This window comes from Streptomyces sp. NPDC059443 (assembly GCF_042750105.1).
Lineage (GTDB): Bacteria > Actinomycetota > Actinomycetes > Streptomycetales > Streptomycetaceae > Streptomyces.
In genome coordinates this window covers 1-56,166 of sequence record NZ_JBHYVM010000029.1, presented here as the reverse complement: position 1 = coordinate 56,166, position 56,166 = coordinate 1, and the positions used below count along the sequence as shown (strand labels likewise).

52 protein-coding genes (1 of these 52 only partly in view) are annotated in these 56,166 nt (G+C 72.1%); 27 read left to right on the top strand and 25 right to left on the bottom strand.

The features are described from left to right. The 12 genes from ACFXDJ_RS25665 to ACFXDJ_RS25610 all read left to right on the top strand — a co-directional run. Positions 1–694: the 3' end of a nitrate reductase subunit alpha gene (locus tag ACFXDJ_RS25665; protein WP_384650264.1), read on the top strand. Its footprint begins 2,993 nt before the window's first position; the window shows 694 of its 3,687 coding nt (coding positions 2,994–3,687); its start codon lies beyond the left edge, outside the window; it ends in the stop codon at positions 692–694. Positions 695–698: 4 nt separating this feature from the next. Continuing rightward, the gene (gene narH / locus ACFXDJ_RS25660; RefSeq protein WP_384650262.1) at positions 699–2,234 is read left to right on the top strand and encodes a nitrate reductase subunit beta; all 1,536 of its coding nucleotides are present in this window, start codon (positions 699–701) and stop codon (positions 2,232–2,234) included. Further along, on the top strand, positions 2,231–2,959 hold the full coding sequence (gene narJ / locus ACFXDJ_RS25655) for a nitrate reductase molybdenum cofactor assembly chaperone (RefSeq protein WP_384650260.1): 729 nt from the start codon (positions 2,231–2,233) through the stop codon (positions 2,957–2,959). Before narH ends, narJ begins: the two co-directional genes overlap by 4 nt. Further along, positions 2,959–3,684 (top strand): respiratory nitrate reductase subunit gamma, encoded by a 726-nt coding sequence (gene narI / locus ACFXDJ_RS25650; RefSeq protein ID WP_384650258.1) that lies wholly within the window; start codon positions 2,959–2,961, stop codon positions 3,682–3,684. The genes narJ and narI overlap by 1 nt, the downstream gene beginning before the upstream one ends. After that, a complete protein-coding gene (locus ACFXDJ_RS25645) occupies positions 3,681–4,880 on the top strand; it encodes a TIGR04053 family radical SAM/SPASM domain-containing protein (RefSeq protein ID WP_384650256.1) in 1,200 nt (399 codons plus the stop codon). Before narI ends, ACFXDJ_RS25645 begins: the two co-directional genes overlap by 4 nt. Before the next feature lie 63 nt (positions 4,881–4,943). After that, positions 4,944–6,323 (top strand): protoporphyrinogen oxidase, encoded by a 1,380-nt coding sequence (gene hemG / locus ACFXDJ_RS25640; RefSeq protein WP_384650254.1) that lies wholly within the window; start codon positions 4,944–4,946, stop codon positions 6,321–6,323. 220 nt (positions 6,324–6,543) lie between these two features. Beyond that, entirely contained in the window at positions 6,544–7,212 is a 669-nt protein-coding gene (cseB, locus tag ACFXDJ_RS25635; RefSeq protein WP_384650279.1) for a two-component system response regulator CseB, read from the top strand. Between the two features lie 5 nt (positions 7,213–7,217). Further along, the gene (locus ACFXDJ_RS25630) at positions 7,218–8,468 is read left to right on the top strand and encodes a sensor histidine kinase (protein WP_384650252.1); all 1,251 of its coding nucleotides are present in this window, start codon (positions 7,218–7,220) and stop codon (positions 8,466–8,468) included. Positions 8,469–8,594: 126 nt separating this feature from the next. Further along, complete coding sequence (locus ACFXDJ_RS25625) at positions 8,595–9,377, top strand: ABC transporter ATP-binding protein (protein ID WP_384650250.1); 783 nt, start codon at positions 8,595–8,597, stop codon at positions 9,375–9,377. Positions 9,378–9,456: 79 nt separating this feature from the next. Continuing rightward, positions 9,457–11,994, top strand: coding sequence for an ABC transporter permease (locus ACFXDJ_RS25620; RefSeq protein ID WP_384650248.1), 2,538 nt, complete (start codon positions 9,457–9,459; stop codon positions 11,992–11,994). An 82-nt stretch (positions 11,995–12,076) separates the two neighbouring features. After that, positions 12,077–13,669, top strand: coding sequence for an alpha/beta hydrolase (locus ACFXDJ_RS25615; protein ID WP_384650246.1), 1,593 nt, complete (start codon positions 12,077–12,079; stop codon positions 13,667–13,669). Between the two features lie 157 nt (positions 13,670–13,826). Continuing rightward, on the top strand, positions 13,827–15,638 hold the full coding sequence (locus tag ACFXDJ_RS25610; protein ID WP_384650244.1) for an alpha/beta fold hydrolase: 1,812 nt from the start codon (positions 13,827–13,829) through the stop codon (positions 15,636–15,638). Between the two features lie 77 nt (positions 15,639–15,715). On the opposite strand, the gene moeZ is transcribed toward ACFXDJ_RS25610, so the two are convergent. The 9 genes from moeZ to ACFXDJ_RS25565 form a co-directional block, all read right to left on the bottom strand. Further along, on the bottom strand, positions 15,716–16,894 hold the full coding sequence (moeZ, locus tag ACFXDJ_RS25605; RefSeq protein ID WP_384650242.1) for an adenylyltransferase/sulfurtransferase MoeZ: 1,179 nt from the start codon (positions 16,892–16,894) through the stop codon (positions 15,716–15,718). Positions 16,895–16,980: 86 nt separating this feature from the next. Then, positions 16,981–17,727: a spherulation-specific family 4 protein gene (locus ACFXDJ_RS25600; RefSeq protein WP_384650240.1), complete on the bottom strand. Its 747-nt coding sequence runs from the start codon at positions 17,725–17,727 to the stop codon at positions 16,981–16,983. Beyond that, positions 17,715–18,740: an NAD-dependent epimerase/dehydratase family protein gene (locus ACFXDJ_RS25595; RefSeq protein WP_384650238.1), complete on the bottom strand. Its 1,026-nt coding sequence runs from the start codon at positions 18,738–18,740 to the stop codon at positions 17,715–17,717. The genes ACFXDJ_RS25600 and ACFXDJ_RS25595 overlap by 13 nt, the downstream gene beginning before the upstream one ends. A gap of 147 nt (positions 18,741–18,887) precedes the next feature. Continuing rightward, positions 18,888–20,285: an RNA-guided endonuclease IscB gene (gene iscB / locus ACFXDJ_RS25590; protein ID WP_384650236.1), complete on the bottom strand. Its 1,398-nt coding sequence runs from the start codon at positions 20,283–20,285 to the stop codon at positions 18,888–18,890. Positions 20,286–20,597: 312 nt separating this feature from the next. Continuing rightward, positions 20,598–21,506: a hypothetical protein gene (locus ACFXDJ_RS25585; RefSeq protein WP_384850373.1), complete on the bottom strand. Its 909-nt coding sequence runs from the start codon at positions 21,504–21,506 to the stop codon at positions 20,598–20,600. Beyond that, positions 21,503–23,128: a DUF3492 domain-containing protein gene (locus ACFXDJ_RS25580; RefSeq protein WP_384650277.1), complete on the bottom strand. Its 1,626-nt coding sequence runs from the start codon at positions 23,126–23,128 to the stop codon at positions 21,503–21,505. The genes ACFXDJ_RS25585 and ACFXDJ_RS25580 overlap by 4 nt, the downstream gene beginning before the upstream one ends. A gap of 175 nt (positions 23,129–23,303) precedes the next feature. Then, entirely contained in the window at positions 23,304–25,103 is a 1,800-nt protein-coding gene (locus ACFXDJ_RS25575; RefSeq protein WP_384650232.1) for a dipeptide ABC transporter ATP-binding protein, read from the bottom strand. Next, positions 25,100–26,092 (bottom strand): ABC transporter permease, encoded by a 993-nt coding sequence (locus ACFXDJ_RS25570; protein ID WP_384650230.1) that lies wholly within the window; start codon positions 26,090–26,092, stop codon positions 25,100–25,102. Before ACFXDJ_RS25570 ends, ACFXDJ_RS25575 begins: the two co-directional genes overlap by 4 nt. Beyond that, complete coding sequence (locus ACFXDJ_RS25565) at positions 26,089–27,063, bottom strand: ABC transporter permease (RefSeq protein WP_384650228.1); 975 nt, start codon at positions 27,061–27,063, stop codon at positions 26,089–26,091. The genes ACFXDJ_RS25570 and ACFXDJ_RS25565 overlap by 4 nt, the downstream gene beginning before the upstream one ends. A gap of 143 nt (positions 27,064–27,206) precedes the next feature. Between ACFXDJ_RS25565 and ACFXDJ_RS25560 the strand changes: the two genes are divergently transcribed. Then, positions 27,207–28,436, top strand: coding sequence for an RNA-guided endonuclease InsQ/TnpB family protein (locus tag ACFXDJ_RS25560; protein WP_384650226.1), 1,230 nt, complete (start codon positions 27,207–27,209; stop codon positions 28,434–28,436). A 63-nt stretch (positions 28,437–28,499) separates the two neighbouring features. Here ACFXDJ_RS25560 and ACFXDJ_RS25555 read toward each other — a convergent pair whose 3' ends face one another. The 4 genes from ACFXDJ_RS25555 to ACFXDJ_RS25540 form a co-directional block, all read right to left on the bottom strand. Next, positions 28,500–30,251, bottom strand: a complete 1,752-nt coding sequence (locus ACFXDJ_RS25555) for an ABC transporter substrate-binding protein (RefSeq protein WP_384650224.1) — start codon at positions 30,249–30,251, stop codon at positions 28,500–28,502. 242 nt (positions 30,252–30,493) lie between these two features. Beyond that, positions 30,494–30,589 (bottom strand): Ms4533A family Cys-rich leader peptide, encoded by a 96-nt coding sequence (locus tag ACFXDJ_RS25550; RefSeq protein ID WP_384650223.1) that lies wholly within the window; start codon positions 30,587–30,589, stop codon positions 30,494–30,496. Between the two features lie 46 nt (positions 30,590–30,635). Further along, positions 30,636–32,015, bottom strand: a complete 1,380-nt coding sequence (locus tag ACFXDJ_RS25545; RefSeq protein ID WP_384850370.1) for a DUF3152 domain-containing protein — start codon at positions 32,013–32,015, stop codon at positions 30,636–30,638. A 157-nt stretch (positions 32,016–32,172) separates the two neighbouring features. Further along, positions 32,173–33,195 carry an alpha/beta fold hydrolase gene (locus ACFXDJ_RS25540; RefSeq protein WP_384650219.1) on the bottom strand — a complete coding sequence of 341 codons (1,023 nt, stop codon included), beginning with the start codon at positions 33,193–33,195 and terminating at the stop codon, positions 32,173–32,175. A 121-nt stretch (positions 33,196–33,316) separates the two neighbouring features. Between ACFXDJ_RS25540 and ACFXDJ_RS25535 the strand changes: the two genes are divergently transcribed. The 4 genes from ACFXDJ_RS25535 to ACFXDJ_RS25520 all read left to right on the top strand — a co-directional run bounded on the left by ACFXDJ_RS25535 (position 33,317) and on the right by ACFXDJ_RS25520 (position 35,176). Next, positions 33,317–33,532 (top strand): hypothetical protein, encoded by a 216-nt coding sequence (locus ACFXDJ_RS25535; RefSeq protein ID WP_384650217.1) that lies wholly within the window; start codon positions 33,317–33,319, stop codon positions 33,530–33,532. A 167-nt stretch (positions 33,533–33,699) separates the two neighbouring features. Next, positions 33,700–34,338 (top strand): TetR/AcrR family transcriptional regulator, encoded by a 639-nt coding sequence (locus ACFXDJ_RS25530; protein ID WP_330298433.1) that lies wholly within the window; start codon positions 33,700–33,702, stop codon positions 34,336–34,338. A 166-nt stretch (positions 34,339–34,504) separates the two neighbouring features. Beyond that, complete coding sequence (locus ACFXDJ_RS25525) at positions 34,505–34,732, top strand: DUF3107 domain-containing protein (protein ID WP_384650215.1); 228 nt, start codon at positions 34,505–34,507, stop codon at positions 34,730–34,732. A gap of 141 nt (positions 34,733–34,873) precedes the next feature. Next, a complete protein-coding gene (locus ACFXDJ_RS25520) occupies positions 34,874–35,176 on the top strand; it encodes a hypothetical protein (protein ID WP_384650213.1) in 303 nt (100 codons plus the stop codon). Between the two features lie 99 nt (positions 35,177–35,275). Here ACFXDJ_RS25520 and ACFXDJ_RS25515 read toward each other — a convergent pair whose 3' ends face one another. Then, positions 35,276–36,034: a ferritin-like fold-containing protein gene (locus ACFXDJ_RS25515; protein ID WP_330298430.1), complete on the bottom strand. Its 759-nt coding sequence runs from the start codon at positions 36,032–36,034 to the stop codon at positions 35,276–35,278. A 482-nt stretch (positions 36,035–36,516) separates the two neighbouring features. Between ACFXDJ_RS25515 and ACFXDJ_RS25510 the strand changes: the two genes are divergently transcribed. From ACFXDJ_RS25510 to ACFXDJ_RS25500, 3 genes are all read left to right on the top strand, one after another. Further along, positions 36,517–38,577, top strand: coding sequence for a DEAD/DEAH box helicase (locus tag ACFXDJ_RS25510; RefSeq protein ID WP_384850367.1), 2,061 nt, complete (start codon positions 36,517–36,519; stop codon positions 38,575–38,577). A gap of 131 nt (positions 38,578–38,708) precedes the next feature. Next, a complete protein-coding gene (locus tag ACFXDJ_RS25505) occupies positions 38,709–39,602 on the top strand; it encodes an alpha/beta fold hydrolase (RefSeq protein WP_384657083.1) in 894 nt (297 codons plus the stop codon). A 100-nt stretch (positions 39,603–39,702) separates the two neighbouring features. Continuing rightward, positions 39,703–39,855, top strand: coding sequence for a hypothetical protein (locus ACFXDJ_RS25500; protein WP_384657085.1), 153 nt, complete (start codon positions 39,703–39,705; stop codon positions 39,853–39,855). Between the two features lie 79 nt (positions 39,856–39,934). Here ACFXDJ_RS25500 and ACFXDJ_RS25495 read toward each other — a convergent pair whose 3' ends face one another. The 4 genes from ACFXDJ_RS25495 to ACFXDJ_RS25480 form a co-directional block, all read right to left on the bottom strand. After that, complete coding sequence (locus ACFXDJ_RS25495; RefSeq protein WP_384657088.1) at positions 39,935–40,540, bottom strand: MarC family protein; 606 nt, start codon at positions 40,538–40,540, stop codon at positions 39,935–39,937. Positions 40,541–40,605: 65 nt separating this feature from the next. Further along, positions 40,606–41,472, bottom strand: coding sequence for a PHP domain-containing protein (locus tag ACFXDJ_RS25490; protein WP_384657090.1), 867 nt, complete (start codon positions 41,470–41,472; stop codon positions 40,606–40,608). Positions 41,473–41,524: 52 nt separating this feature from the next. Further along, the gene (locus ACFXDJ_RS25485) at positions 41,525–42,166 is read right to left on the bottom strand and encodes a DUF6758 family protein (RefSeq protein ID WP_384657093.1); all 642 of its coding nucleotides are present in this window, start codon (positions 42,164–42,166) and stop codon (positions 41,525–41,527) included. A gap of 80 nt (positions 42,167–42,246) precedes the next feature. Beyond that, on the bottom strand, positions 42,247–42,831 hold the full coding sequence (locus tag ACFXDJ_RS25480) for a suppressor of fused domain protein (protein WP_384657095.1): 585 nt from the start codon (positions 42,829–42,831) through the stop codon (positions 42,247–42,249). 381 nt (positions 42,832–43,212) lie between these two features. Here ACFXDJ_RS25480 and ACFXDJ_RS25475 point away from each other — a divergent pair, with 381 nt between their 5' ends. Next, complete coding sequence (locus ACFXDJ_RS25475) at positions 43,213–44,337, top strand: magnesium and cobalt transport protein CorA (protein WP_384657098.1); 1,125 nt, start codon at positions 43,213–43,215, stop codon at positions 44,335–44,337. A gap of 31 nt (positions 44,338–44,368) precedes the next feature. Beyond that, positions 44,369–44,881 carry a hypothetical protein gene (locus ACFXDJ_RS25470; protein WP_384657100.1) on the top strand — a complete coding sequence of 171 codons (513 nt, stop codon included), beginning with the start codon at positions 44,369–44,371 and terminating at the stop codon, positions 44,879–44,881. Between the two features lie 14 nt (positions 44,882–44,895). Here the strand turns inward: ACFXDJ_RS25470 and ACFXDJ_RS25465 are convergent, their stop codons facing one another. Further along, complete coding sequence (locus ACFXDJ_RS25465) at positions 44,896–45,687, bottom strand: hypothetical protein (RefSeq protein ID WP_384657103.1); 792 nt, start codon at positions 45,685–45,687, stop codon at positions 44,896–44,898. 221 nt (positions 45,688–45,908) lie between these two features. On the opposite strand from ACFXDJ_RS25465, the gene ACFXDJ_RS25460 reads away from it, so the two are divergent. The 3 genes from ACFXDJ_RS25460 (at position 45,909) to ACFXDJ_RS25450 (ending at position 49,101) form a co-directional block, all read left to right on the top strand. Continuing rightward, positions 45,909–47,234, top strand: a complete 1,326-nt coding sequence (locus ACFXDJ_RS25460; RefSeq protein ID WP_384657105.1) for a magnesium transporter MgtE N-terminal domain-containing protein — start codon at positions 45,909–45,911, stop codon at positions 47,232–47,234. 94 nt (positions 47,235–47,328) lie between these two features. Continuing rightward, positions 47,329–47,889, top strand: coding sequence for a DUF1003 domain-containing protein (locus ACFXDJ_RS25455; protein WP_384850385.1), 561 nt, complete (start codon positions 47,329–47,331; stop codon positions 47,887–47,889). Between the two features lie 42 nt (positions 47,890–47,931). Further along, the gene (locus ACFXDJ_RS25450; protein WP_384657110.1) at positions 47,932–49,101 is read left to right on the top strand and encodes an Mrp/NBP35 family ATP-binding protein; all 1,170 of its coding nucleotides are present in this window, start codon (positions 47,932–47,934) and stop codon (positions 49,099–49,101) included. Between the two features lie 68 nt (positions 49,102–49,169). On the opposite strand, the gene ACFXDJ_RS25445 is transcribed toward ACFXDJ_RS25450, so the two are convergent. The 5 genes from ACFXDJ_RS25445 to sigE form a co-directional block, all read right to left on the bottom strand. Next, positions 49,170–49,889 (bottom strand): hypothetical protein, encoded by a 720-nt coding sequence (locus tag ACFXDJ_RS25445; RefSeq protein WP_384657112.1) that lies wholly within the window; start codon positions 49,887–49,889, stop codon positions 49,170–49,172. Positions 49,890–50,046: 157 nt separating this feature from the next. After that, positions 50,047–50,502 carry a sec-independent translocase gene (locus ACFXDJ_RS25440; RefSeq protein ID WP_384657115.1) on the bottom strand — a complete coding sequence of 152 codons (456 nt, stop codon included), beginning with the start codon at positions 50,500–50,502 and terminating at the stop codon, positions 50,047–50,049. Positions 50,503–50,630: 128 nt separating this feature from the next. After that, a complete protein-coding gene (locus ACFXDJ_RS25435; protein ID WP_384657126.1) occupies positions 50,631–52,130 on the bottom strand; it encodes a S1C family serine protease in 1,500 nt (499 codons plus the stop codon). A gap of 88 nt (positions 52,131–52,218) precedes the next feature. Continuing rightward, the gene (locus tag ACFXDJ_RS25430; protein WP_384657118.1) at positions 52,219–52,929 is read right to left on the bottom strand and encodes a zf-HC2 domain-containing protein; all 711 of its coding nucleotides are present in this window, start codon (positions 52,927–52,929) and stop codon (positions 52,219–52,221) included. Next, on the bottom strand, positions 52,926–53,705 hold the full coding sequence (sigE, locus tag ACFXDJ_RS25425) for an RNA polymerase sigma factor SigE (RefSeq protein ID WP_384657120.1): 780 nt from the start codon (positions 53,703–53,705) through the stop codon (positions 52,926–52,928). The genes ACFXDJ_RS25430 and sigE overlap by 4 nt, the downstream gene beginning before the upstream one ends. A gap of 143 nt (positions 53,706–53,848) precedes the next feature. Here sigE and ACFXDJ_RS25420 point away from each other — a divergent pair, with 143 nt between their 5' ends. Further along, a complete protein-coding gene (locus ACFXDJ_RS25420; RefSeq protein ID WP_267757465.1) occupies positions 53,849–54,511 on the top strand; it encodes an O-methyltransferase in 663 nt (220 codons plus the stop codon). Positions 54,512–54,689: 178 nt separating this feature from the next. On the opposite strand, the gene ACFXDJ_RS25415 is transcribed toward ACFXDJ_RS25420, so the two are convergent. Then, positions 54,690–54,857 carry a DUF3117 domain-containing protein gene (locus ACFXDJ_RS25415; RefSeq protein ID WP_003966491.1) on the bottom strand — a complete coding sequence of 56 codons (168 nt, stop codon included), beginning with the start codon at positions 54,855–54,857 and terminating at the stop codon, positions 54,690–54,692. A 330-nt stretch (positions 54,858–55,187) separates the two neighbouring features. Between ACFXDJ_RS25415 and ACFXDJ_RS25410 the strand changes: the two genes are divergently transcribed. Then, positions 55,188–55,991 carry an enoyl-CoA hydratase/isomerase family protein gene (locus ACFXDJ_RS25410; protein ID WP_384657123.1) on the top strand — a complete coding sequence of 268 codons (804 nt, stop codon included), beginning with the start codon at positions 55,188–55,190 and terminating at the stop codon, positions 55,989–55,991. The last annotated feature ends 175 nt before the right edge of the window (positions 55,992–56,166 follow it).

Sequence of the window (56,166 nt, the reverse complement as noted above, 5' to 3'; positions counted from 1 at the left end):
GGTGATCACCTCACCCGAGTGGTCGGGCTCCGAGTCCGGCGGGCGCCGGTACACGGCCTTCACGATCAACACCGAGCACCTCAAGCCCTGGCACACCCTCACCGGACGCCAGCACTTCTTCATCGACCACGACTGGCTGCACGAGGTCGGGGAGTCCCTCCCCGTCTACAAGCCGCCGCTGAACATGCACACCCTGTACGGGGAGCCCGAGCTGGGCACCGTCGACGAGAAGACGAAGTCGGTGGCCGTGCGGTACCTGACCCCGCACAACAAGTGGGCGATCCACAGCCAGTACCAGGACAACCTCTACATGATGACCCTGGGCCGCGGCGGCCAGACGGTGTGGATGTCCCCGCAGGACGCCGACGCCATCGGGGTCGCGGACAACGACTGGATCGAGGCGGTCAACCGCAACGGCGTGATCACCGCCCGCGCGATCGTCTCCCACAAGATGCCGCCCGGCACGGTCTACATGAACCACGCGCAGGAGCGCACGGTCGGCGTCCCCAAGACGGAGAAGACCGGACGCCGCGGCGGCATCCACAACTCGCTGACCCGGGTGATGCTCAAGCCCACCCACCTCATCGGCGGCTACGCCCAGCTCACCTGGGCCTTCAACTACCTCGGCCCGACCGGCAACCAGCGCGACGAGGTGACGGTCATCCGCCGCCGCGACCAGAAGGTGGAGTTCTAACAACATGCGCGTCATGGCACAGGTCGCGATGGTCATGAACCTCGACAAGTGCATCGGCTGCCACACCTGCTCGGTCACCTGCAAGCAGGCGTGGACCAACCGGCAGGGCACCGAGTACGTCTGGTTCAACAACGTCGAAACCCTCCCCGGCCAGGGCTACCCGCGCCGCTGGGAGGACCAGGAGAAGTGGAAGGGCGGCTGGGAACGCACCCGCTCGGGCAAGCTCCGCCTGCGCGCCGGCGGCCGGCTCGCCAAGCTGGGCAAGATCTTCGCGAACCCGGACCTCCCGGAGATCGACGACTACTACCAGCCGTGGACCTACGAGTACAAGAACCTCACCGAGGCCCCGGCGGGCGACGACCTGCCCACCGCCCGGCCCGTCTCGCAGCTCACCGGCGAGCCGATCGACAAGATCGAGTGGGGTCCGAACTGGGACGACAACCTCGGCGGCGCCCCCGCGCACGCGCCGAAGGACCCGATCGTCGAGAAGATCCGCGACGAGGTCGGCGAGAAGATCCGCTTCGAGTTCGAGCAGAGCTTCATGTTCTACCTCCCCCGCATCTGCGAGCACTGCCTCAACCCCGCGTGCGTCTCCTCCTGCCCCTCGGGCGCGATGTACAAGCGCGAGGAGGACGGCATCGTCCTGGTCGACCAGGACCAGTGCCGCGGCTGGCGCATGTGCGTGAGCGGATGCCCGTACAAGAAGGTGTACTTCAACCACCAGACCGGCAAGGCCGAGAAGTGCACCTTCTGCTTCCCGCGCATCGAGATCGGCATGCCGACCGTGTGCTCGGAGACCTGCGTGGGCAGGATGCGCTACCTCGGCGTGATGCTCTACGACGCCGACAAGGTCGCCGAGGCCGCGTCCGTCGAGGACGAGCACGACCTCTACCCCTCCCAGGTCGAATGCTTCCTCGACCCCGACGACCCGGCCGTGATCGCCGCCGCCCGCGCGGCCGGCATCACCGACGAGTGGATCGACGCGGCGCGGCGCTCGCCCGTCTACGACCTGATCGCCACCTACCAGGTCGCCCTCCCGCTCCACCCGGAGTACCGCACGATGCCGATGGTCTGGTACGTGCCCCCGCTCTCCCCCGTGGTCGAGGCGGTCGCCGCCACCGGCAGCGACGGCGAGGACGCCGGCAACCTCTTCGGCGCCATCGACGCCATGCGCATCCCCGTCGAGTACCTCGCCGCGATCCTCACCGCCGGGGACACCCAGCCGGTGGAGGCGGTGCTGCGCCGGATGGCCGCGATGCGCGCCTACATGCGCCGGATCAACCTCGGCGAGGAGAAGGACGAGTCGATCGCGCGGGCCGTCGGGCTGTCGGGCCAGGAGATGGAGGACATGTTCCGCCTGCTGGCCATCGCCAAGATCGAGGACCGCTTCGTGGTCCCGAGCGCCGCCCGCGCCGAGGCCGACGCGCTCGCCGACTCCCACCCGCTGGACGGCGCCGCCGACCAGGGCTGCCCGGTGGGGGCCCTGCCGCCCGAGCCCCGGGTGATGCTCAACCTCGGTACCACCAGGAGGAGTTCATGAGCGGATACCCCGGATACCCCGGACACCCGATGAGCGGTGATGCCCTCGTACGACTGGTCGCGGGCTGCGTGCTCCAGTACCCCGGAGACTACTTCCACGATGAACTCCCCCGGCTCCGTGCGGCCCTCACCGGGGCGCCCGCCGAACCGGCCCGACTGCTCGGCGCGTTCCTCGACGAGGCAGAGGCCCAGACCCCGATCGAGCTGTGCTCCCAGTACACCTCGACCTTCGACACCCGCAACCGGCGCTGCCTCTACCTCACCTGGTGGGTGGACGGCGACACCCGTCGGCGCGGGCTGTCCCTGGTTCGGCTGAAGCGGATCTACCGGGACTTCGGGCTGGAGTTCGCGGGCGAGGAGCTCCCCGACTTCCTGCCGGTGGCCCTGGAGTTCGCGGCCCGCGAGGAGGAGGCCGGCACCGAGCTGCTCCAGGAGCACCGGGCCGGGCTGGAGCTGCTGCGGCTCGCGCTCACCGAGTCCGGATCCCCGTACGCCCGGGTCCTGGAGGCCGTCTGCGCGACGCTGCCCGGCCCCTCCCCCGAGACCAAGGCCGAGGCGAAGGCGCTGGCGAAGAACGGGCCGCCGCAGGAGCTGGTGGGCGCGGGCTCGGCGCTGGAGCCGTTCGGACCGGGCATCGACATGCCGGCCGACATGCCCACCGACCTCCCGCTCTCGGCTCCGACCGACCTCCCGTGGCCCACCGCACCCGAAAGGATGCCCGCCTGATGGACCTCCTCCTGTGGGGCGTCTTCCCGTACGTCTCGATCGCCCTGCTCGTCGCGGGCACGGTCTGGCGGGCCCGGTTCGACAAGTTCGGCTGGACCACGCACTCCTCGCAGCTGCACGAGTCGCGGCTGCTGCGCATCGGCTCGCCGCTCTTCCACTTCGGCATGCTCTTCGTGGTCCTCGGCCACGTCGTGGGTCTGCTCGTCCCCAAGAGCTGGACCGACGCGGTGGGCGTGAGCGACCACGCGTACCACCTGATCGCCCTGGCCACCGGCACCGTCGCGGGCGTCGCGGCCGCCGCCGGCATCGGGATCCTGGTCTACCGGCGCTTCAAGGTGCCCGCCGTGCGCCGGGCGACGCTGCGCAGCGACCACGCGATGTACGCGTGCCTGCTCGGCGCGATGGTGCTGGGGCTGACGGCCACGATGCTGAACTCGGCCGGGATGACGGACGGTTACAACTATCGTGACGGCATCTCCCTGTGGTTCCGCAGCCTGTTCACCTTCACCCCGGACTACCACCTGATGGCGGCCGCCCCGCTCGCCTTCAAGATCCACATCGTCTTCGGCTTCGTCCTGTTCGCGCTGATCCCGTACTCGCGCCTGGTGCACATGTTCTCGGTGCCGCTGAAGTACCTGTTCCGGCCCTACGTGGTCTACCGCAAGCGGGACCCGGAGCTGCTCGCCAACCGCCGCACCAAGCGCGGCTGGGAGCGCGTCTCGTGACCCGACGCCCCGATCGCACCGTCGTCCGCCGCCCCCGGCACGCGGTCTCCGACCGGCCCTTCATCGTGATCTGGGAGGCGACCCGGGCCTGCCCGCTGGCCTGCCTGCACTGCCGGGCCGAGGCGCAGACCGCCCGCCACCCCGAGGAACTGGACGGGGCGGACGCCCGGCGGGTCATGGACCAGATCGCCGCCTTCGGCAAGCCGAGCCCGCTCTTCGTGATCACCGGCGGGGACCCCTTCCAGCGCGCCGACCTCACCGATCTGGTGGCGTACGGGACCTCGCTGGGCCTGCGGGTCGCGGTGTCCCCGTCCGGTACGCCGACGCTGACCCGGGAGAACCTCGTAGCGGTGCGGGAGGCGGGCGCCATCGCGCTCTCACTCTCTCTGGACGGTTCGACGGCCGGGCGGCACGACGCCTTCCGCGGCGTGCCCGGGGTGTACGACTGGACGCTGGACGGCTGGCGGGCCGCGCGGGAGCTCGGGCTCAAGGTCCAGATCAACACCACGGTCACCCGGAACAGCCTGGAGGACCTCGCCGACATCGCGGCGCTCGTCAAGCGCGAGGGCGCGATGCTGTGGTCCGGCTTCGTCCTGGTCCCGACCGGGCGCGGGGAGCGGCTGGACTCGCTCACCGCCGCGGAGACCGAGGACGTCCTGCACTTCCTGTACGACTGCGGGGCGGTGATGGCCACCAAGACGACGGAGGGCCACCACTTCCGCCGGGTCGCGCTCCAGCGCACGATCCTCGACGCGCGCGGCGAGCGCCCGGTCCTGGGCGGGCTCTACGAGCGCCTCTCGGCCCGCGCCCGCGAGCTGGGGCTCTTCGACGGCGAACGGCGGGCCGTGCGCCGCCCGCCGATGGACGTCTCCTCGGGCCGCGGCTTCGTCTTCATCTCGCACACCGGCGAGGTGCACCCCAGCGGGTTCCTGCCGGTCTCGGCGGGCAACGTGAAGAACCACCCGCTGACCGAGATCTACCGGGGCTCGGCGCTGTTCACCAAGCTCCGCGACCCCTCGCTGCTGCGCGGGAAGTGCGGGGCGTGCGAGTTCAAGACGGTGTGCGGGGGATCGCGCTCGCGGGCGTACGGGTTCACGCGCGACGTGCTGGAGGCCGACCCGTACTGCGCGTACGAGCCGGGCAGCTTCCCCTATCAGGAGGACCTCAGGGCTCTGGCCGAAAGCATGAGGCACTGACTCACAGGGTTCTCATAAGTTTCACAAGGGAACATATCGGCCTCGGGGCCACGGGAGAACACAATGCGTTCAGTGATCGTCATCGGTGGCGGAATCAGCGGCCTGGCCGCCGCGTGGCAGTTGCGCGGCCGGGCCGACGTGACCGTTCTGGAGAGCAACGCCAAGGTCGGCGGGAAGCTCCGTACCGGCACCATCGCCGGAATCACCGTCGACGAGGGCGCGGAATCCCTGATGGCCCTGCGGCCGGAGGCCGTGGAGCTGGCCGCCGCCGTCGGACTCGGCGACGCCCTCTGCGACCCGGCGAAGTCCCCCACCACCATCTGGACCAACGGCGCGCTGCGCCCCCTGCCCGCCGGGCACGTGATGGGCGTACCGACCGACCCCTCCGCGCTCATCGGCACCGGCCTCCTCACCCCCGAGGGCGTCCGGCGGGTCGCCGCCGAGGAGACCCTCCCGGCCACCGCGCTCACCGAGGACTGCTCGGTCAGCGCGTACCTGGCGGGCCGCTTCGGCCAGGAGGCCGTCGACCGCCTCGTCGAGCCCATGCTGGGCGGGGTCTACGCCGGCCTCGCCGACCGGCTCTCGCTGCGCGCCGCCATGCCGCGGATCGCGGCCCTCGCGGAACAGGGCACCCCCCTCCTCCCCGCCCTGCGCCGGATGCGCGCCGCGGGCGCCCCGCGCTCGGCGGCCGTGGCCGTCCAGGGGGTCGTCGGCGGCACCGGGCGCTTCCCGGCGGCGGTCGCGGAAGCCTGCGGAGCCCGCATCCTCACCGGTACGACGGCACGCTCGCTCCAGCGCGTGGGCGAGGACCGCTGGCGGGTCCAGGCGATGACCGGCGACGGCGCGCTCACGATGGAGGCGGACTCCGTCGTCCTGGCCCTCCCGGCCTTCGCGGCGGCCGAACTGCTGCGCCCCCACTCCCCCATGGCCGAGGCCGAGCTCTCCTCGATCCCGCACGCGTCGACGGCCGTCATCACCATGGCCTTCTCCCGCGCCCAGGCCCATTTCCTCCCCGAGGGCAACGGCTTCCTGGTCCCGCCGGTCGACGGCCACACCCTGAAGGCCGCGTCCTTCCTCTCCAACAAGTGGTCCTGGCTGCGCGACGCGGCCCCCGAGACCTTCGTCCTGCGCGCCTCCATCGGCCGCATCGGCGAGGACGAGCTCCTCAGCCGCCCCGACCGCCACCTGGTCCGCGCGGCCATCGCCGAACTCCACCACGCGGTGGGCCCGATGGGCGAACCCCTGGCCACCCGCGTCACCCGCTGGGACCGCGGCCTGCCCCAGTACGGCGTGGGCCACCGCGAACGCGTCGCCCGCATCCGCGAGGCCGCCGGCAAGCTCCCGGGCCTCGCCCTGTGCGGGGCGGCGTACGAGGGCGTGGGCGTGGCCGCCTGCGTCGCGACGGGGCGCGCGGCGGCGAAGCGGATCCTGGCGCAGCCCTAGGTTTCGGCCCCTGGCTTTTGTATCCGCCGGGTATCAAGGAGCGCTTGGTTATCCATCTAATCGGTGCGCCGGGCCGTGGCGAGGGGGGTCGCGGTCGCCGCTGCCATATCGTTCCTTTCAGGTCTTCCCGCCCTCCGCCCTCCGCCCGCCGAACAGGAGTCATCCGCCCGTGTCCTCCCCCACTCCGGTTCGCGTGCTGCTGGTGGAGGACGACGACCTGATGCGCCGGTCCTTCACCGTCTCCCTGGAGCGCTACGGATACCAGGTGAAGGCCGCCGCCGACGGGCTCACCGGCCTCGAATCCTTCCGCGACGGCACCTTCGACGTGCTGATCCTGGACGTGATGCTGCCCGGCCTGGACGGGATCAGCCTGTGCCGCCGGGTCCGGGAGAGCAGCCTGGTACCCGTCCTGATGATGTCGGCCCGCGGCGACGGGCTGGACATCGTCTCCGGGCTGGAGGCCGGGGCCGACGACTACGTGGTCAAACCCGTGGACACCAACGTGCTCGTCGCACGCATCCGTTCGCTGCTCCGGCGGGCGACCTACGCCCCCGCCCCGGCGGCCGGGCAGGCCGCGGACGAGGGGCCGGCCCCGTCCGAGGGCGAGCTGCTGGCCTTCGGGGACCTGACCATCCACACCGGCGGCCTGGACGTGTCCGTCAACGGCAGTCCGGTGGCACTGACCCCGACCGAACTGAAGCTGCTGCTGGAGTTCGCCGCGCACCCGGGCGTCGTCCTGGAGCGGCACACCCTGCTGCGCAACGTCTGGGACTACGGCTGGGACGGCGACAGCCGGGTCGTGGACCTGTGCGTGCAGCGGCTGCGCGGCAAGCTCGGCCGGGACCGGATCGAGACGGTCCGCGGCTTCGGCTACAAGCTCAGGCGCTGAGCTCGGTGCTTCCGTTCCGCCGCCCCGGGCCGCGCCGCGTTCCCCTGCGCTGGAAGATCGCCGCGCTGGCCGCGGCCACGGGCTGCCTGGTCGCCGTATCGGTGGGCGTGCTGGTGCACGTGTGGACGGCGAGGGAGATCCGGGAACAGGCCGAAATGCAGGCCTCGAACAGCGTGTACTCGGCCATGGAGACCTACCGGCGCACCGGAACGCTCGTGGACGGCGCCGAGCTCGATCCGGCCGAGCTGCCCGCCGCACTGAGGCACCTGGCCGACGGCGACCGGCACACGGCCTACTACGAGGATCCCGAGGAGATCGTCCCCCCGGGCGTCTGGGGCGCCCAGCGGGTCGGCGGCCCGGGCAGCCCGGTGCTCGCCCTCCGGGTCAGCATGAACTCGGGGCTCTACGGGCTGCGCCAGCTCGACGTGACCATGGCGGTGGCCTCGCTGGTCGTCCTCGCTGCGACCACACCCCTGGCGACGTACGGAGCCGGTCTCCTCGCCCGCCGGCTGCGGCAGGTCTCCGAGACCGCGAGCCGGATCTCCGCCGGGGACCTCGACGCCCGGACCGGGCCCACCGAGGGCCGCGACGAGGTGGACGACATCGCCGCCACCGTCGACCTCATGGCCGACACCCTCGGCCGGCGCCTGCGCGACGAGCGCCGGTTCACCGCCGACGTGGCCCACGAACTGCGCACCCCCGTCGGCGGTCTGCTGGCCGCCACCGACCTGCTGCCGGCCGGTGAGACCGAGGACCTGCTCCGGGCCCGGGTACGCGATCTGCGCGGCCTGGTCGAGGACCTGCTGGAGATCTCCCGGCTGGACGCCGGAGCCGAAGAGCCCGTCCGCGCCCGGGTGCCGCTCGACGCGGTCGTCCGGGAGGCCGTGGTGCGCACCGGCTTCGACGCGGAGGTCGAAGGCGTGTCCGAATCCGCGCAGACGGTGGAGACCGACCCGCGCCGTCTCGAACGGATCGTCGGCAACCTCGTCATCAACGCCCACCGGCACGGGCGGGCCCCGGTGGAGGTCACCGTCGAGGGCCACACCGTGGTCGTGCGCGACCACGGCCCCGGATTCCCCGCGGACCTGCTCCGCGACGGCCCCCGCCGCTTCCAGACGGGTGCGGCCGAGCGCGGCTCGGGCCACGGACTGGGCCTGACCATCGCCCTGGGCCAGGCCCGGCTCCTCGGCGCCGAGCTCCGCTTCACCAACGCCCCGGACGGCGGAGCCGTGGCCACCCTGCGCCTGCCGTACTGAGCGCCGCCAGGCCCTACAGAAGCGATACGAACCGGAGCGGCCCCCGATACGAGGCGGCCCAGGGCCCCGATACGTTCCCCGGACACCCTTCGGAGTGCACCTTCCGCACCCGTAGAGGAGTCCTCCGTGACCGCAGCCCCCCTTGCCCCGAACACGCTGCACGCGCCGACCGGGATCGCGGCCGCCACCAGCGGCCTGTCGAAGGTCTACGGCAGCGGCGACACCCGTGTCGTCGCCCTGGAGGAGGTCAGCGTCTCCTTCCGCGAGGGCGAGTTCACGGCGATCATGGGCCCCTCCGGCTGCGGCAAGTCCACCCTGCTGCACTGCGCCGCCGGGCTCGACTCCTTCAGCTTCGGCTCCGTGCGCATCGGCACCACGGAACTGGGCGCGCTGAACGACGAGCAGCTCACCCGGCTGCGCCGCGACCGGGTCGGCTTCATCTTCCAGGCGTTCAACCTGCTGCCGACGCTGACCGCGCTGGAGAACATCACCCTGCCGCTCACCATCGCCGGCCGGAAGCCCGACCGGCAGTGGCTGGACCACGTGGTCTCGATGACCGGTCTCTCCGAGCGCCTCGGCCACCGGCCCGGGCAGCTGTCCGGCGGGCAGCAGCAGCGCGTGGCCGTGGCCCGGGCCCTGGTCTCCCGGCCCGCGATCATCTTCGGGGACGAGCCCACCGGCAACCTCGACTCCCGCGCCGGGGCGGAGGTGCTCGGCTTCCTGCGCGATTCGGTGCGCGAGCTGGGCCAGACCGTGGTCATGGTCACCCACGACCCCGTGGCCGCCGGCTACGCCGACCGCGTGGTCTTCCTCTCCGACGGCCGTCTGGTCGACGAGATGACGCGACCCACCGCGGACCGGGTCCTGGACCGGATGAAGGCGTTCGACGCCCGCTCCCGCACGAGCTGACCCCCGCGCCCTCGCCCCGGCCCCGCTCCAGCCACCGCTCGCCTCCACCGAGCCCGCCTCCTCCCAGGATCCGCATCCCATGTTCCGTACCGCCCTGCGCAACGTGCTCGCGCACAAGGCCCGCCTGCTGATGACCGCGTTCGCGGTCATGCTCGGGGTCACCTTCGTCACCGGCAGCCTCGTCTACGGCGACAGCCTGAAGCAGGCCGCCGTCGACCGGGCGACCGCCGGCTACGACCGCATCTCCCTCAACGTCGCCCCCAACACCATCCCCGGCGGCCCCCCGGCCACCCTCGACGCCCGCACCGCTGCCACCCTGGCCGAGGTCCCCGGGGTCGCCGCCGTCGCGGGCCGCGTCAGCGGCTTCGCCGCCGTCGCCGACCACGAGGGCCGGCTGCTCGGCAACGGAGAGTTCCGCAAGGGCGGCAACTTCGCCCCGGACAAGAAGGGAACGGACCCCGCCTACCGGTTCACCGAGGGGTCCGGCCCGACCGGCGACCACACGGTCGCCCTCGACGAGGCCAGCGCCACCAAGGGCGGCTACCGCGTCGGCGACACCGTGCGCGTCGGCACGGGCACGGGCGCCGACTCGTACAAGCTCAGCGGCGTCTTCCGCACCGACGGGTCCAAGCTCATCCCCGGGGGCAGCCTGACGCTGTTCGGCGACGCCACCGCCCAGCGGCTGTTCCTCCAGTCCGGCCAGTACACGGACATCGAGATCACCGCCGCACCCGGCACCGACGTGAACCAGCTCTTCAGCCGCGTCGAGGCGGCGGCGCCCAAGGACACCACCGTGGTCACCGGCGCCTTCCTCGCCCAGCACCAGGCACATCAGGCCTCCGGCGACAGCGACACGATGAGCCAGATCATGGTGGGCTTCGCGGCGGTCGCCCTGTTCGTGGCCACCTTCCTCATCTCCAACACCTTCACCATGCTGGTCTCCCGGCGCACCAGGGAGCTGGCCCTGATGCGTGCCGTCGGCGCCTCCCGCAAGCAGGTGCGCCGCATCCTGCTCGCCGAGTCCGTCCTCGTCGGCCTGATCGCCTCCGTGGCCGGCATCGTGGCCGGCACCGGGGTCGCCGCCCTGCTCCAGACGCTCTTCGCCCCCGCCGACGGCCCGGCCGCCCCGCTGGTCCTCCTCCCCGCCACCGTGATCATCGCGCTGGTGGTCGGCACCGCCCTGCCCGTGATCGCCGCATGGGTGCCGATCCGCCGGGCCATGGCCATCCCGCCCGTCGCCGCACTCGGCGTCGCCGAGCCCGCCGCGCCCGCCCGGGCCGGCTCCCTGCGCACCGGCATCGGCGCCGCGCTGGTGCTCACAGGCACCGCCGCCGTGGTGTACGGGGCCCTCGCCACGGACTCGGCAGCGAAGGACGCCCGGACCGTCATCGGCCTCGGCGCCGCCCTCACCCTGGCCGGGGCGATCGGCCTCGTACCGCTCCTGTCCCGGCCGTTCACCGCCCTGCTCCGGCCGCTGCTGATCCGCCTGCACCCGGTGCACGGGGACCTCGCCGCCCGCAACACCGTGCGCGACCCGCGCCGTACGGGCGCCACCGCCGCCGCGCTCGCCATCGCCCTCACCCTCGCTTCGGGCCTGTCCGTCCTCGGCGCCTCCGCCACCCAGTACCTCGACGGCGCGACCACCCGCGACCTCACCGCCGACTACCTGGTGAAGGCCCCCTCGGGCGGCCAGCGGATGACCCCCGCCACCGCGGAGCCCCTCAAGAAGCTGACCGGCGCCACCTACAGCCCGCTCAACCAGTCCACCCAGTACCGGATCGGGGGCGTCTCCTCCGTCCTGACCGGCGTCGACCCCGCCGCCATCGGCCGCCTCCTGCGCTACGAGGTGACCGAGGGCTCACTCGACGGCCTGGGCCGGGGAGAGATCGCGGTCGCCGGATACAAGGCCAGGGCCAACGGCTGGAAGGTCGGCCAGAAGCTCACGGTGGAGCGGCAGGACAAGCGGGGCGAGGTCACCATCGGCGCGATCTACCGGGCGGAGGAACAGAGCAAGGTACTGCCCAGCATCACCGCACCCGACTCCCTGGTCTCCCGGTACGACGCCGCCCCGTACACCGACGCGATCGTCGTGGCCACCGCCGGCGGACCCGGCAGGGCCCAGCTCGCGAGCGTCGTCAAGGCCCTCGGCGACAACCCCGCCCTGTCGGTCCTCGACAAGGAAGGCATCCGGGCCGAGGACACCAGCGGCATCGGCGACCAGCTGAACGTCTTCTACGCCCTGCTCAGCATGGCCCTGGTGATCGCCGCCCTGGGCATCGCCAACACCCTCGCGATGTCCGTCCTCGAACGCCGCAAGGAGATCGGCACGCTGCGCGCCATCGGCCTGGACCGCGCCGGAGTGACCCGGATGATCCGCATGGAGGCCCTGCTCGTCGGCGCGCTCGGCGCGGCCGTCGGCACGGTCATGGGCGTCTTCACGGGCTGGGCGATGGGCCGCACCCTCCAGGAGAGCGTCGCGGGATACGCCCTGGTCATCCCCTGGGGACGGCTCGCCCTCGGTGTCCTGCTCGCCCTGGCCGGCGCGCTGCTCGCCTCGCTCTGGCCGGCCCGCCGGGCCGCCCGCGTGGACATCCCCGCCGCCACGGCGGCCCACTGACGGACCGCTCCCCCCGCCCCCGCGGTGACCCGGATGGGTCAGCGCGGGGGCGCGAGCGGCGTGGCGCGCACAGGATGAGGACATGCCGACACACGCCCTGCGGGTCGCCGCTTCCGCCGCCGTCGCCGCCGCTCTCCTCGCCACCAGCGCCTGTTCCGACGGCGGCAAGGAGAAGCGGGGCAAGGACGGCGCCGCCCAGGGGGCCAAGGCTCTGAAATGGGGGGACTGCGAGGCCCCCACCGCCGCCGAGGGCGGCGGGCAGGTGCCCGGGAAGGACTGGCAGTGCGCCGTCCTGGAGGTGCCCCTCGACTACGCCAAGCCCGGGGGCGAGACCATCGAGCTGGCGCTCATCCGGGCCAAGGCCCGGAACAAGGACCAGCGGATCGGATCGCTCGTCTTCAACTTCGGCGGACCCGGCGGCTCCGGCATCACCACCCTGCCCGGCGCGGCGAGCGAGTACGCGGCCCTGCGCGACCGGTACGACCTGGTCAGCTTCGACCCGCGCGGGGTCGGCCGCAGCGCGCCCGTCCGGTGCGAGGACGACAAGCAGCTGGACGCGTTCTACGCCGGCGACTCCTCCCCCTCGACCCCCGAGGAGGAGAAGGCCTTCCTCTCCGCCATCGAGAAGTACCAGAAGGCGTGCGAGACGAACTCCGGCAAGGTACTGCCCTACGTGGGCACCGACAACGCCGCCCGCGACCTGGACCGGATCCGCCAGGCCCTCGGCGACGAGAAGCTGAACTACTTCGGCATCTCCTACGGTACCGAGCTCGGCGGGGTCTACGCCCACCTCTTCCCCAAGAACGTCGGCCGGGCCGTCTTCGACGCCGTCGTCGACCCGACCAAGACCGCGGAGGAGGGGGCGCTCGGCCAGGCCAAGGGCTTCCAGCTCGCGCTCGGCAACTTCGCCCAGGACTGCGTGAACCGCGGGGACGCCTGCCGGCTCCAGGGCAGCACCGCCAAGGAGATCGAGGCGAACGTCATCAAGCTCCAGAAGAAACTGGCGGCCAAACCCATCACCGGCATCGGCGACCGCATGCTGACGGAGACCGCCGCGACCAACGGCATCGCCCAGTCCCTGTACTCCAAGGAGCTGTGGCCGCTGCTGGAACAGGGCCTGGACGAGGCCGACGGCGGGCAGGGCCAGCTGCTGCTCGCCCTCTCGGACGCGCTCAACGGCCGCGACCAGCAGGGCCGGTACAGCAACATCGGGGCCGCGAACGCGGCGATCAACTGCGCCGACTCCAAGGAGCGGCCCACCCTCGCCCAGACGAAGGCGAAGCTGCCGGACTTCCGCGCCGCCTCGCCCGTCTTCGGTGACTTCCTCGGCTGGGCCATGATGAGCTGCACCGACTGGCCGGTGGCCGGCGCCTGGAGCACCCCGGACGTCTCCGCCCCGGGCTCGGCCCCGATCCTGGTGATCGGCAACACCGGTGACCCGGCGACCCCGTACGAGGGCGCGCGCAAGATGGTGGAGCGGCTCGGCCCGGGGGTCGGCGTGGAGCTGACGTACAAGGGCGAGGGCCACGGGGCCTACAACAGCGGCGACAAGTGCGTGCAGCAGGCGGTGAACTCGTACCTGCTGGACGGCAAGGTCCCCGGCGCGAACACCGTCTGCACCCCCTCGCCCGCCACCTCGCCGTCGCCCTCGATCTCCCCCCTGACGCCCGGATGAGGCTCGCCCTCCGCAGCATCGACCTATCACGTGTGGGATGCAACAACGGTCGGATCGGGTGAGGTTCACCGATTCCAGTGAATGAGCTGACGCCCCCGTTTCGCAGCGCCTGTGCTGACCATGTATTCGCACATCCGCTACGGAAAGGGTGGTTCATATGACTACTGCCGCTGGAGAGCCGATCCCGTCGATCACCGACGCGACCCTCACCGACATCGCCACCAACGGCATCTGGGGCCCCGGCCCCACCGTCAACCCGGCCGCCGTCGACACGGCCCGGGCTCTGCTCCATGCCCTCCAGGACGAGACGCGCGGGACGCTCCCGGCGGAGCTGTCGCAGTTAGCGGGCGACATCCGCCGGCGCGCCACGATCAGCTATCCCCGGATCACCGCCGCGGACGGGATCCGCCTGTCGGCCTTCGCCATCAAGCTGAACGGCCCGGAACCCCGCCCGCTCGTGGTCGTGCCCGCGGGCTGGAGCCCGTACGGCTGGCTGCCGTTCCTGTACGCGTACCTCACGCTGGCGCAGCGCGGCTACCACGTGCTGGCCTACACACCCCGGGGGCTCGGCTCCGCCGACCTGCCCTCCACTTCCGAGGGCTTCGTCGACGTCGCCGGGCCCAACGACTGGGCGGACGGGTCGACGGTGCTCGACTACGCGCAGGAGTACTTCGCCCCGAGCCGGATCGGCCTGCTCGGCGAGTCGTACGGCTCCGGGATCAGCCAGCTGATCGCCGCGCACGACGACCGCGACGACCGGGTGGCGGCCGTCGTCGCGCTGAGCACCTGGGGGAACCTGGCCACCAGCCTGTACGACAACGACACCCGGCACATCGAGGCCGTCAAGGCGCTGATCGCGTTCACCGGCGGCCCGCTGGAGGAGAAGTTCGACGAGGCCACCCAGGAGATCCTCCAGAACTTCCTGAGCGGCCAGAACCTCGACGACGTGGTGGCCTGGGGCACCGAACGGTCCCCGTCGGCCTACGTCGACATCACCAACGCACGCGGAATCCCGACGTTCTTCTCCAACACCTGGCACGAGAGCCTGTTCCCGGCCGGTCAGACCATCGACGCCTTCACTCAACTCACCGTGCCGAAGCGGCTGAACATGTGGATCGGCGACCACGGCGCCCCCGAAGGCCCCGGCCTGGCGGGACTGGTGACCGGCCTGCCCTTCCCCGGCCTGCGGGAGCCGATGCAGGAGGCGTACGCCTGGCTGGACCACCACCTGCTCGGCGCGGACAACGGGGTGGCGAGCTGGCCGCAGGTGAACAACCAGGTCATGTTCACCTACCGGACCGCTCCTCTGCCCGGCGGCAGCGACCGCATCACCGCTCCGGCCCGCCGCGAGGCGCGCGAGGCATGGGACGACGTCACGACCAGCAGCGAGACCTGGTACCTCACCGCGGCCGGCGGCTCCGGCGACGGTGCGCTGGACGCGAAGCCCGCCGTCGGCTGGGAGCGGGCCTTCTCCGCCGGGGAGCTGACCGACGCCACCGCGATGGACGCCCTCCTGCAGACCGGGCAGAAGGAGTGGTTCGGCAACGCCAAGACCTACGACGTGGCGAAGTTCGACCGGTCGAAGCTGCTGGTCTGGTCGACCGAGCCGCTGACCGGCCGGGACGGCGTGGCCCGCCGCGTCCGCGGCACGGCGACGGTCCGGCTCACCGTCCGCGACACGCAGGACGCCACCCTGGTGGCCTACCTGTTCGACATCGCCCCGGACAACACCGCCCGGATCATCACGCACGAGCCGTACACCGTCTCCGGCCTGAACTCCGGCGAGGACCGGACCATCGGCTGGCGGCTCCAGCCCGCCGCCTACGACCTGCCGGACGGCCACCGCCTGGCCCTGGTCGTCAACGGTCGGGACAAGCTGTACTCCTTCGCGGGCCAGGAGGGCAGCACCACCACCGTGGCGTCACCGACCGAGAACGCGGCCGCCGCCCTGGAGCTGCCGCTCGGCTGAAGCTCCTGAGGCACGCCGCAGGGGCCGTGCTCCGCTCGAAACGAGCGAAGTACGGCCCCTCCGGGTGACGCGACTGCTTAGTAGACCGGCTTCTCGGGCTCGATCTGGTGGACCCAGCCGATGACGCCGCCGCCGACGTGGACCGCGTCCGCGAAGCCCGCGGACTTCAGGACCGCGAGGACTTCCGCACTGCGGACACCCGTCTTGCAGTGCAGGACGATGCGCTTGTCCTGCGGCAGGTCCGCGAGGGCGGTGCCCATCAGGAACTCGCCCTTGGGGATCAGCTTCGCACCGGGGATCGAGACGATCTCGTACTCGTTGATCTCGCGGACGTCGATGATCTCGATCGGCTCGTCGTTGTCGATCCACTCCTTGAGCTGCTTGGGAGTGATCGTCGAGCCGAGCGCGGCCTCCTGGGCCTCCTCCGACACGACGCCGCAGAAGGCCTCGTAGTCGATGAGCTCGGTGACGGTCGCGTTCGGACCGCAGACCGCGCAGTCGGGGTCCTTGCGGACCTTGACCTGGCGGTACTGCATCTCCAGGGCGTCGTAGATCATCAGACGGCCGACCAGCGGCTCGCCGACGCCCGTGAGGACCTTGATGGCCTCGGTGACCTGGATGGACCCGATGGACGCGCAGAGCACGCCCAGTACGCCGCCCTCGGCGCAGCTCGGGACCATGCCCGGCGGGGGCGGCTCCGGGTAGAGGCAGCGGTAGCACGGGCCGTGCTCGGACCAGAAGACCGAGGCCTGGCCGTCGAAGCGGTAGATCGAACCCCACACGTACGGCTTGTTCAGCAGCACGCAGGCGTCGTTGACGAGGTAGCGCGTGGCGAAGTTGTCCGTGCCGTCGACGATGAGGTCGTACTGGCTGAAGATCTCCATCACGTTCTCGGCTTCGAGCCGCTCTTCGTGAAGGACCACGTTGACGTACGGGTTGATGCCCAGCACGCTGTCGCGGGCGGATTCGGCCTTGGAACGGCCGATGTCCGCCTGGCTGTGAATGATCTGGCGCTGCAGGTTCGACTCGTCGACCTCGTCGAACTCCACGATGCCCAGCGTGCCGACGCCGGCCGCGGCCAGGTACATCAGGGCGGGCGAGCCGAGGCCGCCGGCACCCACCGCGAGCACCTTGGCGTTCTTCAGGCGCTTCTGCCCGTCCATCCCGACGTCCGGGATGATCAGGTGGCGGGAGTACCGACGGACCTCGTCGACGGTGAGCTCAGCAGCTGGCTCTACCAGGGGTGGCAGCGACACGGGCACTCCGGAGATGGGATCATCCCCGCATGTTCGTGCGGGGACCACGGTTGGTTACTCTGCCCACAACACTGCCACGCACCCTTTCATTCCGAGACACCCGTCCCGATCCGCGAGACGATTTCGTCCCAGTACCCGGGCATCGAGGCCCACGGGTCCCTGTCCCCGGCCCCTCGCCGGTCGGTGAACCAGATGGTTCCGGCCCCCTGCCAGCGGGCGATCCGGACCGCCTCCTCCAGGTGCGTGCGGGGCACCCCGTGGACCAGGTGGCAGAACCGCTCCGGCGGATGGTCCGCCGTCCACTCGGCCACCTGCGACCAGCGGTAGTCGGCCCAGGTCCCGGAGAAGGTGACCAGCTGGTCGGCGGTCTCCGCGTAGCCCTCGTACGGGTGGGTGCCCTGCCCGAGGACGATCCGCAGCCCGTCGCCGAGCCCCCGCAGGGTGTCCGCGACCCGGCGTACGGAGGCCAGTTCGGCCTTGCCGGCCGGGGCCCCGGCGAGGTAGAAGCCGCCGACCCGGTACCAGTCCCGGAAGCGGTGGGCGTCGGAGACGAGCTCCCCGAAGGACCGTTCCCCGTCTCGCATCGCGAGATGGCCGAGGACCACGCCGCCCGCGCCGCGGAGCTTCGCGGCCGCCTCGGTGCAGTGCGGGTCGGGCCGGCCGCCCGGCCCGTCCGTGACATTGAGCACGGCCCAGTGCAGCGGGGTCCCGGGCCGGGTCAGCTCGGCCCACTCCACCGGGGCCAGCAGCGGATGCGCGTACCCGGGGACGCCCAGGCCGAGCCGGCCCGTCCCGGTGGCCGCGGCGGCCGCCGGGGTGCTCAGATGCGGCACGCCGCCTCCATCCAGATGTCCGCGAGGGACTCCTCCAGGTTGATCCGGGGCCGCCAGCCGAGCCGGTCGCGGGCGGTACGGACATCCGCCTGCTGCCAGGCTCCGCAGCCGTCCGGGTAGGGGTACGGGGGCTGCGCGGCCTGGGCCGCCGCCAGCTGCTCGGCCGTGGCCTCGGAGCGCGGGGAGCCGATGGCGGCGAGCCCCGGCGGCCGTCCCCCGAGCCCGTGCTGGGGGTGTTGCCCGTGCTGCCCGTGCTGCGGTACGTCGAGCTCGTGCAGGGAGCCCGCGTACCCGGCGACCCGCGCCAGCACGGCCGCCGCGTCGCGCAGCCGGACCGCCCGCCCCGTGCCGATGTTGACCACGCCCTGGGCCGCCGACAGGGAGGCGGCGTGCACCGCCCGCGCCACGTCCCGTACGTCGACGAAGTCGCGCTGGACGCCGAGCCCGCTGAGCTTGAGCTCGCCGTCCCCGGACTGCATGGCGCGCCGCATGGCCTCGGCGAGGCGGCCGAGCGGGGATCCGGCCGGGGTGCCGGGGCCGACGGGCGAGAAGACCCGCAGGACCACGGCGTCGAGCCCGGAGCCCAGCACCAGTTCGGTGGCGGCCAGTTTGCTCACCCCGTACGGTCCGCCCGGTCTGGGCACGGCGTCCTCGGCCGTGGAGGATCCGGGCTGGCTGGGGCCGTACTCGGCGGCGCAGCCGAGCTGGACCAGCCGGGCCCCGCAGCCGCTGCGGCGCAGCGACTCGCAGATGGTGGCCACGGCGACGGTGTTGTGCCGGGTGAGTTCCCGGGCTCCGCCGCGGGTGGCGCCCGCGCAGTTGATGACCACGCCCGGGTGGACGGCGTCGAGGAACCGGGTGAGCGCGCCGGGACTGCCGGTGGCGAGGTCGAACCGGACGTCGGCGTCGTCGCCCCGGCCGAGCGCGGTGAGCTGCACCGCCGGGTCGGCGAGCAGGCGGTCCGCCACGTAGCGCCCGAGGTATCCGTTGGCTCCGATCAGCAGCACCCTCATCGCGCGGCCCCTTGGTTGGTTGGCTGGCCGGTCATCGTGATCCCTTCGTGGAAACCCCCTGCTTTGGCTGGGGGAGGAAACGAAGCTCCTGCGGAGCAGGGCAACGGCTGGGATTCGCCGCCAGGGCGAATCGCAGTGCTCTGGCGGTCAGGCGGCATCGGTGGTCTTTCGTTCGGGCCTGGTGGTGTAGGCGTAGCCGTCTGCCCGCTGGAGGCGGCGGAAGTGTTTGTGCCGGACGCCTTGGACGGTGCCGTGAGCGGTGGTGATGTTGAAGCCGCCGCTGGACCGGACAGCGATGCGTCCGGTGTGGGTGCCCGCGTTCTTGCCTGTGGGAACGACTGCGCGGGCGAGGTCGCCGGTGGCGTAGCCGAAGAACTGTTTGTGCCGGGGCATCCGCAGTCGGGGGAAGCCGTGCTTGTCCGGCCGGGTGCGGGTGTGGGTGCCGCGCCCTGCGCATCCGGTGACCAGGACCGTGGCAACGGTCTCGGTGATGGTGTCGAGCTTGCCGACCGCGAGGGCGTCCAGGCTGTGGCTTTTCGCCAGTCCGGTCCTCTGCCGGTTCCACTTGGTGCGCCCACCACTGGCGGTGTGGGTGGGGAACAGGGCATCGAGGGCCCGCCGTAGTGCCCACCTGGTGGAGTTGACGGCTGCCGCGTCCCGGAGGGGGGATTTGGCCCGCTTGAGGATGTCGGCGGCTCGCTGGGGCGCGAACTCCTCCACCGGCCGGTTCGACTTGGCCTCGTTGCAGGGGACGCAGGCCAGGACCAGGTTGGAGACCCGATCCGATCCGCCCCTTGACCGGGGGTGGACATGGTCGATGTTGAGCGGCACGCCGGTGATACCGCAGTAGATGCAGGCCCGGCCGAACTTGGCCAGCAGGTACTCGCGCACCTCCATGCCGTGGAGGGTGCCGTGCTGGTACTCCGCGCCTTCCAGTGGTTTCCCGGCGCTGATGGCGTGGGTGTCGAACGCGACCCGTTCCACATGCACGCTGCGGACGGGGGCCCAGCGGGCCAGCCGGTTCGTCCACGACAGGGTGGTGACCACGCGGTGACGGAGAGATGGGGCGAGCCAGCCCTTCGGCTTCGTGCGGTTGAGGAAACGCGGGGCGCGGTAACGCAGGTTCCGGGTACGACGGCCCCGCCGGTAGGCGGCGCGCTGCTCCATCTTCTTGCGGATGGTCGCGCCCCGGTGATCAAGCTGGATGCTGTACCGGCCCCGGCGTTCCCCCGCCTCGGCGGTGAACACAGCGATACCGGTGTGCTTGCTGCCAGGGTCGATACCCAGCTCTACCCCGTCGATCTCGCTTTCGGCGACGGTGCGGTCCTTCAACCGGATGACGAATGGTGTGTGCCGGTGAACGACAGCACATCCCTTCTTGAGCAGCTTTCGTGCCCGCGCTGGGTTGGTGGGCTGCAACGGCCTGTGGTGCTTGTCGAGTACAAAAACATGAGGGTGCCGCTCACGCGGCTCCTCCCCAGCCCCGGAGGACCGGAGGGTGACGCCTCTGCCGCCGGGTGAAGCTGCAGAGGTCTCCTCTCGCACATGTTCCGCACCCGGTGCCTTACGGCCTTCGAGCCCCGTTTCGTCCCCGATCCGGGGGGTGTCTGCTGACTCGAATTCGAGAGCGAGCTGCTGAGGAAGCACAGCGCGGTCGGTCTTCTGTCGTGAGCGGAACGTAGCCAACTTGTTCACCTCCAATATGGGTGTTGGCTGGTGCTGGTAACGGCGGCCCGCAGCCCATCGGGCTGAAAGCCCCCTCCTTCAGGAGGGGGATCCCGCTACGTCCTGTTTCTCCTTGTTGGATGGGTGGATCGGGGTAGGGGTACTGCGCTTCGGTGTCTGCTTCCGAAGGGTTCAGGGCCGCCGCGCGTGCGCGGAGGCCCGCGACAGCGCCAGGACTGCGGGTACGAGGAGTCCCGCCGCGGCGGCGAACGGCGCCGCCGGGACCGGGAGCAGGGCCAGTACGAGGGCCAGGGCCCCCGCGAGGGCCCCGCGCGGGGCGCCGTGGCCGAGCATCAGCCGGGTCAGGAACAGCAGCACCGCGAGCGGTACGGCGACGGCGTACGGGGCTCCGGCCAGCGCGGCCGCCCCCGCGGCGGCCGCGGCGAACAGCAGCACCGTGCCCAGGAGCAGCGGCCGCACCCCGTCGGCGAAGTCCTCCAGGGCCCGGCTGCCGGCGAGCCTGCGCCGGGCCCTGGCCGCGAAGACGGCGCCGGCCAGGTGTCCGGGGGCGACGGCCACGGCCAGGGCGACCCCGAGGGGGGTGCCGTGGCGCAGGACGGCCCAGCCGACGACGGCCGAGGCGAGCAGGTACACCGGAGCGGGGAACCGGCCCCCGGCGGCCCGGCCCGGCCACCCGAGGGCGGCGACGGTGGCCGCCGCAGCCAGGGCTCCGGCCCAGGGCACCCCGGCGGCGGCCGCCGCGAGGGCGAGGGCCCCGGGCAGCAGGGCGCGGCCGAAGCCCCGTACCGCCCGGGGGTCGACCGGGATCCCGGCAGGCGGGGCGGGCGGGGTCTGGGCGCGAGGGGTCCGGGCGTAGAGCTCCTCCGCGAGGGAGAAGACGTCCCGGTGGCGGAACCGGGCGGCGGTGCGGTCGGTGATCCCGTGCGCCTCCAGGCCGGCGGCGATCTCCAGGCAATCCACGGCGTGTTCGCAGAGTTCCCGGTGCCGGTGGAGCAGCACTTTGACGGGGTCTCCGCCGAGCCGGGGCCTGCGCCGCTGGGGCGGGTCGACGGGGACGGCTTCGTCCAGGGGGACGGTCATCCCGGGACCTCCGAACTCGTGAGGGGAGTGCTCGCGGGCGGGGCGGCCCAGGTCGGGGTGGCCCAGTGGCCCGGGACGCGCGCTTCGGGGGGCTGCTCGAAGGGGACTCCGGTGCCGGCGGCGTCGGGCCGGGCCGGGCCCCGGGCCAGCAGCCTCAGGTAGGACTCCTGGAAGGCGTCGACGTTCTGCTCGACGGTGAAGAGCTCCAGGGCCCGCGCCCGGGCGGCGGCCCCGAGCCGCTGGGCCCGCTCGGGGTCGCGCAGCAGCGAGACGCAGGCTTCGGCGAGCGCGCGCGGGTTGCGCGGCGGCACCACGAGCCCGGTCCCGCCGATCACCTCGCAGACGGCGCCGACGTCGGTGGAGACGGTGGCGCGGCCGCAGAACATCGCCTCCACCAGGGTGATCGGGAAGCCCTCGATGACGGAGGAGAGCACCACGACCCGCCCGGCGCCGTACGCGTCGGCCGCGGACGGGGCCCCGGGTGCGCCGATCACCTCGAAGGTGACCGGGTTCTCGCCGACGGCGTGGGCGTCGTCGGCCTCGTCGGGGAAGAGCTGCGCGGCGAGCGAGCGGCAGTCGGCGAGGTACTGGACGGCGGCCTCCCCCGCGGCGACCGCCGTCGCGAAGATCCGCAACCGCGCGCCGGGCTCCGACTTCCTTACTTCGGCGAAGGCGTGGAGGAGGGCGATCAGGTCCTTGGCGGGCTCGATCCTGCCGATCCACACGAGCGTGTCCGGGTCCCCGCAGGAGGTGTCCTCGCCGACGGCGGCGAATCGGTCCGCCTCCATCCCGGGGTATACCGTCCGCAGTCGCTCGCGCGGGGCCCCGCAGCGCTCCTGCCAGCGCCTGGCGTGCGCGTTGCCGGGGGTGAGCAGATCGGCGCGGGCGTAGATCTCCCCGGCCAGCCGGGTGTGGAAGGCGGCGAGCAGGGCCCGTACGGCCGGCCGTTCGCCCTCCGCCGCGTGCTCCAGGTAGTGGGCCCGGAGCTGGACCCCGTACTCGGTGACCAGGAGCGGTACCCCGAAGAAGCGTTTGGCCAGCAGTCCGGGCAGCGCCGCCACCCCGCCCGCGGCCGCGTGGCAGACGTCGACCTCACGGAGGTCCTCGTACCAGTCCAGGGACAACGGGCGGAGCAGCCGCTCCAGTTCGTCCACGAACTCCAGCAGGTCGGCGACCTGCACCCGCTGTACGGTCCTGCTCGCTCCCGGCGCGCGACAGGCGGACTCCACCGCCCGTACGGCCGTCTCGGAACGCAGCGCCGCGCACAACCCGCCCTGCTCCCCGGCGAGTTCGGCCAGCCCGTACAAGCCGTCCCCGAACCGCCCGGCGTCGGCTCCGCAGATCCCGCGGACCAGCTCCGTGAAAGCGGCGGCGAACCGGCGGCGCTCGCGGCGCCCGTAGCTGCGGCCGTCGTCGGCCGGGGCCCACAGCGGGGCGGTCAGCACCCGGGTGACGTGGGCGGGCAGCGGGACCCGGCCGCGCTCCTCCTGCTCGGCGCTGCGGCTCAGGGCGTAGAGCTCGAACTCGTGCTGCGGGAGCCCGCGCACGAGCCGGTCACACCACAGCCTCGCTTCCCCCGTCGCATACGGATAACCACCTTCCGTGAGCAGTCCGATCCGCACGAGTGGCACCCCCGATCTCCCGTTACAGGCGGTCGCCGTCGGTCCGGCGACCCGCCGGATACGAACTCAAGCGGATATGCCGAAGGCGCGGCGGACGGTTGTCCGTCGCGCCACCGGAAGGGGTGAAGAGTCGTAACTTTCCCGTACGGTTAGCGTTCGAGCACGCTAAGAAGGACTAGTGCCGCGCCAGAACCCCCTCGGGACGGCGCCCGCCGAGCCGCCGCTCGGCCGCCAGGGCCGGGTCGAGGGACGGTACGGCGGCCAGCAGTTGCCTCGTATAGGCGTGCGCCGGCCGGTCGTAGACCTCGTCGACCGGCCCCTCCTCCACGATCACCCCGCCCCGCATGACGGCGACCCGGTCGCTGACCTGCCGCACCACCGCGAGGTCGTGCGCGATGAAGACCAGCGCGATGCCCAGCTCCCGCTGGAGCTCGGCCAGCAGCGCCGTGACCTGCGCCTGCGTGGTCACGTCGAGGGCGGAGACGGGCTCGTCGCAGACGATCAGCCGGGGCCGGGGCGCGAGCGCGCGGGCGATGCCGACGCGCTGACGCTGGCCGCCGCTGAACTCGTGCGGGTACCGGTCGTAGTGCGCGGCCTCCAGCCCGACCCGGACCAGCAGCTCGCCGACCCGGGCCCGCACCGCCCGCGCGTCCTTCCCCCCTCCCACACGCAGCGGATCGGCGATGGACTCCCCGATCGAGCGGCGCGGATTGAGCGAGGACACGGGGTCCTGGAACACCATCTGCACCCCGGGCACCACCCCGACGGCCTCCCGGCCCCCGTGGCGCACCTGCCCGGAGGTGGGCTCCAGCAGCCCGACGAGCATCCGCCCGAGCGTGCTCTTCCCGCTACCGCTCTCCCCCACGATCCCCAACGTCTCCCCGGCCCGCACGGCCAGCGACACCCCGCCAACGGCGGCCACCCGCCGCTTCCCCCGCCCGAACTCCTTCCGCAGCGCGAACGCCTCGACAACGGGCTCGCCCAACTCCGGGCTCACCCGCACATCCAGCCCCGCCAAATCCAGCCCCGCCGGCGTTTGAGGCGCGGGGTCCGGGGCGGAGCCCCGATCTTTGAGCCGCGCGGACACGCCGGGCCCCGCCAAATCAAGCCCCGCCGGCGATTGAGGCGCGGGTGCGGGCAGCGCCCGTGAAGCCCCCGGCCGGGCCACCCGCACCGCGTCCAGCCTCGGCACAGCCGCCAGCAGGGCCCGGGTATACCCGTGGGCAGGCTCCGCGAGCACACCCCCCACAGCCCCCCGCTCCACGGCGGAGCCGCCCCTCATCACCAGCACCTCCTCCACGCTCTCCGCCGCCACCCCCACGTCATGCGTGACCAGCACCAACCCGAGCCCCCACTCCTCCCGCAGCCCGTGCAGCAGATCAAGGATCTGCGCCTGCACCGTGACGTCCAACGCAGTGGTCGGCTCATCCGCGATCAGCAGCCGCGGCGAACACGCCAACGCCATCGCGATCAGCGCCCGTTGCCGCATGCCCCCGCTGAACTCGTGCGGCCTCGCCCGGGACCGGCGTACCGCGTCGGGTATCCCGACCCGGTCCAGCACCTCCACCGCCCGCGCACGCGCCGCCCGCCGGGAGCCGCCCACGTGGACCCGGTACACCTCGGCGATCTGATCGCCGACGGCGTAGTACGGGTCCAGGGAGCTCAGCGGGTCCTGGAACACCATGGCGGCGACGCCCCCGCGCAGCTCCCGGAGCTCGGCCGGGGAGGCCGCGCCCACGTCGGTGCCGGCGACCCGGACGGATCCGCCGAGCCGCGCCCCGGTTCCGTGGTGCAAGCCCAACAGGGCTGCGGCAACAGATGACTTGCCGCTCCCGGACTCCCCCACGATACCCAGGGCGCGCCCGGGCTCCAGCGTGAAGGAGAGCCCGTCCACGGCCCGTACGTACTCCCCCGGCCCTCCGACCGGGAAATCGATCACGAGCCCGGTCACCTCCACCAGCGGTTGGTTCGTCATGCCAGGGCCACCCTTCGGTCCGCGACGGCGTAGAGCAGGTCGGCGACGGCGCCCGCGATCACGACGGCCGCGCCGATGGCGAGGACCACGCCCACCACCACGGGCAGGTCGACCACCCGCACCCCGTCGATCAGGGTCTTTCCGAGTCCGGGGATCCCGAACAGCGATTCGGTGAGCACGGCGCCGCCGATCATCGTGCCGAAGTCCACCGCGCTGAGCGCGATCACGGGGGCCACCGCCCCGCGCAGGGCGTGCCGGGTCACGATGGCCCGCTCCCCCACCCCGTAGGCGCGGAAGGTGCGGATGTGGTCCTCGGCGAGCATCTCCAGCGTGGAACTCCGGGTCAGCCGCGCGTACTTGGCGCTCTCGAAGAAGCCGAGGGTCACCCACGGCAGCAGCAGGTTCCAGGCCCACTGCTCGGGGTCGTCGCCGAGGGCCACGTACGTCGGGAACGGCAGCCACTGGAGGTACGCGCAGACCGCCATGAGGAGCAGCAGCCCGAGGATGAAGACGGGCGTGCCGGTGCCGGCGAGGGTGAGCACGGTCAGTGCCCGCTCGGTGAGACCGCCGCGCCGCAGTGCGGACAGCAGGCCGGTGCCGACGCCGATGACGAGCCAGATCACCAGCGCGCCGGAGGCGAGCGAGAGGGTGGCGGGCAGCCGGTCCAGGATCAGCTCGGTGACCTGCCGGTCGTTCTGGTACGAGAATCCGAGGCAGGGCGCGTCGCAGTGCAGTACGAGCCCGGCGCCGCCGGAGTAGTCCCGCCCGGCGACCAGTCCCCGGAGGAAGTGCAGGTACTGCACGGGCACCGGGTCGTCGAGTCCGAGCTGGGTGCGGACCTGGGCGATCTGCGCCGGGTCGCAGCGTTCCCCGCAGGCGAGGCGGGCGGGGTCGCCGGGGGCGACGTAGAAGAGGGCGTAGACGATGACGGACAGGGCGAGCAGCACGAACAGGGCGCCGCCGATCCGTTTGAGCGCGAAGAGGATCACTCCTTCCGCTCCTTCCTGGTGCCGACCCGCAGGCGCGAGCCCTCGCGCGGGTCGAGGGCCGTGCGGACGGCGTCGCCGAGGACGGTGAAGGCGAGCACGGTGACGAAGAGCAGTCCGGCGGGCAGCAGGACGTAGGCGGGGTCGGCCCGGAACCAGGTCTGGGCGCTCGACAGCATCTGACCCCAGGAGGGGGTCGGCGGCTTCACCCCGACGCCGAGGAAGGACAGCGAGGCCTCGGCCACCATGTTGCCCGGCACGTGGAGCGCGGCGAGGGTGACGACGGGCGCGGCGAGCGAGGGCAGCAGTTCGCGGCGGGCGATCCGCAACGTGCCGCTCCCGGACAACCGGGCGGCGTCGACGAAGTCGAGGCCGCGCAGTGACAGGGTCTGGGCCCGCACCATGCGGGCGGTGGAGCCCCAGCCGAGCAGTCCGATGACGAGGATCAGCAGCAGCGGCCGCGGGAAGCCGGCCGGGACGACGGCGGTCAGCGCGATCGCGAGCACGAGCATGGGCAGTGCGATCAGCACATCGGTGAGGCGGCCGATCAGCCCGCTCAGGAAGCGGTTGCCGAGGGCGGCGGCCAGTCCGGCGGCCACGCCCGCGCCCAGCTGCACGGCGGTCGCGCCGAGCGCGACGAGCAGCGAGATCCGGGCCCCGTGGAGCAGCCGGGTGAACAGGTCGCGGCCGGTGCCCGGCTCGACGCCGAGCCAGTGGTCGCCGGAGATCCCGCCGAAGGAGCCGATGGGCACACCGCCGCGGGCGGAGTCCACGAGCTCGTCGTGGTACGCGTTCGGGTCCTGGCCGGCGAGCTGCGCGAGCAGCGGCGCGGCGAGGGCGAGGAGGACGAGGAGCGCCAGGACGGCAGCGGCCGCCACGGCCGAGGGCCGCCCGCGCAGCCGCCGCCAGACCTGCCGTCCGGCGCCGGCCCCGGGTACGGACGGCGACGCCGATCGGTGTGCGAGGAGGGTCACCGGATTTCTCCCGGGAGGCCCCGGCCTTCAGGCCGGGGAGGAATGGGTCCTTGGGCCGGAGGCACGGAGCGCCGGAGGTCGGTTCGCATCTGGTCTGACCTGTACTTTCGGCCGTTGTCAGTGGTCGGGGATAGCTTGTTGGAATGGCAGCGACGCCGATGACGGGGGACGCCGGGCACGCCCGGTGGACCTTCCGTGTGCGCGTGTCGTCCACCGCCCTTGCCGGCCTGATGGGCGAGTGGGACCGGTGCCGCTGGATCTGGAACGAGTGCTGCGCAAAGTCGAAGCAGACATACCTGTGGAACACGGACCGGCCCGAAGGCATGGACAAGCGGACGTGTGGTCCGGCCCAGCTCGACAAGATGCTGACCGAAGCCCGTACCAAGAACACCTGGCTTCGCGAAGGGTCCTCGGTTCCGCAGCAGCAGCTGATCCGCGACTTCGGCAAGGCAAAGGCCAAGGCGCAAAAGGACATCCGAGAACGGCTGCCCATTGCGCGTCGGGCCGGGATGCCGAGGTGGAAGAGGAAGCGGGAAGCGTTGCCGTCCCTCAACTACACCAAGCGCGGCTTTCGCCTGAAGGACGGGAAACTGCACCTGGCAGGCGGGATCGCCTTGACGGTGGTGTGGTCGCGGGACCTCCCCGCCGACCCGACCTCCGTGCGTGTCTACCAGGACAGCCTCGGGCACTGGTACTGCTCGTTCGTCGTCCCCACCAAGGTCGAGCCGCTTGCGGAGACCGGCGCGGTAATCGGTATCGACTGGGGCGTGCGCCAGACCGCGATCACCACCAGCGATGTCCACGACCTCCCGCACGCCGAGCACGGGAAGAAGGCGGCCGCCGGCCTGGCGCGCTATCAGCGGATGATGGCCCGCCGGAAACCGGCGAAGGGAAAGCCCGGGTCGAAGGGCTACCAAGCGGCGAGGAAGCGAGTAGCAAAGCTGCACAAGAAGGTGGCCCGGCAACGCCAGGACACGGGCCGCAAATGGGCCAAGCGCGTGGTCCGCGACCACGACGCCCTCGCGGTGGAGGACTTCCGACCGCGCTTCCTCGCGAAGTCCACGATGGCGAGGAAGGCGGCCGACGCGGCGATCTCCGCGACGAAGACGGCTTTGGTCGAGATGGGCCGCAAGCACGGCCGTGCCGTCTATTTGGTACACCCCGCGCACACCACCATGGAGTGCGCGCAGTGCGGAGCGAGAACCAAGCACGCACTACCTCTCTCAGAACGAACGTATGCCTGCACCGTGTGCGGAGCCGTGTCCCCCAGGGACAAGAACTCCGCACACGTCATGCTGGTCCGGGCTGGTCTCAACCCGGCTGGCGCTGAGGGCGTAAGACCACTCGGGGCGCCGCCTCAAGTGGCTGCCTGAGTCAGAAATCCCCACATCAGCCCTGGAGGGTGAGCGATCCACTCCCCTCAGGGAGGGGAGGATTCAATTGACCGAGACCTGCGAGATGTCGAGGACGCCGGTCCAGTCGCTGATCACGACGTTCTTGATGTCCTTGCCGACGATCCGCTTGTAGACCGGGTGGAAGAGCGGCACGTCGAGGGCCTGCTCGCCGATCTTCTTGTCGAGCGCGCCCCAGCGCTTGCCGGCCGCCGCGAGGTCGGTCAGCTTGGCGATCTCGTCGATCTCGGCGTTCAGGGCCGGGTCGTTGAGCTGGGCGTGGTTGTAGTTGGAGCCGTTGGTGACGATCTGGCGGCCGTCGAAGATCGGCGCGAGGAAGGGGGCGCCGGACGGCCAGTCCGCGCCCCAGCGGGAGATGAAGAAGCCGGGGGTGTTCTTGGCGTCCCAGCGCTTCTCGTTGAAGGCGTTGTTCTCCAGCCCCTCCAGCTTGACCGTGATCCCGGCGGCGGCGAGCGCCTGCTGGACGGCCGTGGCCACCTCGGGGCTGGTCTGGCGGTTCTGCGCGGTGGAGTGGGTGAGGGTGATGCTCAGCCCGTCCTTGTAACCGGCCTCGGCCAGCAGCTCCTTGGCCTTGGCCGGGTCGCCGGTCTTGCCCGCCGGGAAGTGGTCGTACTTGGTGAAGCCGAAGGCCTCCTGCTCGGGGAGGAAGGTGGTGGCGGGCTCGGCGAGCGCGGAGCCGCCGGCCGCGTTGATCACGCTGGTGCGGTTGACCGCGTAGGAGATGGCCTGGCGCACCTTCGGGTTGTCGAAGGGGGCCACCTTCGGGTTGAAGGCCAGGTAGTTGATGTAGCCGAAGTGCCCGGTGCCGACCCGCGCCGCCAGCTCCTTGTTGTCGCCCATCTGCGCGAGTTCGGCCGGTCCGAGGTTGGTGTCGGTGGTGACGGCGGCCGCGTCGGCGCCGGAGCTGGTGGAGAGACGCTGGTTGATGACCGCCGCGTCGAGCCCGGAGCGGACGTCGATCTTGTCCGGGTAGGCCTTGCGCTCCCCGTCGGTCTTCTCGTCCCAGTTCTCGTTGCGCTCCAGGGTGAGGTGCTCGCCGTCGTTCTCGTTCTTGGCGACCTTGTACGGGCCGGAGGAGACGGGGTGCTCCTCGTACTTGACCCCGGTGTCCTTGGCCTTGGGCACGGGCGCGAACTGCGTCTGCGTGGCGAGGAAGGGGAACTCCCCCTCGGGCTTGCGCAGTTTGAAGGTGATCGTCTTCGCGTCGGGCACGACGATCGAGTCGAGCCCCTTGCCGCCGTCCTTGTACGGGCCTTCGTACGTCTCCCCGCCGACCAGCCAGTCGCGCAGGTACGGGGCCCCGCCCGACAGTTCGGCGGCGAAGGACCGCTCGATGCCGTACTTGATGTCGGCGGTGGTGATCGGCGAGCCGTCCTCGTACTTCAGCCCGTCCTTCAGCGTGTACGTCCACTCCGTGGCGTCGGCGTTGGCCTTGCCGAGGTCGGTGGCCAGGTCGGGCACCACCTTGGCGCCGGCCGGTCCGGCCTCGCGGTTGCGGGTGGTCAGGGTGCGGAAGACGAGCGAGGGGACGTTTCCGCCGCCGGAGGTGTAGAGCCGGGCGGGGTCGAAGTCGTTCTGCGGTTCGGCGTTGAGGACGGTGAGGGTGCCGCCCTTCTGCGGCGCGCTCCCGGCGCCTCCCGCGCCGGGGTTGTCCGCGGCCTTGTCCGAACCGCCCTTGGGCCCGCAGGCCGCGGCGCCTCCGGCCAGGACGAGGCTCACGGCGACCACGGCCAGGCGGCGCGCTGTCTGATGACGGGCAGGACCGGCGGAAAACATGGGAAAACGACCTCTCGGCGGCGTGCAAAGGGATTCAGGACGGTGAATCCGGGATGCGGGATGCGGAATGCGGAGCGGGCCGCGCGAGGAGCGGCGGTCGTGACCGATCGCCGTCAGCGGAGTCGGCGGCGTGCCGACTGCGGGGACGGAGAAACGGAAGAAGCCGCGCCTGCGGGCAGGAAAGAGCCCCCGGGCGCGGCGGAAGAAGAGAAACGAAGGGGTCGCGCGCGCTCAGGGAGGCGTCAGCGACAGAAGATGTCGGCCACGCTGTGCGCGGTCACACCAAGCAGCGCCAGCTCAATGGCGGCGCTCGCGGCGATGGTGTGACGGTGCGACATGCGGAGAACAATTACCGACCATCGGACGGCTTGTCAACGCGGTTCATCAACTCCCGGGAAACACCCAGGGGTTGGGCTTGCACTGGATTCCGTTGATGTCCAGGGACTTGGTCTGCTGCTGCATGATCGGCGCGAGCGCGCCGGGCGTCTGGCAGCTCACGTGCCCGTGTCCGAGCCGGTGTCCGACCTCGTGGTTGATCAGCATCTGACGGTAGGCGAACATCTGGTCCGCGCCGTAGGTGACCGAACCCTGCGCCCAGCGGTACGCGTTGATCATCACGCGGTTGGTGTTCGCGGAATCGCAAGAGACGTTGTCGACGGTGGTGTCGAGCCCCGACTTCGCGCACCAGACCCCGGTGGTCCCGGGGCTGGCGAGCGTGATCACGAAATCGGCCTCGCCGCCCGGCACCCGCTCGAAGGTCTTCGTACCGCCGTGGCCCCAGCTGCGGTCGTCGTTGAGCGTGCGCTGGACGGCCTCGGCGAACAGCTGCGGGTCCAGCCCGAGCCCCTGCTCCACGTCGACCCGGTAGCGGATCACCTGGCCCTTGCCGGGGGCGGGCGCCACTCCGGGCACGGTGTCGAAGGTGCCCGGCCCCTTCAGCTTCTCGTCGATCGGGAGCTGCTGCGCCATCTTCTGCTCGTACGAGAGCTCCACCGCGGGGGCGTTGCCCGCCCCGGAACCCTCCGGCGTCGGGCGGTCGTCGGAGCGGGAGGCCGCGGAGTTCCCCTGGGCGGTGTGGGAGCCGGAGCCGTCGGTGGCGGCGCGCGCGTCGCTCTTGGCGGTGTCGCCCTCGGAGGCCACCTGGCCGGCGACGACGACGGCGAGCACGGTGGTGACGGCCGCGGCGGCCATGCCGGTGTACGTGCGCACCTTGAGCCCGCGCCCGGCCCCGGCCCCGGCCCCGGACGGCGGCGGCTCGGCGGGGGCGACCGGCGTACGGGGCCCCGGAATCCGGCGGTGCGAGCCGGTGGAGGTGAGGGCCTGGTCCGGGTCGGCGGGCACGGAGACCCGCCGGTGCGAACCGGTGGAGGTGAGGGCCTGGTCCGGGTCGACGGGCACGGAGACCCGGCGGTGCGAACCGGTGGAGGTGACGGGGCTTTCGGCGGGTCCGGGCACCTGGACCCGGCGGTGGGAGCCCGTGGCGGTCAGCGGGGAGTCCAGGTCGATCCGGGGGAAGCCGACCGCGGGGGTGCCGAAGGCCGGGGTGTCGCCGTCCCGCACCGGCACCGCGGTGGCCGCACCCGCCGCGGACCGGCCGCGCGGCGCCCCGCGCCAGTCCCCGTACACGGAGGCGGAGGGGGCCGGGGAGGGCGACGGGGAGGGGGAACCGGGCGCGGAACCCGCGCCCCAGGCGCCGCCGGACTCGTGCTGCTCGGGGTGTCCGCCGCGAGCGCCGAACTCCGGCGCGGGGCGCGACGGGGGCACGTACGCCCGATGGGCGACGGGGGGCTCGGCCCATCCGGCGGGAGCGGAACCGGGAGCCGGAGCGGGAGCCGGAGCGGCGGCCGGCGCAGGGGCAGGGGCCCCAACCGGGGCCGGGGCAGGGGCGGGGTCCTTGCGACTATGTCGTCCCACGGTGTCCTCAGCCCTTGCCGTCTTCGTCGTCGGTTTCCGGAGCCGGATCGGGGTCCGGCCCGGTGTCGCGCACGCCGCCGGTGTCCTCCAGCAGCTCCCGGAAGGCGGCCGCGACCACCTCGGGGTACTCCATCATCGCCACGTGCCCGGCCTCGGGCAGACACAGCAGCCGCGAACCCCGGAAGGACGCCGCGGCCTTGCGGGCCATACGGTACGAGACCAACTGGTCGCGGCCACCGTAGACCAGCAGCGTCGGGGCCAGCACCCGCTGCGCCTGGCTCCACAGTCCGTGCTGCCCGCCGAGGGTGTAGGCGTCGACGATTCCGCGCGAGGAACGGGTCAGCGCGTCCCAGAAGTACGGCAGCGCGACCCGGCGCTCCATCTCCTCGACGGCCGCCGCGAACGCCTCCGGCGTCACCCGTGAGGGGTCCCCGTAACAGAGCTCCGTCACCCCCCGGGTGCGCTGTTCGGCGCTCAGCCCCCGAGTGAGGCGGCCGATGAGCCCGGCGATGCCCGGTACGGCGAGCAGCGCCGTCGGCACGGCCGACTTCTGTACGCGCAGCTCCGGCAGGGCCGGGGAGATCAGCGTCAGCGTGCTCACCAGGTCGGGGCGGGCGGCCGCGACCCGGGTGGAGACGGCCCCGCCGAGAGAGTTGCCGAACAGGTGGACCGGCCCGCGCCCGGCGGCGTCGAGGTGGCGGATGACGGCCCGCGCGAGCCCGGTGACGGAGTAGTCCCGGTCGGCGGGCGGCGGGGACCAGCCGAAGCCGGGCAGGTCGAGGGCCTCGCCGTCGACGGCGTCGGCGAGCTTCGCCATCAGGGCGGACCAGTTCTGCGAGGACCCGCCGAGCCCGTGTACGAATAGTGCGGGCGGCAGGCCGGCCCGGACCGGCGGGCGGACCCGTACGGCCAGTTCCAGCCCGGGGAGCCGGTCGGTGCGCAGCCGCTCCCCTTCGGCCATGCGCACGGCTCCCACCTGGGAAGACGACTCGGCGGTGGACCGCACACCCGGCAGCTCGGTCGAAGACATGGGGGCAATGTTACGAGAGGATCACGCCCGGCTTGTTGTGTTCGGTGTCACAGGTGCTTGAAAGGCCGCCTAGCGGGGTATCCGCGATCCTCCTAGGCTCATAGGTGGAAAGGGGTGCCCCATGACTGTCGACCCTGCGGAACCGGAAACCTTCCAGGCGGAGCTGCGGGAATCCCTCGACGCGGAAGCCCCGGAGGCGGACGCGGCGGAGCAGAACACCGAATTGAGCCCCGTCGAGGACGAACCGCTCACCGGCCTGGGACTCCGTGAAGCCGGCGCCGCCGATACCGCGGAGCAGGCCCGGGTGGTCGCCCTGGACGAGGACGACTACCGCTGAACCGCGGCCGAACCCCGTCGGCCTCGCCCTGACCAGCGTCTCCGGCGGGTTACCCGAGGTCCGTACCGCGAGAAAACTCGGCTCGGACCCTCCAGATTCGGTTACCGAAAAGTACGATGGCGGCGCGGCGCAAGGCGCACTGTGTTCTAGAGAAAGTGGGAGGCGGCGTGACAGCCATCGAGCAGACCGAGGCAGCGCGTCCGCGGGGCACGCGACTTCCGCGCCGGGCCCGGCGCAACCAGCTCCTGGGCGCGGCCCAGGAAGTATTCGTCGCCCAGGGTTACCACGCGGCGGCGATGGACGACATCGCCGAGCGCGCCGGGGTCAGCAAGCCGGTGCTGTACCAGCACTTCCCGGGGAAGCTCGACCTCTACCTGGCGCTGCTGGACCAGCACTGCGAGTCCCTGCTGCTCGCCGTGCGCACCGCGCTCGCGTCCACGAGCGACAACAAGATGCGCGTCGCCGCGACCATGGACGCCTATTTCGCCTACGTCCAGGACGAGGGCGGCGCCTTCCGGCTGGTCTTCGAGTCGGACCTGACGAACGAGCCGGCCGTCCGCGAGCGCGTCGACCGCGTCTCGCTCCAGTGCGCGGAGGCCATCTCCGACGTCATCGCCGAGGACACCGGCCTGTCGAAGGACGAGTCGATGCTGCTGGCCGTCGGCCTGGGCGGGGTCTCGCAGGTCGTGGCCCGGTACTGGCTGTCGAGCGAGAGCCCGGTCGCCCGCGATACGGCGGTGGGGCTGCTGACCTCGCTCGCCTGGCGCGGAATCGCCGGTTTCCCGCTGCACCCCACGGACGTCTGAGCGGCGCCGGTCAGGCGATGGCCGGTCCCGTCCGGCGGCCCTGACCGGCCCGCTGTTCGCTGCGAGCGTTTCCGCCCTGCGGCGGACACGTCGCCTCTCCGGGCTAATGTGGACCGGGTAACGGCGCGGCAGATCGCGCGAACCGGACCGTCGGAGGGACAAGGCCGTGGAGGTCAAGATCGGCGTGCAGCACGCACCCCGGGAGATCGTGCTTGAGAGCGACCTGAGCGCCGAGGAGCTGGAGAGCATCGTCACCGCCGCCCTGTCCGGCTCGGCGCCGCTGCTCAGCCTCACGGACATCAAGGGCCGCAAGGTCCTGGTGCCGTCCGACCGCCTGTCGTACGTCGACCTGGGCGAGCCCAGCGTACGGAAGGTCGGTTTCGGCGCGCTCTGAGGAGCGCACTGAGAACGTCCCAGAACGTCCGGAACGGCCCGGTGGATGACTCCACCGGGCCGTTTCCGTTTCCTCCGCTTCGGGTAGGAGCCAGGTGAAGCACCACCCCGGTACGCCCCCGTCGCTTTGGGAGGACCCCCCATGCTGCTGATCGAGGCGCTTGGCTCCGCTCTGCTGGGCCTGGCCCTGTCCGGGGTGGCCGTCCGCGTGCTCGCCCGGCGGCTGCCGTCGCCGCGGATGGTGCTGGTGGGCGGGGTCTCGGGAGCGCTCTTCGGGGCGTACCTGACGCACACCTCCCTGGGCCCCGGGCACAACACCCTGCTCGCGACCTTCACCGGCGGCGTCATGGTGTCCGCGGTGGTCCTGTCCCTGCTGCTGCGCCCGGCCCAGCAGCCCGGGAGGCCGTCCCCCCGGGCTCCGTTTTCGGTTCCGACGCGGGGCTGAGCGACGCCACCGCCCCGGATGACCCGCACGAAGTACGCCGGCCCCGGCACGGGATGATCCCGCGTCGGGGCCGGCGTACGTACGGCGGAGGGGGCGGGGTCAGGCCGCGAGGCCCAGGGCCGCCATGCGCTTGGTGTGTGCCTTGGTGATCCGGGTGAACATCTCGCCGACGGCCGCGAGGTCGAAGCCGGCGGCCATCCCGTCGACCCCGCCGACCAGCATGGTGGAGAGCGCGTCGCGCTCGGCGACCACGCGCTGCGCCTGCGAGAGCGCCTCGCCCATCAGCCGGCGGGCCCACAGCGCGAGCCGGCCGCCGCAGCGCGGGTCGGCCTCGATGGCGGCGCGGACCTTCTCGACGGCGAAACCGCCGTGGCCCGTGTCGTCCAGCACGCTCACGACGAGCCCGCGGGTGTCGGTGTCGAGGTGCGTGGCGACCTCGCGGTAGAAGTCGCTGGCGATGGAGTCGCCGACATAGGCCTTGACCAGGCCTTCCAGCCAGTCCGACGGCGCGGTCTGGCGGTGGAAGTCGTCGACGCCCTTCGCGAAGGGCTCCATGGCCGCGGTGGGGTCCGCGTCGATCGCTGCGAGGCGGTCGCGAAGCCTCTCGAAGTGGTGGAATTCGGCGGAGGCCATCTTCGCGAGCTCGGCCTTGTCGCCGAGGGTGGGCGCGAGCTTCGCGTCCTCCGCGAGGCGTTCGAAGGCCGCGAGTTCGCCGTACGCGAGCGCCCCGAGGAGATCGACCACAGCAGCCTTGTACTGCGGTGATGCGGAGGCCGTGGCCCAGTCCTGGGCGGCGATTCCGGCCGCCTCTGCGGGGGCGCTGCCGTCGGCGGGCGATGCGTTTTCAACGGTCGACATGCTCCGCACAATAGCTCGCCGAAAGGCACCACGAACCACCTGCTCAGTCCACGTAAACGCGCCTACCTGATGAATTCACCCGACACAGCTGCGAGATTCCGGGGTACAGTGGTAATGCGCCTGCCGAACACTCGGCGGGCCATCCGAATGAGGATGCCCGGTCGGTGGCCCGATCGGCTCCACCCGACCGCCCTCGGCGTGATGCGTACGTTCATACGTACCGCGTTCCGCGAGGGGCCCCCTCAGCGGCATAAAGCGCCTGAGCGAAGGCTCGTGGTCCCGCGCAGCTTTGCACGGCTCCCCCAGAACTTGGGTGGGCGAACCACTGCAAGCCCGGCACGGTACGACCCCCTTCGCCGCCTCGCGCCGCGTCTCACAGAAGAGGCAGCACCCTGACTACGTTCCGAGACCTCGGGATCTATCCCGAGACGGCCGAAGCCCTTGAGGCCGTCGGCATTGTGTCCCCCTTCCCGATCCAGGAGATGACCCTCCCCGTCGCCCTCTCCGGCACGGACGTCATCGGCCAGGCCAAGACCGGTACCGGCAAGACGCTCGGTTTCGGCCTTCCCCTGCTGGAGCGGGTCACCGTCCCCGCGGACGTCGAGGCGGGCCGGGCCAAGCCCGAGCAGCTGACCGACGCCCCGCAGGCCCTTGTGGTGGTTCCGACCCGCGAGCTGTGCACCCAGGTCACCAACGACCTCCTCACCGCGGGCAAGGTCCGCAACGTCCGCGTCCTCGCCATATACGGCGGCCGCGCGTACGAGCCCCAGGTCGAGGCGCTCAAGAAGGGCGTCGACATCATCGTCGGCACCCCGGGCCGCCTGCTCGACCTGGCCGGCCAGAAGAAGCTCGACCTGTCGCACGTCCGGGCCCTGGTCCTGGACGAGGCCGACGAGATGCTCGACCTGGGCTTCCTGCCCGACGTCGAGCGCATCATGAGCTACCTGCCGCCGAAGCGTCAGACCATGCTGTTCTCGGCGACCATGCCGGGCGCGGTCATCGGCCTGGCCCGCCGGTACATGACTCAGCCGACGCACATCCGCGCCGTCTCCGAGGACGGTGAGGGCGCGACCGTCGCCAACACCACGCAGCACGTCTTCCGTGCGCACAACATGGACAAGCCGGAGCTCGTCTCCCGCATCCTCCAGGCCGAGGGTCGCGGTCTGGCCATGATCTTCTGCCGTACCAAGCGCACGGCGGCCGACATCGCCGAGCAGCTGGAGAAGCGCGGCTTCGCCTCGGGCGCCGTCCACGGCGACCTGGGCCAGGGCGCCCGCGAGCAGGCGCTGCGCGCCTTCCGCAACGGCAAGGTCGACGTGCTGGTCTGCACCGACGTCGCCGCCCGCGGCATCGATGTCGAGGGTGTCACCCACGTCATCAACTACCAGACGCCGGAGGACGAGAAGACCTTCCTGCACCGTGTGGGCCGCACCGGCCGCGCGGGCAAGAAGGGCATCGCCGTCACCCTGGTCGACTGGGACGACATCCCGCGCTGGCAGCTGATCAACAAGGCGCTGGAGCTGGACTTCCACGACCCGGTCGAGACGTACTCCACGTCTCCGCACCTGTTCGAGGAGATGAACATCCCGGCCGGCACCAAGGGCACCCTGCCCCGTGCCGAGCGGACGCGGGCCGGTCTGAAGGCCGAGAACCTGGAAGACCTGGGCGAGACCGGCGGCCGTGGTGGCCGTGGCGGTCGCGACTCCGGTCGTGACGGTGGCCGTGGCGGCCGCGACGGTGGCCGTGATGGCGGCCGTGACGGTCGCGGGGCTGCCGCCGCCGCCCCGGCGGCCGAGGAGCGTGCTCCCCGTACGCCGCGCCAGCGCCGGCGCACCCGCGGTGGCTCGGAGTCGGGCGTCGTCGAGGCCGTGGCCACGGCAGCCGTGGTGACCCCGGTCGCCGAGGCTCCGCAGGCACCGGCGGCTCCGGCCGCCGTGGCCGCTCAGGCCCCGGCCGTCGAGGAGTCGCGCAAGCCGCGCCGTCGCCGGACCCGGTCCGCCGCTCCGGCCGCGACCTTCGTCGCCCCCGCGGCGGCGCTGGAGCCCCTGGCCCCGTTCGTCGTGGAGCCCGAGCCGGACTTCCAGATGGCCCCGATGGTGGAGCCCGTCCGGCCGACGCGCAGCCGCGCCGTGCGCGCCCCGCGCAAGGCCGAGGCCGCCCCGCGCAAGGCCGCCGCCGCCCCGGTCGTGGCCGCCGCTCCGGTCGTCGAGATCGTGGCCCAGGCCGCGGTGGTCGAGGCTCCGGCCGCGCCGGTCGCCGAGGAGGCCCCGGCCAAGCCGAAGCGCACCCGGGCACCGCGCAAGACCGCCGCCGCGAAGGCCGCTGAGGCCGCCGTGGTCGCCGAGGCCGCAGTGGTGGAGGCTCCGGCCGCGCCGGTCGCCGAGGAGGCCCCGGCGAAGCCGAAGCGCACCCGGGCGCCCCGCAAGGCCGCCGCTCCGAAGGCCGCGGTCGCCGAGGCCGCCGCCGAGGAGGCTCCGGTCAAGCCGAAGCGCACCCGGACCCGCAAGGCCGCTGCCGCTCCGGTGGAGACCCCGGAGGCGTAACGCCCGCCCGATGGCCCCGATCCCCTTCCGAGGGGGCCGGGGCCATCGGCGTACCCGGGCCCGGACGGGCCGGCCCGTCCGGTCGTACTGCCGTACTGCCGTACGGGGCTACGGGCCGGTAACCTCTGGCCATGAGCAAGCCCCCGAGCCTCACCCTGCCGCCCTCGGCCCGCGCGTACCGCCTGACCACCGCCCGCGGCGAGTTCGCCGTGCACGAGGCCTCCCCCGGGCCCGGGTCCGACGGGACCGTGCGCGGCACCGCCCTGCTGGTCCCGGGCTACACCGGCAGCAAGGAGGACTTCATCGGCCTCCTCGCGCCGCTGGCCGCCGCGGGCTACCGGGTGGTCGCCGTCGACGGGCGCGGGCAGCACGAGAGCGGCGGCCCGCGCACGGAAGCCCCGTACGCCCTGGAGGAGCTGGCCCAGGACGTCCTCGCGCAGACGGCGGCCCTGGCCGACGGCGGCCCGGTGCACCTGCTGGGGCACTCGCTGGGCGGGCTGATCGTACGGGCGGCCGTGATCCGCGATCCGGCCCCCTACGCGAGCCTCACCCTGATGAGCAGCGGGCCGGGCGCGGTCTGCGAGGACCAGCAGGCCCGTACGAAGATGCTCGTCTCCGCGCTGGAGGCCATGGGTGAGGACATGCCCGGCATCTGGGCCGCGATGCGCGCCATGGACCCGCGCGACGAGGCCCCCGACTCCCCCGAGCTCGCGGCGTTCCTGCGCGACCGGTGGGTGGGGACGGTCCCGGAGCAGCTGATCGTCACCGGCCGGGCGCTGGTCTCCGAGCCCGACCGGACCGGTGACCTCGCGGCCGCGGCGCCGGAGCTGGCGAAACTGGTGCTCTCGGGGGCCTCGGACCCGGTGTGGCCGGTGGAGTGGATGGACGACACGGCGCGGCTGCTGGGCGCTCGCCGGGTGGTGATCCCGGGGACGGCGCACTCGCCGAACGCCGAGGATCCGGCGGCCACCGCGGCCGCCCTGGCCGGGTTCTGGGACTCCTGCGGGGACTCCGATACCCACTAGTACTTAGCCAGTGAAAAAATTTCCTTAGCGTAGGGAATGTTTGCGGCTTACACTTCGTTAACCCTGTACGTAGGAGAAACACGACGAAGGGAGAAGCCCCATGCGCTTCGAGATTCTGCGCCTGGACGACGTCGACGGATCTGCCGTGGACAGCACCGTCGTGGACGCGGCCTCCGTCAACCGGATCGTGCAGCAGGCCGCGGCCATCGGCCAGCGCATCCTGATCCGACCGGCCGAGACGACGTCCAACTGACGACCGGCACACGCCGCCGTACCTATGAACGCCCCCGTACCGGATCGGTACGGGGGCGTTCGCATGCGCGCCGGAAGCGCTACGCCGTGTGGATCACCTGGATCACGCCGTTGATGATCTGCTGGACCGCGATCGCGGAGAGCATCATGCCGGCCAGCCGGGTCACGAGGACCACCCCGCCGTCCTTGATCACGCGGATGATGACGAGCGAGTAGCGCATCACCACCCACAGCACGATGTGCATCGCGATGATCGCGCACCAGACGGAGAGTTGGCCGGTGAACCCGTCGGCCTTCTGCACGGCCAGGATGACCGACACGATCGCGCCGGGTCCGGCGAGCAGCGGCATGCCGAGGGGGACGAGCGCGACGTTCACGTCCTTGGTCTGCTTCGGCTCGTCGGTCTTGCCCGTGAGCAGGTCGAGCGCGATGAGCAGGAGCAGCAGACCGCCCGCGATCATCAGGGCCGGCACGGAGACGTGCAGGTAGTTGAGGATCTGCTGGCCGCAGATGCCGAAGACGGCGATGACGCCGAAGGCGACGCAGACGGCCTGCCAGGCCATCCGGCGCTGCACTTTGGCGGGGCGGCCGGAGGTCAGGGCGAGGAAGATGGGCGTGATCCCCGGGGGGTCCATAATCACAAAAAGCGTGAGAAAGAGGGATCCGAAGACGGCGAAATCGAGCACAGTGATGCCTTGCAGGAGAGGGGTGTCGCGAAAAAGGGGGTGGTGTGGGGTTCAGGCGGCAGCGGTCAGCCGCGGACGCGTCCACCGGCGCCGGGGACGGGGAACGCCCCGGTCGCGCGGCGCGTGATCTCCCCGTAGATCTCGGGGTCGGTCGTGTACTCCCCGAGGCGGCAGGTCTTGCGGCTGCCGTGGTAGTCGCTGGACCCGGTGGTCAGCAGACCGAGCTCGCCGGCCAGGCCGCGCAGGCGGGCGCGGGTGGGGGCGTCGTGGTCCATGTGGTCGACCTCGATGCCGTCGAGTCCGGCTTCGGCGAGCGCCGCTATCGCCTCGTCGGAGACGCAACGGCCGCGCTTGACGGCGGCCGGGTGCGCGAAGACGGTGACCCCGCCGGCCGCCTTGACCAGGCGGATCGCCTCGAAGGGGTCGAACTCGTGCTTCTCGGCGTACGCGCGGCCGCCGTCGGCCAGCCAGTCCGGCGTGAACGCGTCGGACACGGTGGGGACGACGCCCAGCTCCACCAGCGCGGTGGCGATGTGCGGCCGGCCCACGGACCCCCCGCCGGCGATCCGGTCCACCTGCTCCCAGGTGACCGGGACGCCGAGGGCCTGGAGCTTGCCGATCATGGCCTGCGCGCGGGGGGTGCGGTCGTCGCGTACGAGTTCCCGCTCGCGGGAGAGCTCGGGCTCCTCGGGGTCGAAGAGGTAGGCGAGCATGTGCAGCCCGATGCCGTCGAGGCGGCAGCTCAGCTCGGCGCCGGTGACGAGGGTCAGCCCCTCGGGCAGCGCCTCGATGGCTTCGCGGTAGCCGCTCACGGTGTCGTGATCGGTCAGCGCGACCACGTCGAGCCCGCCGGCGGCCGCGTTGCGGACCAGCTGGGCGGGGGTGTCGGTCCCGTCGGAAGCCGTGGAGTGGGCGTGCAGATCGATGCGCACGGCCGGGCTCCAGGTGGGTGGGTATGACGGGGGACGCTCAAGGATACCTGCGTCAAGAGCCAATGATTCTCGGGCTCAGGGCTCCGCAGGGCAGGAGCTCGACCTCGGCGCCCGCGTCCCGCAGGTCCGTCAGGACGAGCTCGTCGTACATCAGCAGCCCGGACTGCTCCGGCCAGACGATGGCCCACAGCCACAGCCCGCGCGCCTCGCCCGCGAAGACGGCCCGGTCCTCGGGGACACCGGTCACGTGCCACAGCGGCGTCGGACGACCCGCGGCGACGACCTTGGTGTGCGGCGGGGCGGAGACGTTCATGAAGGGGCCCGGGTCGGGTGCGTCGATGCCCGCGAACCGCGCGCCCAGGCCGACGCCCAGTTCCTCCGCGATCAGCACCAGCTCTCCGATGCCGCCCAGCGGGCCGGGGCCCGAGCAGGCCACGGCCGTGGCCCGGCCTCCGCTGCGGTCGTCACCGGCGGACGCCACCCCGGTGAACAGCCAGCCCACGGGCAGCGGCCACGGCATCCAGACCGGGACCTCCGCCCGGTTGACCACCACGCTCAGGCCTTCGACGCTGGGCGGGATCACGGGCTGGAGCGGGTGCACAGGGCCGTGCACCGTGCACTGCCAGGAGTCGGCGAAGAGACCGGGCGCCCTGACCCGGCCACCGCACTTCGGGCAACTCGGTTCGCCCCTCATACGAAGCCACGCTCCTCCCCGCCGCGCGCCCCGTCAAGACGCGATCACCCGTCCGGGCGGCCGGGTTCCGTTGCGGATCTTCAGTCCAGGGCGACGGCCGTACGCAGAGGGTCCCGCAGATCCGTGCCGCGCGCGAGCCAGCGTTCCTGGAGGGCCTCCGCGCCGTGCACCCGCTTCCACGCCGCCTCGTTGGCCGTCATCGGCAGGAGCGGGAAGAAGGACACCGGGTCCAAGGGGTCTTCGAGTACGACGTCCTCCACCAGCCCGCCCGGCTCCGCCACCAGTACGGAGGTGAAGGGCGCCCCGTCCCACAGTGGCTCCCCCACGTCCAGCGAGGCCCCGGGGGCCACGATCAGCCCCTCCACCTGGGGCGAGGCGGCCAGCACGGCCAGCGGCCGCAGCAGCTTGTCGGTGGGCGCGAGTCCGCCCCGTACGGTCAGCACGAGCTCGGCGCGCGGCCCCCGTACGGGATCGGCGACCACCGCGGTGGGGTCGGTCATCGGATGGGCGGACATGCCGAGGGTCGCGTACCGCACCAGGTCCCCCTCCGTGAAGCGGAGTACCTCGATGCGGTCGGTGCCCAGGAAGGTGACGGCCGCGCGCGCGTCGGGTTCGCCGAGCGCGCCGCGCAGACGGGCTTCCACAAGGGCCAGAATTTCTGCCATGGAGCGAGCATAGAACTCGTATCAGCCGGGTAAAGGGCGGGTCTTGACCATCCGTCGGCTGATATCGTTGACCGCTGGTCGGGGACGCTCTCAGAAGAGAAGTTTCAGTGCTCCGGCGACAGGACGTCCCCCACGGGGGACCGGCCGGAGGAGGTGGGGTCTGCGGTGGATCGAAGTCGATCGTGCAGTACCAATCGCTCTTCCACTTCGCTGACGGGCGCTGCGCGCCCCCTTTGATCCCTCCTTCCGGATCAGTCGAAGAGCGACGGCAGAACTGTGTCCTCCGTCCCTTTCCTTCCGCCTGACCGGGCCCCGCCGGCCGCGGCCGCGGAAGGCCTCCCACCCGTACGGTCCGCAGCCGTGCGCGAGAAGGAGCCTGCCATGTCGATGCTGCCCTACCTCCGTGCCGCCGTCCGTCCGGCACTGCGCCGGTCCACCCCCGTACAGCCCGGCTACGACACCACCCGCGACCCCTCCGCGAGCACCGCGGTGGTCGACTGCGCCGTCTACCGCGACGGGATGCGCGGCGCGCCGACGACGCCGAGCGCCTGCCTGACGCCCCGTGAGGCGATGCGCCAGGTCCGCGAGGACGGCGGTTTCGCGTGGATCGGCCTGCACGAGCCGACCGAGGACGAGTTCGCCGGGATCGCCGCCGTGTTCGGCCTGCACCCGCTCGCCGTGGAGGACGCGGTCCACGCCCACCAGCGGCCGAAGCTGGAGCGCTACGACGAAACCCTGTTCACCGTCTTCAAGACGATCCACTACGTGGAGCACGCCGAACTCACCGCCACCAGCGAGGTGGTGGAGACCGGCGAGGTGATGTGCTTCACCGGCCCCGACTTCGTCATCACCGTCCGGCACGGCGGCCAGGGCTCCCTGCGGGGTCTGCGCCACCGCCTCCAGGAGGACCCGGCGCTCCTCGCCCGGGGCCCGTCCGCCGTCCTGCACTCCCTCGCCGACCACGTGGTCGACGGTTACATCGCCGTCGCCTCGGCCGTCCAGGACGACATCGACGAGGTGGAGAGCGCCGTCTTCGCCGCCCCCGCCAAGGGCAGTGCGCGCGGCGGCGACGCGGGCCGCATCTACCAGCTCAAGCGCGAGGTGATGGAGTTCAAGCGGGCCGTCTCCCCGCTGCTGCGGCCCATGGAGCTGCTCAGTGAGCGCCCGATGCGGCTGGTGGACCCGGACATCCAGAAGTACTTCCGCGATGTCGCCGACCACCTGGCGCGCGTCCACGAGCAGGTCGTGGCCTTCGACGAGCTGCTGAACTCCATCCTCCAGGCCAACCTGGCGCAGGCCTCCGTCGCCCAGAACGAGGACATGCGCAAGATCACCTCCTGGGCGGCGATCATCGCCGTGCCGACGATGATCTGCGGGGTGTACGGGATGAACTTCGAGAACATGCCGGAGCTGCACTGGCGCTACGGCTATCCGATGGTGATGGCCGCCATCGCCGGCAGCTGCTTCACCATCCACCGGGCCCTGCGCCGCAACGGCTGGCTGTAGGGGCGCGCGCCCCTCTGGCTACCCTGTGCGCATGACTCTCAGCGCGCTCGATCTGGCCCTCGTCGAGGAGGCCACCAAGAAGTCCGGCCTCATCTGGGTCCGTGGCTCCGGGGCCGACCGCGGGCTCTGGCACGCCTGGGTGGACGGCGCGGCGCACGTACTGGGCGACGGACCCGGGGAGCAGCCGTTCCCGGGTCTCGCGGACGGGGCGGCCGCCGAGGTGACCGTACGCAGCAAGGACAAGGGCGGCCGGCTCGTCGCGTGGACGGCGACCGTACGGGAGCTCGTGCCCGGGAGCGAGCCGTGGCGGGCCGCGGTGGACGAGCTCAAGGGCAAGCGGCTCAACGCCCCCGACTCGGCGGAGATGACCGACCGGTGGGCCCGGGAGTGCCGGCTGCTGCGCCTGGAGCCGGAGTCCGTGCGGGCGGAGCTCCCGTCCGGGTCGCTGGCCGCGGTTCCGCTGGACTCCCCCGCCATCACCCGGCGGCCCGTCCCGGCCGCGCTGCCGAAGCTGCTGCTGAAGCGCAAGAAGGCGGCCCGCTAGAACCGGAGCAGCGGTCAGCTCTTGGGGGCGGCGCCCTGGCCGGAGCCCTTGGAGGGGGACGGGGAGGGGCTCGCCCCCTGCTCCTTGGTCGTCGGCAGCTGGGACCCGTAGTCCACCGTCTGGTCCTGCGCCGGGGGCTTGAGCTCCACGGGCTTGCCCCAGTCCTCCAGGACCAGCCGGCCGGCGCCGCCCGCGCGTTCCATGAGGAGCGGGTAGGGGGTGCCCTCCAGGGAGACCGAGACCTTGCCGCCCTTGCCCTGGTCCGCCGAGACCTGGACGGCCTTGGTGTGCCCGACCTTGGTGTACTCGCCGCCCTTGGTGAGCTTCCCGTCGAGCCCGAGGAGCCCGTCCAGGAGCACGTGCATGTCGGTGAATCCGAGGAACTGCTTGTACGAGGGGTCTCCCTCGGGCACCTTCACGAACTTGTCGCCGAGCTTGCCGGCCGCCTCGGACTGGCCCCAGAACTTGGCGCCCGCCTTGAGGTAGAGCTGCGAGCCCACCCGCAGGAGCTCGAAGGTGTCGTCCTGCGACTTCACCTCGCCGGAGCCGCCGTCGGCCCCCAGCTTCATGTCGAGGGTGAAGGATTTGCCGCCGCTGACGAGGCTGCCGGACAGGTGGACCGACTTGGCCCCCGCGGCGGCCTCCTTGGCCTTGCTCTCGATCTGGTCGGCGGAGAGCTTCCCGACCCCGTTCGTACCCTCGTCGGGGTCCGCCCCGCACCCCGTGGCTACGACGGCCAGGCCCGCGCACAGGGCACCTGCGAGGGCGGCCCGGCGCAGCCGTGCGGAGGGGGGATGGGCGATCACGGGCGGGTGCCTCTCGTCGGTCGTCTTCGAGCAGCTGGCAGCGTACCCGGCCCGTGGGCGGGCGCCCATGCGGTGCCCGCGGGGTGCCCGTGCGAGGCCCGCGTGGTGCCGTGTGCGCCCGTGCGGACGGCCCCGTCAGGAGGTTGCGGCGGGCACGGGCTAACCTGAGGGCGGCAGTACCGGTGATCGACGGATGACGCACGCTCGTAGGAGGCGCTCGGATGGCGGCAGGCGCCCCACGGATCTTCGTCTCGCATCTGTCGGGTGTGCCCGTCTTCGACCCCAACGGCGACCAGGTGGGCCGCGTCCGCGACCTCGTCGCCATGCTCCGCGTGGGCGGTCGGCCGCCGCGGCTGCTCGGCCTGGTGGTCGAGGTGGTCAGCCGGCGCCGGATCTTCCTCCCCATGACCCGCGTGACGGGCGTCGAGTCCGGGCAGGTCATCACCACGGGCGTGGTCAACATGCGGCGCTTCGAACAGCGCCCCACCGAGCGGCTGATCCTCGGCGAACTGCTGGACCGGCGGGTGCGGCTGGTCGCGGACGACGAGGAGGTCACCGTCCTCGACGTGGCCATCCAGCAGCTGCCGGCCCGCCGGGACTGGGAGATCGACCGGATCTTCGTGCGCAAGGGCAAGGCGGGCGCGTTGCGCCGGCGCGGCGAGACCCTGACCGTCGAGTGGTCGGCGGTGACGGGGTTCTCGCTGGAGGAGCACGGGCAGGGCGCCGAGAACCTGGTCGCCACCTTCGAGCAGATGCGCCCGGCGGACGTCGCGAACGTCCTGCACCACCTGACGCCCAAGCGGCGCGCCGAGGTGGCGAACGCCCTCGACGACGACCGGCTCGCGGACGTCATGGAGGAGCTGCCCGAGGACGAGCAGGTGGAGATCCTCGGGAAGCTGAAGGAGGAGCGCGCGGCCGACGTCCTGGAGGCGATGGACCCGGACGACGCGGCCGACCTGCTGTCCGAGCTGCCGGAGGACGACAAGGAGCGGCTGCTGACGCTGATGCGGCCGGACGACGCGGCCGACGTGCGGCGTCTGCTGTCGTACGAGGAGAACACCGCGGGCGGTCTGATGACCACGGAGCCGATCGTGCTGCGGCCCGACGCCACGGTCGCGGACGCGCTGGCCCGCGTACGGCAGGCGGACCTGTCGCCGGCGCTGGCGGCGCAGGTGTACGTGTGCCGGCCGCCGGACGAGACGCCGACGGGCAAGTACCTGGGCACGGTGCACTTCCAGCGGCTGCTGCGGGACCCTCCGTTCACCCTGGTCAGCTCGATCGTGGACACCGACCTGCCGCCGCTGCGGCCGGACGCGCTGCTTCCGGTGGTGACCAGCTACCTGGCCGCGTACAACATGGTCGCGGTACCGGTCGTCGACGAGAGCGGCTCGCTGCTGGGCGCGGTCACCGTCGACGACGTACTGGACCACCTGCTGCCGGACGACTGGCGGGAGACGGACTTCCACTCCGAGAACCCCGAGGATGCGGACGATTCCGACGGGTCGAGGGGTTCCGAGGATGCGGAGGGGGCCGTACGTGACCACTGAACGGGGGCGGGGCGACCAGGCCTCGCGCGACCGGCGGCGCGAGCAGATCCGCGAGCGGCGCGAACAGGCGCGGCTCCAGGCGCGCGAGCACGGGCTGGCGGCGGAAGCGACGGAACGATCCTCCGTCTCCTCGACCGGGTCGAGCGCGCTGACGCGCTCGCGCGCCCGGCTCGACCTGCCGCGCCCGGCGCGCCGCCGGCTGCTGCCCGAGTACGACCCCGAGGCCTTCGGGCGGCTGTCGGAGCGGGTGGCGCGGTTCCTCGGCACGGGCCGGTTCATCGTCTGGATGACCGTCGTCATCATCATCTGGGTGCTGTGGAACATCTTCGCGCCGGAGCACCTGCGCTTCGACACGTACCCCTTCATCTTCCTGACCCTGATGCTGTCGCTCCAGGCCTCCTACGCGGCCCCGCTGATCCTGCTCGCGCAGAACCGGCAGGACGACCGGGACCGGGTCAACCTGGAGCAGGACCGCAAGCAGAACGAGCGCTCGCTGGCGGACACCGAGTACCTGACGCGGGAGATCGCGGCCCTGCGGATGGGTCTGGGAGAGGTCGCCACGCGCGACTGGATCCGGTCCGAGTTCCAGGACCTGATCAAGGAGATGGACGAACGGCGGCTATTCCCCGCCGAGAGTGACGAAGGCGACCGCTAGCAGGCTTTCCTGAGGCACGCCACCGCGCCGTACCATCGGGGCATGGCTACCGACACAAGCTCCGCCACCGCCGCCGCCGTGCCCGAGCAGGACGCGATCCTGGACGCGCTGGCGACGGTGAACGACCCCGAGATCCACCGGCCGATCACCGAGCTCGGCATGGTCAAATCGGTGGAGATCGGCGACGGCGGCGCGGTCGCCGTCACCGTGTACCTCACGGTGTCGGGCTGCCCCATGCGCGAGACCATCACCAACCTCGTCACCGAGGCCGTGCAGCGGGTCCCCGGCGTCACCTCGGTCGCCGTCACGCTCGACGTGATGAGCGACGAGCAGCGCAAGGAGCTCGCCGTCACCCTGCGCGGCGGCACCGCCGAGCGCGAGGTCCCCTTCGCCAAGCCCGGCTCGCTGACCCGCGTCTACGCGGTCGCCTCCGGCAAGGGCGGCGTGGGCAAGTCCTCGGTCACCGTCAACCTGGCGGCCGCGATGGCCGCCGACGGCCTCAAGGTCGGCGTGGTCGACGCCGACATCTACGGCCACAGCGTGCCCCGCATGCTCGGCGTGGACGGCCGCCCGACCCAGGTCGAGAACATGATCATGCCGCCGTCCGCGCACGGCGTGAAGGTCATCTCCATCGGCATGTTCACCCCCGGCAACGCGCCGGTGGTCTGGCGCGGTCCGATGCTTCACCGGGCGCTCCAGCAGTTCCTGGCCGACGTGTTCTGGGGCGACCTGGACGTGCTCCTGCTCGACCTGCCGCCGGGTACGGGCGACATCGCGATCTCCGTGGCCCAGCTGGTGCCCAACGCCGAGATCCTTGTCGTGACCACCCCGCAGCAGGCCGCGGCCGAGGTCGCGGAACGGGCCGGCTCGATCGCCGTGCAGACCCACCAGAAGATCGTCGGCGTCGTCGAGAACATGTCCGGGCTGCCCTGCCCGCACTGCGACGAGATGGTCGACGTGTTCGGCTCGGGCGGTGGCCAGCGGGTCGCCGACGGCCTGACGAAGACGGTCGGCGCGAACGTGCCGGTGCTCGGCTCGATCCCGATCGACGTGCGCCTGCGCGAGGGCGGCGACGAGGGCAAGCCGGTGGTCCTGACCGACCCCGACTCCCCGGCGGGTGCCGCCCTGCGCGCCATCGCCGGCAAGCTCGGCGGCCGCGCGCGCGGCCTGGCGGGCATGTCGCTGGGCATCACCCCGCGCAACAAGTTCTGACGTAACCCGAGGTGTGCGCAAAGGGCACCGCCGACCGGCGGTGCCCTTTCCCGTACCCCGCCGTACCCCTACTCGTAGGCCGCGAAGTCACCGATCGCGGAGAACCCGAGCCCGTACGCGCTCATCCCCCGCCCATAGGCGCCGAGGTGCACCCCGCTCCCGGTGGACCCGGCCAGCACCCACCCGAACTCCGACTCACGGTAGTGGAACGGCGTCGGCTCCCCGTCCACCGGCAGCGACAGCGTCGACCAGTCCTCCCCCGCGAGGTCGTCCGCCAGCTCCCACGCGGCCTCGGTCTGCTGGTCGAGCCAGTCGTCGCGCAGGGTGTGGTCCATCTGCACCGGCCAGCTGTACGCCAGCAGCCCGGAGCCGGCCAGCCAGGCCGCCGAGGAGACCGAGGTGGCCTCCAGGACGCCGGTGCCGTCTCCGCTGCGGCGCAGCGGGTTGCTCGCGACGGTGATGACCACCGCGAAGCGCTCCTTCTCGCCGGTGGCGATCTCGCCGCGGGCGGAGGGCTCGTCGCCGTGGCCCGTGGAGCCGTGCTCCACGCTGCCGTCCGCGCCGGCGGCGACCTGCATGAGCCAGCGGGGGCCCGTGAAGGCCCCGTCCAGCCCGTACCAGGGGAAATCCGCCCGCAGGTAGCCGTCCGCCGTCCGGCGGGCCGCCGGTACGGGCGCTGCGGCTGCCTCCTGGGGCAGCCGCGGATGCTCCCCGGCTTCCGGCTGCGCGGGTGCCGGCGCCGTGTCGGCGGGCTGCGTGCCCACCCGGCTACTGCTCGTCGTCTCCATCTGAGCGGCCTCTCGTTCCGTGGGGTCCGGAACGGCCCTCCCCCGTGCTGTGCTGGGGGGACCCCCTCCCTGGGGCGTCCTGGGTCCGGACTCATGGAGGATAGCCACCGGACCCCGGATCACCGGGCAGGCAGGCTCGCGCGTGGTATCGGGTGGCTCAGGTGGCGTCCGCGTCGAAGGGCGTACGCCGCTCCTGCGCCGGGGCGGCGGGCTTCTTCACCATGTCCGGACCGGCACCCGGCGCGGGCGCGGCGGTGTCGCCCGGGGCGGCCGGGGCCGGGACCTGTTCGACTTCCTTGCTGTTGACCGCGTCCGTGACCTCGTTGAGCTCCTTGCGGAGGTCGAAGGTGCTGCGGATGTCCTTGAGGTCCTCGTTCTCCGCGAGCTGCTTGCGGATGAAGTTCTTCGGATTGAGGTCCTCGAACTCGAAGTCCTTGAACTCCGGGCCGAGTTCGGAACGGATGTCCTGCTTCGCGCTGTCCGAGAACGCGCGGATCTTCCGGATGACGCCCGTGACGTCCTGGATGACCTTGGGCAGCTTGTCCGGGCCGAAGATGAGAATGGCCAGCACTACGATGGTGACCAGTTCGAGTGCGCCTATGTCGTTGAACACCTTGCCGCTCCTCGGCTCTCTTCGGGTCAGGCCCGACACACGGTACCCGGCCGGGTCCGCGGGCCAATACACCAGGACCGCTCAATGATGTGGCGGTCCCGCTTTCACTCCTGGGTCACGACCTCGGGTCACGACCCGATCGCCGACCCGAGGACCACCTCCAGCGTGCGCTCCCGGCCGTCCCTGAGCACGGTGAGGGTGAGCGTATCGCCCGGCCGGTGGGCCCGGATCTTGATGACGAGCTCGTCGCCGCCGTGGACGCGCACCCCGTCCACATCGGTGATCACATCACCGGGCTTGATCCCCGCGCGGGCTCCCGGACCGCCGGGGACCACGGCCGGCTTCGCGCCCTCGCCCTTCTCCCCCACGCGGGCCCCGTCGCCGGAGTACTCCATGTCGAGGGTGACGCCGATCACGGGATGGGTGGCGTGGCCGGTGCGGATGAGCTCCTCGGCGACGCGCTTGCCCTGGTTGACGGGGATGGCGAAGCCCAGGCCGATGCTGCCGCGCTGCTGCCCGGAGCTGTCGCCGCCGTCGCCGCCGCGGATCGCGCTGTTGATGCCGATGACCTGGGCCCTGGCGTCGAGGAGCGGGCCGCCGGAGTTGCCGGGGTTGATCGGGGCGTCGGTCTGGAGGGCGTCGACGTAGCTCACGTCGCTGCCGTCGCCCTTGTCCCCGCCGGCGGTGATGGGGCGGCCGGTGGCGCTGATGATGCCGGCGGTGACGGTGTTGGAGAGGTCGAAGGGGGCTCCGATGGCCACGACCGGGTCGCCGACCTTGACGTTCTTGGAGTTCCCGAGCGCGAGGGGGCGCAGGCCCCGTACTCCGGTGACCTTGACGACGGCCAGGTCGTAGCCGGTGTCTCCGCCGACCAGCTCGGCGGAGACGCTCTCGCCGGTGCTGAAGGTGACCGTTATGTGCTGGGCGCCGTGGACCACGTGGTTGTTGGTGAGGATGTGGCCCTGTACGTCGAGCACGAAGCCGGTGCCGGTCGCACTGCTCTGCGCGCCGCTGACGTGCAGGGTGACCACGCCGGGCAGCGCCGTGGCGGCGATCCCGGCGACGCTGTCGGGGGCCCGGCCCTCGTTCGCCGCGGGTGCGGCCTGCGGGAGTTCCAGGCGGGTGGTGGCCTTCCGCTCGGCGAGCACACCGGCGACGCCGCCGGTCGCGCCCGCCAGGAGGGCGATCCCGACGCCGATGACGAAGCTCCGGCGGATCCGCAGCCGGCGGCGGACCGGCTTCCCGTGGTCCGGCGACTGCAGCGGCCGCGTGGACCAGGGGTCGTAGCGCGGCGCCGCGTCCGGGCCCGGGCCCGCCCCGGCCTCCGACACGGCCGCCAGTGGCCCTACGGAGGCCTCCCGCGGCCGACCGGACTCCACGGGCCGGCTCCACCACACCGGCGCCGGGGCGGCGTCCTGTGCGGCCCGCGGAGCCGGTACGGCCGGTACGGGGGCCACGTCCGCCCCGGCGGGCTCCTCGGGGCGGCTCCACCACCTGGGCTGCGGGGACGGCCTTGACGCGGGAGCAGCCTCCGGGGCCGACTCGGGGGCCGCCGGATCGGTCTGCTGACTGTCGGACATGGGCGCTCCCCGCGTACCTGTCTCCGCCGGCCGCCCGGAGCGGCACATCTGGCGCAGATTCAACCAGGTCCCCCATCGGCCCCAGTACCCCGCCCGACGGGAGGCCGCACGAGGCCAGGGGTGCGACGGAGACGACCTAGCGCACCAGGGAGACCGGGCGGGCCGCGGCCGGGGTGAGGGACGGGGAGGCGGAGGCCAGGGGGGTGTCCGGGCGGAGCGGCGGGACCGTGCCCGGGCTCGGGATCCGGTTCTCCCGGACCACCGCGTCGAACACCGGCACCGCGGGGCCGGTCTGCGCGGCGGGGGCGTCGCCCCGGGCGTTGGGCTCGATGGCGTCCATCGGCAGCGAGCCGCCCAGCGCGATCGCGGCGAGCGATACCGCCCCGGCGGCCACGAACGCGAAGCGGCGCCGCGAGCGGCCCGCCTCGTGGCCGCCCATCCTGTGTATGGGGAAGCCCTGCCGGGGCCCGACGGCGGCCGCGGGGGGCGCGTAGGCGAAGGCGGAGAAGGGGTCGGCGCCCGGCGGCGGTCCGAAGGGGCCGGACGGTCCCGACGGGCCGTCAGGGCTGCCTCCCGGCAGCCCCTGGAGCCGCGCCAGCAGCCCCGCCGACAGCGGGGGCGGCGCGCTCTCCACGAACAAGGTCTTCAGGCGGCGCTGCGCATCGGCCTCGGCCTTGCACTTGGAGCACGTCGCCAGGTGCGCCAGGACGCGCTCGCGCGCGTCATGGCCCAGCTCCCCGTCCACGAGGGCGGCGAGCCGGTCGCCCAAGTGCTGTTCAACGGAGGAGGCCCGCTCGGCGGAGGACGCCTGTTCGGCGGGCGACGGGGACGGACTGATCCCGCTCACTCGGCTCCGCCCTCTCTCCCGGCGCCCGGGGCGCCCACCGCCACTCCCGCCAGCGCACGCTGCTCCGCACGGGCCTCGGGAGACCGGTGCTTGAGCGCCTTGCGCAGGTGCGAACGGCCCCGGTGGATACGGCTGCGCACGGTGCCGAGCTTCACGCCGAGCGTGGCGGCGATCTCCTCGTACGAAAGGCCCTCGATGTCGCACAGCACCACGGCCGCGCGGAATTCGGGCGCGAGGGTGTCCAGCGCCTGCTGGACGTCCGCGTCGAAGTGGGTGTCGTGCAGCACCTGCTGCGGGGACGGCTCACGGCTCGGCAGCCGCTCGGCGGCGTCGTCGGCGAGCGCGTCGAAGCGGATCCGCTGCTTGCGGCGGACCATGTCCAGGAACAGGTTCGTGGTGATCCGGTGCAGCCAGCCCTCGAACGTGCCGGGCGTGTACGTGGACAGCGAGCGGAATACGCGGACGAAGACTTCCTGCGTCAGGTCCTCGGCGTCGTGCTGGTTACCCGTCAGCCGGTAGGCGAGGCGGTAGACCCGCGCACTGTGCGTGCTGACGATCTCCTCCCATGAGGGAGGGGTCCACGCCTGGGAGCCCGCATCGGCGGCAAAGGTCGCGGTGGTTGCGGTGTCTACGGTGCGGAAGCGGTCAGCAATGTTGGTCACGGATTTCGGCTCACCGGCCGACCAGAAGAGGCGTCGGAGAACACCCCCACGATCCACAGGCGCAGCCGCACCTCCCCTGTCGGCTCTGGTGGTGTCCAGCGGATTCCCTACCATAGCCACCCCTCCCGTCAGCTCCGGATAAGCATTTTTGCAGTAACTTTGCACGGGCCGAGAGTCCCGGACCGTCCTTCCCTCTCTACTGCTCCCAACGCCCGGTCCCATCTGCGGGTTCCCGACTCCAGCGGATACAGTCACCGTTGCGCCAACTATGGGGACAGGAGAGGGTCATTACCGGCAACCGGCAGACGAGCTGGGCGTTCGCCGACGCGTTTGTCGCCGAAGACGACGCTCTGCGATGGGCCCGCGACCGGTCCAGGGAAGCGGGACTGCGCTCCGTCTCCCCCGGCACCGGGGCCGCGCTGCGCCTGCTCGCCGCCACCGCGGACGCCAAGGCGGTAGCCGAAATCGGCACCGGCACAGGCGTGTCGGGCATCCACCTCCTGCACGGAATGCGTGCCGACGGCGTGCTGACCACCGTGGATCCGGAACCCGACCGGCAGGCCTTCGCCCGCCAGGCCTTCCGCGCGGCCGGCTTCGCGGGCAACCGCGCCCGCTTCATCCCCGGCCGCGCGCTGGACGTCCTGCCCCGGCTCGCCGACGGCGGCTACGACCTCGTCTTCTGCGACGGGGACCCGTCCGAGTCCCTCGACTACCTCGCTGAATCGTTGCGCCTGCTGCGCCCCGGCGGACTGGTCTGCTTCGAGGGGGTCTTCTCCGACGGCCGTACGGTCGACTCCGCGGCCCAGCCGGTGGAAGTGCTCCGCGTCCGCGAGCTGCTGCGCAGCGTCCGCGAGAGCCCGGCCCTGGAAGCCGCGCTGCTGCCGGTCGGCGACGGCCTGCTGTGCGCGGTCCGACGCTGACGGCACGCAGCTCCGTAAAGCCCGCCGGAAATCGGGAAGCGCCCCGGAGAGCGACCCGGCGAGCGCCCCGGAGAACGAGAGCGGCCCGGAAAACAACACTGCCCCGGACGCGGTGAGCGACCGGGGCAGTGCAGAGTCTTCAGTTGGCGTCAGGTGCGCCCTCAGTACCGACGAGGGGTCAGCCGACGACCTTCTTCAGGGCGTCACCCAGGGCGTCCGCTTCGTCCGGGGTCAGCTCGACGACAAGCCGACCGCCGCCCTCAAGCGGTACGCGCATGACGATGCCCCGCCCCTCCTTGGTGACCTCGAGCGGGCCGTCGCCCGTCCGCGGCTTCATGGCCGCCATGCTCGTTCCCCTTCCTGAAACCAGCTCATCGTCAGCCGACGGCCCCAGTCAGGCGCCTAGTACCGGCATCGAACACATTGCTTCCAGGCCATTATCCCGCATGTCAGGACCCGATGACCAACATCGGGTGGGAACGCTTGCGCAACGCGCTCGACCAAAACCACTCATTTCGGGGACCTGCCTGCGATACTTCGCCGCCGCACCCCGGATCCGCCCTCCGGTTTGTTTGACGCACATCACATGTGGAACCGCGGCCCGGTCCGCCATGCTGACCCTTGCACCGGCCGGTACCGGCCGGTAGCCAGCCCGCGACGAAGGGGGACCCCCGACATGGCCGACAGCGTGCTCTACGAAGTGACCGACGGACTCGCGACCATCACGATCAACCGTCCCGAAGCCATGAACGCCATGAACACCGAGACCAAGGTCGCCCTGCGCGACGCGGTCGCGGCGGCCGGCTCCGATCAGGCCGTACGGGCGGTCCTGCTCACCGCGGCCGGCAACCGGGCGTTCTGCGTCGGCCAGGACCTCAAGGAGCACGTCGGGTTCCTGACGGCCGACCGCGAGAGCGGTTCCTCCCTCACCATGAGCACGGTCGCGGAGCACTACAACCCGATCGTCCGGGCCCTGACGGAGATGCCGAAGCCGGTGGTCGCGGGCGTGAACGGCGTCGCGGCGGGCGCGGGCTTCGGCTTCGCGCTGGCGGCGGACTTCCGGGTGGTCGCGGACACGGCCTCCTTCAACACCTCCTTCGCCGGGGTCGCCCTGACGGCCGACTCCGGCGTCTCCTGGACCCTGCCCCGCCTGATCGGCGGCTCGCGCGCCTCGGACCTGCTCCTCTTCCCCCGCACGGTGAAGGCGCAGGAGGCGCTGGAACTCGGCATCGCGAACCGCGTCGTCCCGTCGGACGAGCTGGCCGCGGAGGCCCTTGCCGTGGCCCGGCGGCTGGCGGAGGGCCCGACGGTGGCGTACGCCGCGCTGAAGGAGTCCCTGGCGTACGGGGCCTCACGGTCGCTCTCGGAGGCGCTGGAGCACGAGGACACCCTCCAGACCCGTGCGGGGGCCTCGGAGGACCACGCGATCGCGGTGGCCGCCTTCCTCGCGAAGCAGCCCCCGCGCTACCTGGGGCGCTAGCCGCGCCTTCGGAGGGCCGAGCCCGTCGCTGCGCGGAGCCGGTGCCGGTGCCGGGCTGCGGGGGTGCCGCTGCGCGGGGCTGGTCCCCTACCCGCCCTTCCACCGTTCCCCGGGCTCCGCCCGGACCCCGTCCCGCCGCCGCAGGATCGTCAGCCACGACAGCCCCGACTGGAAG

What these genes read in the sequence shown, in the direction of transcription:
- narH (WP_384650262.1), top strand. Translation starts at nt 699, where the DNA reads ATGCGCGTCATGGCACAGGTCGCGATGGTCATGAACCTCGACAAGTGC.
- narJ (WP_384650260.1), top strand. Translation starts at nt 2,231, where the DNA reads ATGAGCGGATACCCCGGATACCCCGGACACCCGATGAGCGGTGATGCC.
- narI (WP_384650258.1), top strand. Translation starts at nt 2,959, where the DNA reads ATGGACCTCCTCCTGTGGGGCGTCTTCCCGTACGTCTCGATCGCCCTG.
- hemG (WP_384650254.1), top strand. Translation starts at nt 4,944, where the DNA reads ATGCGTTCAGTGATCGTCATCGGTGGCGGAATCAGCGGCCTGGCCGCC.
- cseB (WP_384650279.1), top strand. Translation starts at nt 6,544, where the DNA reads ATGCGCCGGTCCTTCACCGTCTCCCTGGAGCGCTACGGATACCAGGTG.
- ACFXDJ_RS25620 (WP_384650248.1), top strand. Translation starts at nt 9,457, where the DNA reads ATGTTCCGTACCGCCCTGCGCAACGTGCTCGCGCACAAGGCCCGCCTG.
- ACFXDJ_RS25615 (WP_384650246.1), top strand. Translation starts at nt 12,077, where the DNA reads ATGCCGACACACGCCCTGCGGGTCGCCGCTTCCGCCGCCGTCGCCGCC.
- ACFXDJ_RS25610 (WP_384650244.1), top strand. Translation starts at nt 13,827, where the DNA reads ATGACTACTGCCGCTGGAGAGCCGATCCCGTCGATCACCGACGCGACC.
- ACFXDJ_RS25595 (WP_384650238.1), bottom strand. Translation starts at nt 18,740, where the DNA reads ATGAGGGTGCTGCTGATCGGAGCCAACGGATACCTCGGGCGCTACGTG.
- ACFXDJ_RS25585 (WP_384850373.1), bottom strand. Translation starts at nt 21,506, where the DNA reads ATGACCGTCCCCCTGGACGAAGCCGTCCCCGTCGACCCGCCCCAGCGG.
- ACFXDJ_RS25575 (WP_384650232.1), bottom strand. Translation starts at nt 25,103, where the DNA reads ATGACGAACCAACCGCTGGTGGAGGTGACCGGGCTCGTGATCGATTTC.
- ACFXDJ_RS25560 (WP_384650226.1), top strand. Translation starts at nt 27,207, where the DNA reads ATGGCAGCGACGCCGATGACGGGGGACGCCGGGCACGCCCGGTGGACC.
- ACFXDJ_RS25555 (WP_384650224.1), bottom strand. Translation starts at nt 30,251, where the DNA reads ATGTTTTCCGCCGGTCCTGCCCGTCATCAGACAGCGCGCCGCCTGGCC.
- ACFXDJ_RS25550 (WP_384650223.1), bottom strand. Translation starts at nt 30,589, where the DNA reads ATGTCGCACCGTCACACCATCGCCGCGAGCGCCGCCATTGAGCTGGCG.
- ACFXDJ_RS25540 (WP_384650219.1), bottom strand. Translation starts at nt 33,195, where the DNA reads ATGTCTTCGACCGAGCTGCCGGGTGTGCGGTCCACCGCCGAGTCGTCT.
- ACFXDJ_RS25535 (WP_384650217.1), top strand. Translation starts at nt 33,317, where the DNA reads ATGACTGTCGACCCTGCGGAACCGGAAACCTTCCAGGCGGAGCTGCGG.
- ACFXDJ_RS25520 (WP_384650213.1), top strand. Translation starts at nt 34,874, where the DNA reads ATGCTGCTGATCGAGGCGCTTGGCTCCGCTCTGCTGGGCCTGGCCCTG.
- ACFXDJ_RS25515 (WP_330298430.1), bottom strand. Translation starts at nt 36,034, where the DNA reads ATGTCGACCGTTGAAAACGCATCGCCCGCCGACGGCAGCGCCCCCGCA.
- ACFXDJ_RS25510 (WP_384850367.1), top strand. Translation starts at nt 36,517, where the DNA reads ATGACCCTCCCCGTCGCCCTCTCCGGCACGGACGTCATCGGCCAGGCC.
- ACFXDJ_RS25505 (WP_384657083.1), top strand. Translation starts at nt 38,709, where the DNA reads ATGAGCAAGCCCCCGAGCCTCACCCTGCCGCCCTCGGCCCGCGCGTAC.
- ACFXDJ_RS25500 (WP_384657085.1), top strand. Translation starts at nt 39,703, where the DNA reads ATGCGCTTCGAGATTCTGCGCCTGGACGACGTCGACGGATCTGCCGTG.
- ACFXDJ_RS25485 (WP_384657093.1), bottom strand. Translation starts at nt 42,166, where the DNA reads ATGAGGGGCGAACCGAGTTGCCCGAAGTGCGGTGGCCGGGTCAGGGCG.
- ACFXDJ_RS25480 (WP_384657095.1), bottom strand. Translation starts at nt 42,831, where the DNA reads ATGGCAGAAATTCTGGCCCTTGTGGAAGCCCGTCTGCGCGGCGCGCTC.
- ACFXDJ_RS25475 (WP_384657098.1), top strand. Translation starts at nt 43,213, where the DNA reads ATGTCGATGCTGCCCTACCTCCGTGCCGCCGTCCGTCCGGCACTGCGC.
- ACFXDJ_RS25470 (WP_384657100.1), top strand. Translation starts at nt 44,369, where the DNA reads ATGACTCTCAGCGCGCTCGATCTGGCCCTCGTCGAGGAGGCCACCAAG.
- ACFXDJ_RS25460 (WP_384657105.1), top strand. Translation starts at nt 45,909, where the DNA reads ATGGCGGCAGGCGCCCCACGGATCTTCGTCTCGCATCTGTCGGGTGTG.
- ACFXDJ_RS25450 (WP_384657110.1), top strand. Translation starts at nt 47,932, where the DNA reads ATGGCTACCGACACAAGCTCCGCCACCGCCGCCGCCGTGCCCGAGCAG.
- ACFXDJ_RS25445 (WP_384657112.1), bottom strand. Translation starts at nt 49,889, where the DNA reads ATGGAGACGACGAGCAGTAGCCGGGTGGGCACGCAGCCCGCCGACACG.
- ACFXDJ_RS25435 (WP_384657126.1), bottom strand. Translation starts at nt 52,130, where the DNA reads ATGTGCCGCTCCGGGCGGCCGGCGGAGACAGGTACGCGGGGAGCGCCC.
- sigE (WP_384657120.1), bottom strand. Translation starts at nt 53,705, where the DNA reads ATGGTAGGGAATCCGCTGGACACCACCAGAGCCGACAGGGGAGGTGCG.
- ACFXDJ_RS25415 (WP_003966491.1), bottom strand. Translation starts at nt 54,857, where the DNA reads ATGGCGGCCATGAAGCCGCGGACGGGCGACGGCCCGCTCGAGGTCACC.
- ACFXDJ_RS25410 (WP_384657123.1), top strand. Translation starts at nt 55,188, where the DNA reads ATGGCCGACAGCGTGCTCTACGAAGTGACCGACGGACTCGCGACCATC.